37 protein-coding genes are annotated in these 42,332 nt (G+C 74.1%); 19 read left to right on the top strand and 18 right to left on the bottom strand.

The window, feature by feature from the left end:
- Positions 1–105: 105 nt before the first annotated feature.
- Positions 106–906 (bottom strand): acetoacetate decarboxylase family protein, encoded by an 801-nt coding sequence (locus ACFVFS_RS32250; protein WP_380628373.1) that lies wholly within the window; start codon positions 904–906, stop codon positions 106–108.
- Between the two features lie 459 nt (positions 907–1,365).
- Between ACFVFS_RS32250 and ACFVFS_RS32245 the strand changes: the two genes are divergently transcribed.
- A complete protein-coding gene (locus ACFVFS_RS32245; protein ID WP_380628375.1) occupies positions 1,366–2,628 on the top strand; it encodes a glutamine synthetase family protein in 1,263 nt (420 codons plus the stop codon).
- A gap of 184 nt (positions 2,629–2,812) precedes the next feature.
- Here the strand turns inward: ACFVFS_RS32245 and hpaD are convergent, their stop codons facing one another.
- The 4 genes from hpaD to ACFVFS_RS32225 are packed head-to-tail and all read right to left on the bottom strand — an operon-like array spanning position 2,813 to position 7,850.
- Positions 2,813–3,838, bottom strand: a complete 1,026-nt coding sequence (gene hpaD, locus ACFVFS_RS32240) for a 3,4-dihydroxyphenylacetate 2,3-dioxygenase (RefSeq protein ID WP_380628372.1) — start codon at positions 3,836–3,838, stop codon at positions 2,813–2,815.
- A 23-nt stretch (positions 3,839–3,861) separates the two neighbouring features.
- Positions 3,862–5,406, bottom strand: coding sequence for a 5-carboxymethyl-2-hydroxymuconate semialdehyde dehydrogenase (hpaE, locus tag ACFVFS_RS32235; RefSeq protein WP_380628371.1), 1,545 nt, complete (start codon positions 5,404–5,406; stop codon positions 3,862–3,864).
- A gap of 44 nt (positions 5,407–5,450) precedes the next feature.
- Positions 5,451–6,371 carry a 4-hydroxy-tetrahydrodipicolinate synthase gene (gene dapA / locus ACFVFS_RS32230; protein ID WP_380628370.1) on the bottom strand — a complete coding sequence of 307 codons (921 nt, stop codon included), beginning with the start codon at positions 6,369–6,371 and terminating at the stop codon, positions 5,451–5,453.
- A 39-nt stretch (positions 6,372–6,410) separates the two neighbouring features.
- Positions 6,411–7,850 (bottom strand): fumarylacetoacetate hydrolase family protein, encoded by a 1,440-nt coding sequence (locus tag ACFVFS_RS32225; protein ID WP_380628369.1) that lies wholly within the window; start codon positions 7,848–7,850, stop codon positions 6,411–6,413.
- 192 nt (positions 7,851–8,042) lie between these two features.
- Here ACFVFS_RS32225 and ACFVFS_RS32220 point away from each other — a divergent pair, with 192 nt between their 5' ends.
- Both ACFVFS_RS32220 and ACFVFS_RS32215 read left to right on the top strand, forming a co-directional pair.
- Positions 8,043–8,798: an alpha/beta fold hydrolase gene (locus ACFVFS_RS32220; protein WP_380628368.1), complete on the top strand. Its 756-nt coding sequence runs from the start codon at positions 8,043–8,045 to the stop codon at positions 8,796–8,798.
- Between the two features lie 77 nt (positions 8,799–8,875).
- Entirely contained in the window at positions 8,876–9,544 is a 669-nt protein-coding gene (locus tag ACFVFS_RS32215; RefSeq protein ID WP_380628367.1) for a GntR family transcriptional regulator, read from the top strand.
- An 87-nt stretch (positions 9,545–9,631) separates the two neighbouring features.
- Here the strand turns inward: ACFVFS_RS32215 and ACFVFS_RS32210 are convergent, their stop codons facing one another.
- A complete protein-coding gene (locus ACFVFS_RS32210; RefSeq protein WP_380628366.1) occupies positions 9,632–10,429 on the bottom strand; it encodes an SDR family NAD(P)-dependent oxidoreductase in 798 nt (265 codons plus the stop codon).
- Positions 10,426–11,427 (bottom strand): methyltransferase, encoded by a 1,002-nt coding sequence (locus tag ACFVFS_RS32205; RefSeq protein WP_380628365.1) that lies wholly within the window; start codon positions 11,425–11,427, stop codon positions 10,426–10,428. The genes ACFVFS_RS32210 and ACFVFS_RS32205 overlap by 4 nt, the downstream gene beginning before the upstream one ends.
- Before the next feature lie 95 nt (positions 11,428–11,522).
- Between ACFVFS_RS32205 and ACFVFS_RS32200 the strand changes: the two genes are divergently transcribed.
- The gene (locus ACFVFS_RS32200; RefSeq protein WP_380628364.1) at positions 11,523–12,539 is read left to right on the top strand and encodes an aldo/keto reductase; all 1,017 of its coding nucleotides are present in this window, start codon (positions 11,523–11,525) and stop codon (positions 12,537–12,539) included.
- A 64-nt stretch (positions 12,540–12,603) separates the two neighbouring features.
- Here the strand turns inward: ACFVFS_RS32200 and ACFVFS_RS32195 are convergent, their stop codons facing one another.
- Positions 12,604–13,956: an amidohydrolase gene (locus tag ACFVFS_RS32195; RefSeq protein WP_380628374.1), complete on the bottom strand. Its 1,353-nt coding sequence runs from the start codon at positions 13,954–13,956 to the stop codon at positions 12,604–12,606.
- 183 nt (positions 13,957–14,139) lie between these two features.
- Here ACFVFS_RS32195 and ACFVFS_RS32190 point away from each other — a divergent pair, with 183 nt between their 5' ends.
- The 9 genes from ACFVFS_RS32190 to ACFVFS_RS32150 all read left to right on the top strand — a co-directional run bounded on the left by ACFVFS_RS32190 (position 14,140) and on the right by ACFVFS_RS32150 (position 24,446).
- Positions 14,140–15,087: an alpha/beta hydrolase gene (locus tag ACFVFS_RS32190; RefSeq protein WP_380628363.1), complete on the top strand. Its 948-nt coding sequence runs from the start codon at positions 14,140–14,142 to the stop codon at positions 15,085–15,087.
- Positions 15,084–15,851: an ABC transporter ATP-binding protein gene (locus tag ACFVFS_RS32185; protein ID WP_380628362.1), complete on the top strand. Its 768-nt coding sequence runs from the start codon at positions 15,084–15,086 to the stop codon at positions 15,849–15,851. The genes ACFVFS_RS32190 and ACFVFS_RS32185 overlap by 4 nt, the downstream gene beginning before the upstream one ends.
- Positions 15,848–17,611, top strand: coding sequence for an ATP-binding cassette domain-containing protein (locus ACFVFS_RS32180; protein ID WP_380628361.1), 1,764 nt, complete (start codon positions 15,848–15,850; stop codon positions 17,609–17,611). Before ACFVFS_RS32185 ends, ACFVFS_RS32180 begins: the two co-directional genes overlap by 4 nt.
- Before the next feature lie 115 nt (positions 17,612–17,726).
- Positions 17,727–18,890 (top strand): ABC transporter substrate-binding protein, encoded by a 1,164-nt coding sequence (locus ACFVFS_RS32175; protein ID WP_380628360.1) that lies wholly within the window; start codon positions 17,727–17,729, stop codon positions 18,888–18,890.
- A 43-nt stretch (positions 18,891–18,933) separates the two neighbouring features.
- Entirely contained in the window at positions 18,934–19,806 is an 873-nt protein-coding gene (locus ACFVFS_RS32170; RefSeq protein ID WP_376082018.1) for a branched-chain amino acid ABC transporter permease, read from the top strand.
- 56 nt (positions 19,807–19,862) lie between these two features.
- A complete protein-coding gene (locus tag ACFVFS_RS32165) occupies positions 19,863–20,972 on the top strand; it encodes a zinc-binding dehydrogenase (RefSeq protein ID WP_380628359.1) in 1,110 nt (369 codons plus the stop codon).
- A gap of 188 nt (positions 20,973–21,160) precedes the next feature.
- Positions 21,161–22,117: an aldo/keto reductase gene (locus ACFVFS_RS32160; RefSeq protein WP_380628358.1), complete on the top strand. Its 957-nt coding sequence runs from the start codon at positions 21,161–21,163 to the stop codon at positions 22,115–22,117.
- A gap of 5 nt (positions 22,118–22,122) precedes the next feature.
- On the top strand, positions 22,123–23,841 hold the full coding sequence (locus ACFVFS_RS32155) for an amidohydrolase (RefSeq protein ID WP_380628357.1): 1,719 nt from the start codon (positions 22,123–22,125) through the stop codon (positions 23,839–23,841).
- Positions 23,842–24,056: 215 nt separating this feature from the next.
- On the top strand, positions 24,057–24,446 hold the full coding sequence (locus ACFVFS_RS32150) for a hypothetical protein (RefSeq protein ID WP_380628356.1): 390 nt from the start codon (positions 24,057–24,059) through the stop codon (positions 24,444–24,446).
- A 57-nt stretch (positions 24,447–24,503) separates the two neighbouring features.
- Here ACFVFS_RS32150 and ACFVFS_RS32145 read toward each other — a convergent pair whose 3' ends face one another.
- The 6 genes from ACFVFS_RS32145 to ACFVFS_RS32120 form a co-directional block, all read right to left on the bottom strand.
- Positions 24,504–24,977, bottom strand: a complete 474-nt coding sequence (locus ACFVFS_RS32145; protein ID WP_380628355.1) for a PH domain-containing protein — start codon at positions 24,975–24,977, stop codon at positions 24,504–24,506.
- 131 nt (positions 24,978–25,108) lie between these two features.
- Positions 25,109–26,092, bottom strand: a complete 984-nt coding sequence (locus tag ACFVFS_RS32140; protein WP_380628354.1) for a carbohydrate kinase — start codon at positions 26,090–26,092, stop codon at positions 25,109–25,111.
- Positions 26,093–26,135: 43 nt separating this feature from the next.
- The gene (locus tag ACFVFS_RS32135) at positions 26,136–27,368 is read right to left on the bottom strand and encodes an AGE family epimerase/isomerase (RefSeq protein WP_380628353.1); all 1,233 of its coding nucleotides are present in this window, start codon (positions 27,366–27,368) and stop codon (positions 26,136–26,138) included.
- Between the two features lie 158 nt (positions 27,369–27,526).
- Positions 27,527–28,561: a LacI family DNA-binding transcriptional regulator gene (locus tag ACFVFS_RS32130; protein ID WP_380628352.1), complete on the bottom strand. Its 1,035-nt coding sequence runs from the start codon at positions 28,559–28,561 to the stop codon at positions 27,527–27,529.
- Between the two features lie 397 nt (positions 28,562–28,958).
- Positions 28,959–30,098, bottom strand: coding sequence for a nitrilase-related carbon-nitrogen hydrolase (locus tag ACFVFS_RS32125; protein WP_380628351.1), 1,140 nt, complete (start codon positions 30,096–30,098; stop codon positions 28,959–28,961).
- Positions 30,095–31,456, bottom strand: a complete 1,362-nt coding sequence (locus tag ACFVFS_RS32120; protein WP_380628350.1) for an ArgE/DapE family deacylase — start codon at positions 31,454–31,456, stop codon at positions 30,095–30,097. Before ACFVFS_RS32120 ends, ACFVFS_RS32125 begins: the two co-directional genes overlap by 4 nt.
- Positions 31,457–31,696: 240 nt before the next feature.
- Between ACFVFS_RS32120 and ACFVFS_RS32115 the strand changes: the two genes are divergently transcribed.
- Positions 31,697–32,386, top strand: a complete 690-nt coding sequence (locus ACFVFS_RS32115) for a response regulator transcription factor (RefSeq protein WP_380628349.1) — start codon at positions 31,697–31,699, stop codon at positions 32,384–32,386.
- 407 nt (positions 32,387–32,793) lie between these two features.
- Here the strand turns inward: ACFVFS_RS32115 and ACFVFS_RS32110 are convergent, their stop codons facing one another.
- Complete coding sequence (locus ACFVFS_RS32110; protein ID WP_380628348.1) at positions 32,794–33,462, bottom strand: TetR/AcrR family transcriptional regulator; 669 nt, start codon at positions 33,460–33,462, stop codon at positions 32,794–32,796.
- Positions 33,463–33,554: 92 nt separating this feature from the next.
- Here ACFVFS_RS32110 and ACFVFS_RS32105 point away from each other — a divergent pair, with 92 nt between their 5' ends.
- The gene (locus tag ACFVFS_RS32105) at positions 33,555–34,967 is read left to right on the top strand and encodes an MFS transporter (RefSeq protein ID WP_380628347.1); all 1,413 of its coding nucleotides are present in this window, start codon (positions 33,555–33,557) and stop codon (positions 34,965–34,967) included.
- A 324-nt stretch (positions 34,968–35,291) separates the two neighbouring features.
- Here the strand turns inward: ACFVFS_RS32105 and ACFVFS_RS32100 are convergent, their stop codons facing one another.
- On the bottom strand, positions 35,292–35,969 hold the full coding sequence (locus ACFVFS_RS32100; protein WP_380628346.1) for a hypothetical protein: 678 nt from the start codon (positions 35,967–35,969) through the stop codon (positions 35,292–35,294).
- 167 nt (positions 35,970–36,136) lie between these two features.
- Here ACFVFS_RS32100 and ACFVFS_RS32095 point away from each other — a divergent pair, with 167 nt between their 5' ends.
- From ACFVFS_RS32095 to ACFVFS_RS32085, 3 genes are read left to right on the top strand one after another with little or no spacing between them, the layout of a single operon-like run.
- Complete coding sequence (locus tag ACFVFS_RS32095; protein WP_380628345.1) at positions 36,137–36,508, top strand: hypothetical protein; 372 nt, start codon at positions 36,137–36,139, stop codon at positions 36,506–36,508.
- A 51-nt stretch (positions 36,509–36,559) separates the two neighbouring features.
- Positions 36,560–37,360 (top strand): SUKH-4 family immunity protein, encoded by an 801-nt coding sequence (locus tag ACFVFS_RS32090; protein ID WP_380628344.1) that lies wholly within the window; start codon positions 36,560–36,562, stop codon positions 37,358–37,360.
- A gap of 18 nt (positions 37,361–37,378) precedes the next feature.
- Positions 37,379–37,999, top strand: a complete 621-nt coding sequence (locus tag ACFVFS_RS32085) for a winged helix-turn-helix domain-containing protein (RefSeq protein WP_380628343.1) — start codon at positions 37,379–37,381, stop codon at positions 37,997–37,999.
- Between the two features lie 81 nt (positions 38,000–38,080).
- Here the strand turns inward: ACFVFS_RS32085 and ACFVFS_RS32080 are convergent, their stop codons facing one another.
- Entirely contained in the window at positions 38,081–38,497 is a 417-nt protein-coding gene (locus ACFVFS_RS32080) for a hypothetical protein (RefSeq protein ID WP_380628342.1), read from the bottom strand.
- A 106-nt stretch (positions 38,498–38,603) separates the two neighbouring features.
- Positions 38,604–39,272, bottom strand: coding sequence for a transposase (locus tag ACFVFS_RS32075; RefSeq protein ID WP_380628341.1), 669 nt, complete (start codon positions 39,270–39,272; stop codon positions 38,604–38,606).
- 128 nt (positions 39,273–39,400) lie between these two features.
- On the opposite strand from ACFVFS_RS32075, the gene ACFVFS_RS32070 reads away from it, so the two are divergent.
- Positions 39,401–42,175 (top strand): AAA family ATPase, encoded by a 2,775-nt coding sequence (locus ACFVFS_RS32070; protein ID WP_380628339.1) that lies wholly within the window; start codon positions 39,401–39,403, stop codon positions 42,173–42,175.
- The last annotated feature ends 157 nt before the right edge of the window (positions 42,176–42,332 follow it).

The raw sequence follows: 42,332 nt of genomic DNA, 5'->3' as shown, positions 1-42,332 counted from the left end.
CCCATGCGGGGGCGGGGGGCTTCCATTTGCCCCCGTTCCTCGGGGGGGGGGGCGGGGGGGGGGCGGGGGCCCGCACGGCGCCGCAGGGGGTCGCGGTCGGCGGCCTCAGCCGCCGGCGGCGGACTCCAGCAGGCGGCCGCCGTTCCAGACCACCCCGACCTGCCGGTAGTAGGCGCCGATCGGCTCCTCGATCCGCAGTGCCGCCAGTTCCTCGGTCGGCGCCTCGAACAGCTCCAGCTCGGCCGTGCCGCGCCAGGCCGGTCCGGCCTCGAAGGCGGCGGCCCCGCTCTCGACCAGCTCGTCCAGGGCGAGCACGCCCGGCCGGTCGATGGCGGGCAGTTGGCGGTGGTGGGCCATCGGGTGGCCGTTGACGAAGCCGTTGGTCGCCGACTCCTCCTCCAGCGTCACCACCGCCTGGGCGAGCCGCCGGTCGGCCGCGGCGAGGGTGGCGCCGAACCGGGCGCCGGCCCCGATCCGAGGGGCCGGGCCGTAGGGGTGCGGGCGGGTCTGGTGGATCGAGCCGAGCTTCTTCGGGTAGCCCTGGTGCAGGCCGCGCGCGATGGCGAAGTCCTTGTCCACCCAGATGTAGACGCAGCGCGAGTAGGTGCGGCCCCGGTAGGAGCAGCGCACCACGGCGAAGCACTCCTTGTACTGGGAGCGGACCGGGTCGAGCAGTTCGGCGCCGTCGGCGGCGCAGGACTGCCAGTCGGCCCAGATCAGCGCGACGGCTCCGGGGTCCTCCTCGGCGAGGCCGAGCGGCGCGGGCAGCAGTTCGGCGACCCGGGCCGGGTCGGTGCGGTACTCGATGGTCAGCAGGTCGCCCGAGTAGTGCCAGGGCGGGGACGGGACGAGCGAGGAGCGGCCGGTGGCCGTCCTGGGGTGAAAGAAGCCGTGCACGGTGGCCACGGCACCTCCTGGATCGCGGGGGCCGGGGAGAGCGGACGGCGGCGGCTCGGAGCGGCGCCGCACGGTCTCTCGTTTGGGGCCATACGATATGCCCTGGCGGGCCGGCTGTCACCCCGTCCGGACGGATCGCGCGGATCCGCCCGGGGGGCTTGTCCGGCGGTGCCGGTCGGGCCTACTGTTTGATCCCAAACGAGAGTCCCGGGCCGGAGCTGACCGTTCGCCCGCCCGGACCACGGTGAACTCCCCACCCCCCACGCCCGCCTCACGAGGAGGCCCGCAGTGACCGACCCGGTCGCCATCCCCGAAGCCGCCCCCGCCGCCCAGGACCCCGCCGCCGTGCCGGACCCCGCCGCGCAGGATCCCGCCGCGCAGGACCCCGCAGGGCGGAGCCCCGAGGCCGTGGCCGCCGACCTGAAGGCCCGCGGCATCGACGTCGTCCGGATCACCTACCCGGACCTCATGGGCACCGACCGCGGCCGCGACGTCCTGGTCGACGCCCTGCCCGCCGCCGTCCGCCACGGCCTCGCCTTCTGCCGCGCCATCTACCACACCGGACCGCTGGGCGAGGTCGTCCCGGTCGAGGGCGGCCTCGACGCCGGCCTGCCCGACATCACCGTCCACCCCGACCTCGCCACCCTGGTCCCGCTGCCCTGGGAGCCCGGCGTCGCCTGGTGCCTCGGCCGCACCACCGAACCGGGTACCGGCCGCCCGTGCCCGGAGTCCCCCCGCGAGGTCCTGCACGCCGTCACCGGGCGCCTCGCCGGGCTCGGCCTGACCGCGGTCGTCGGACCGGAGCTGGAGTACTTCCTCTGCGAGCCCGACCCGGCCGCCCCGAGCGGCTGGCGCCCGTACGCGGGCGCGCCGGGCAACGTCTACGTCGCGGGCCGGCGCGGCGACCCGGACGGCCACCTGCTGCGCACCCTGCGCCTGCTCGCCGGGCTCGGCATCGGCGCCACCATGGGCAACCACGAGTTCTCCGGCGGCCAGTTCGAGATCAACCTGACCCACTCCGAGGCCGTCGACGCCGCCGACCGGGCCTTCCGCTTCAAGGCCGCGGTCAAGGAGGCCGCCCGGACCGAGGGCCGGCTGGCCACCTTCATGGCCAAGCCGTTCAACGCCGAGGGCGGCTCCGGCTTCCACCTGCACGTCTCCTGCCTGGACGGCGAGGGGCGCAACGTCTTCGCCGACCCCGGTGCGCCCGACGGCCTGTCCGCCACCGCCCGGCACGCCGTCGGCGGCGTCCTGCGGCACGCCCCGGCGCTCGCCGCGCTGCTCAACCCCACGGTGAACTCCTACAAGCGGTTCGGTCCCGACACCCTGGCGCCCTGGCTGATCGACTGGGGCCTGGACAACCGCAGCGCGATGGTGCGGATCCCCCCGGAGCGCGGCGGCTCGACCCGGTTGGAGGTGCGCCTGGGCGACGCCAGCGCCAACGCCCACCTCGCCGTCGCCGGCCTGGTCGCCGCCCTGGCGCTCGGCGTCGAGGAGGCCGTGGAGCCGCCCGCGCCGCTGGAGGGCTACGGCTACGACCCCGCGAAGGCGCCGGTGCTGCCCGGCTCGCTGGGCGCGGCGCTGGACGCGCTGGAGGCCGACGCGGCCCTCTGCGAGGTACTGGGCAAGGGCTTCGTCTCGGCCTTCCTCGCCTTCAAGCGCGCCGAGCTGGAGCGCTTCGCCCGGTACGTCACCGACTGGGAGTTCCGCGAGTACGGCTACCACCTCTGAGCACCTCCCCCGACGGCCCCGCCGCCCCGGCCCCCGGGCGGCGGGGCCTCGTCGTTCGCCCGGAGGCGGGAACGACAGCGGCCTGGAACGTCCTCAGCCTGGAACGTCCTCGGCCCGGAACGACAGCGCCGCCCCGGGCCGGCGGGCCCGGGGCGGCGCGAGCGCGGATCGGCGCGCGGAGGGATCAGCGCTCGGCGGCGGGCGCCGGGATGATCCCCAGCCCGTCCGCGCCGACCTGCACGGCCGACTCGTCCAGTGCCGCCGAGACCACCGGCAGCGGCTTGCCGTCGAGGTCCAGCACCGGCACCGCCTCCTTGTACCAGGACTCGATGACGGCGTTGCCCCAGAAGTCCCGGCGCCGGTCGTCGTGCACGTTCCAGCGGTAGGTCTCGTGGTCCGGGTCGCCGGTGTAGTAGTCGGAGGTGTAGATCTCCACCCGGTGGCCGTCCGGGTCGCGCAGGTACAGGTAGAAGGCGTTGGAGACGCCGTGCCGCCCGGGCCCGCGCTCGATGTGGTGCTCGGCCCGCAGCGAGCCGAAGATGTCGGCGGTGCGCAGCACCTGGTGCGCCTCGGGGGCGAACACCCCGACGTGGTGCAGCCGCGGCCCGGCGCCGCTGGTGAAGGCGACGTCGTGCACGGTCTGCTTGCGGAACATCCAGGCCGCGTACAGCTCGTGCTCGTCGCCCTCGATGGTCTCCGAGCAGCCGAAGCCCAGCGATCGGTAGTGCTCGTAGGCGGCGGGGATGTCCGGCACCACGATGTTGAAGTGGTCCATCCGCGCGACCTCCGCGCCGCGCCGCAGGTCGTAGCGCTGGATGAGGCGCTCGGCCCGGTCGATCGCGTGGAAGAACTCGACCGGGAATCCGAGCGGGTCCAGCACGCGCACCGCGTCGCCGACGCCGCGCGTCCCGGTGCCGGCCGGCACCCGGCGCACCGGGCAGCCGAGCGCGGTGAAGAACTCCTCGGCGCGGTCCACGTCCTCGGGGGTGCGGACCCGGTAGGCGATGTGGTCCAGCGCGGGGGCCTCGCCCGTCCGCAGCACCAGGCTGTGGTGGGTGAGCTCGTCGGTGCCGCGCAGGTACAGCGCGCGGTCGTCCTCGTACTGGACGTGGAAGCCCAGCATGTCGACCCAGAACCAGCGGGCCCGGGGCAGGTCGGTGACGACGAGCTGGGCGTAGGCGGAGCGTACGACGTCCGGCGGGGTGGGCATCTCCGTGACCTCCATCTGCGGGTTCAGTGCTGCTCGTCGGCGCCGAAGCGCGGGGTGTGGACGTCCCCGAGCATCACGTGGACGATCTTGGACTCGGTGTAGAAGTCGATGCTGTGCGCACCGCCCTCGCGGCCGAGGCCGCTGGCCTTCACCCCGCCGAACGGGGTGCGCAGGTCGCGGACGTTGTGCGAGTTGATCCAGACCATGCCGGACTCCACCGCGTGGGCGACCCGGTGACCCCGCTTGAGGTCGGACGTCCACACGTATGCGGCCAGACCGTATGCGGTGGCATTGGCCAGGTCAATGGCCTCGTGCTCGTCGTCGAACGGGGCGAGGGCCACGACGGGGCCGAAGATCTCCTCCTGGAAGATCCGGGCGTCGCGCGGCACGTCCGCGAAGACGGTGGGCCGCAGGTAGTTGCCCTCCGGCAGGTGCGCCGGGCGGTCGCCGCCGGCCACCAGCCGCCCCTCGGTGCGCCCGGCCTCGACGTAGTCCAGCACCCGGCGGTAGTGCACCGGGTGCACCAGCGCGCCGACCTCGGTGGCCGGGTCGCCGGGCAGCCCGACCCGGACCCGCTCGGCCCGCTCGGCCAGGCGGCGGGTGAACTCCTCGTACAGCGGGCGCTCCACCAGGACCCGGGAGCCGGCCGTGCAGCGCTCGCCGTTGAGCGAGAAGACGCCGAACACCACCGAGTCCAGGGCCGCCTCGACGTCGGCGTCCGCGAAGACCACGACCGGGGACTTGCCGCCCAGCTCCATCGAGACGGTCTTCAGCCGGTCCGCCGAGCAGCGCACGATGTGCCGGCCGGTGGCGGTGGAGCCGGTGAAGGAGAGGATCGGCACGTCCGGGTGGTCCACCAGCGCCTGGCCGGCCTCCGGGCCGAGGCCGTGCACGATGTTGACCACGCCGGCCGGCAGGCCCGCCTCGGCGAGGATGCTCGGCCACAGGCTCGCCGACAGCGGCGTCCACTCGGCGGGCTTGAGCACCAGGGTGCAGCCGGAGGCGATGGCCGGCGCCAGCTTCCAGCTCTCCAGCATGAACGGGGTGTTCCACGGGGTGATCAGCCCGGCCACGCCGACCGGGGTGCGCACCACGTAGTTGAGCTGCTGGGAGCCGACCCGGAAGGCCTCCTCGCCGAGGGCCACGATCACGTCGGCGAAGTAGCGGAAGTTCTCGGCGGCGCGCCGGGCCTGGCCGCGCGCCTGGGTGATCGGCAGGCCGGTGTCGAAGGACTCGAAGGCGGCCAGCTCCTCCTCGCGGGCCTCGACCGCGTCGGCGATCCGGTTGAGCACGGTCGCCCGCTCGCGGTTGCCGAGTGCCGACCAGGCCGGGAACGCGGCCCGGGCTGCGGCCACCGCCCGGTCGACGTCCGCCGCCGCGCCCGCCGCGAGGGTGGCGTAGGCGGTGTTGGAGACCGGGTCGGCGACGTCGAGCACCCGGCCGTCGGCGGACGGCACGGCTTCGCCGCCGATCCAGTGCAGGATCTCGCCGGGCAGACCGGCGGGGCGGGCCGGGGCGCCGGCCGGGTCGGCGGCGGCCTGCGGGGCCGCCTCGGTGGTGGTGGTCATCTCGTCTCCTGCTCTCGGGGTGGGCGGGGTGCTCGGCACCGGGGTCACAGCTGCTGGGTGAGGTCGCCGCCGGCCGCGAGCAGCGCGCGGATCCGCTCCAGGCCGGCCTCGGTGGGCGCGGTGAGCGGCGGGCGGACGTGCTCGGAGGCGATCCGGCCCTGCCGGGCCAGCACCCACTTGGCCGGGGCCGGGTTGGTCTCCACGAACAGCAGGTCGACCAGCGGGTGGAGCCGGTAGTGCAGCTCGCGGGCGCCGGCGTGGTCGCCCTGCTCCCACAGCTCGTACATCCGGGCCACCGCGGCGGGCGCCAGATTGGCGACCGCGCTGATGAAGCCGGCCCCGCCGAGCGCCATCAGCGGCAGGCAGAGCAGCTCGATGCCGGACCAGACGAGCAGCTCGGGGCCGCAGGCGTGGATCACCCGGGAGAAGTGCTCGAAGTCCTTGGTGGTCTCCTTGACGCCGACGATGTTGTCGAAGTCGGTGAACAGCCGGCGCACCGTCTCGGGCTCGATGGCCACGGCGGTGCGCGAGGGCACGTTGTAGACGACCAGCGGCAGGTCCGGGAACTCCCGGGCCACGGTGGCGTACCAGCGGTACAGCGCCTCCTGGGTGGGCCGGGCGTAGTAGGGGGTGATCACCAGGGCGGCGTCGGCGCCGAGTTCGGCCGCGGCGGCGGTGAGTTCGAGGGTCTCGTCGAGCTTGGCGGAGCCGGTCCCGGGCAGGAACGGCACCCGGTCGGCGATCTCGTCGGCGGCGGTGCGCATCGCGGCGATCCGCTCGGCGACGCTCTGCGCGCTCGGCTCTCCGGTGGAGCCGCCCAGCGAGATGCCGTGCGAGCCGGAGTCGAGCTGCCAGCGGACCAGGGCGCGCAGCGAGTCGTGGTCGACGGCGCCCTCGGCGGTGAAGGGGGTGACCACGGGGGCGAGGGAGCCGCGGATCACGGACGGGTCGCTTCGGAACTTCATCGGGTCTCCGTGGGGGGAGTGGGGGAGGTGGGAGGAGGGTCAGTCGCCCTGGCGCTCGCGCTCGTAGCGGGCGCGCCAGTGCGCGTTCATCGGGTAGAGGCCGTCGATCCCGGCGCCGCCGTCCACCTGCCGCAGGACGAAGCGCTCCTCGTCCTCCTGGGCGGCGGCGTCCCGGGCGACCTCGGCGGCCAGCGCGGGCGGGATCACCACGACGCCCTCGGCGTCGCCGACCAGTACGTCGCCGGGCATCACCAGCACCCCGCCGCAGTCCACCGGCACCTGGGAGTCCATCGGGACGTGCCGGCGGCCGAGCACGGCGGCGTGCGGACCGGCGTAGTAGGAGGGCAGGTCGAGGCCGGCGAAGGAGGGGCTGTCGCGCAGGCCGCCGTCGGTCACCACGCCGGCCGCGCCGCGGCGCAGCGCGCGCAGCGCCAGGATGTCGCCGAGGGTGCCGGAGCCGTGCTCGCCGCGGGCGCCGATCACCAGCACCTCGCCGGGCTGCAGCTCCTCGACGGTGCGCTTCTGGGCGTTCATCCCGCCGCCGATCTCGGCGAACACGTCCTCGCGCAGCGGCAGGTAGCGCAGGGTGCGGGCGGTGCCCACCATCCGCAGGTCGGGGCGGGCCGGGCGGACGCCCTCGATGAAGTGGTGGTCGATGCCGCGCTTGCGCAGCTGGGCGGAGAGGGTCGCGGTGGAGACGGTGCGCAGCAGGGCGGCGGTCTCCTCGTCCAGCCCGACGGGGGCGCCCTGGGCCTGCCCGGCGGCGGGCGCGGGCGGCGGGACGGAGCCGTACGCGGCCTGCCGGGCGGTCTCGGTGGCCCGGGGCAGCGCGCCGTACTCGGTGACGCCGGGCTCCTCGGCGACCACCTCGTTGCGCAGCCGGCCGCTCTCCTCCAGCTCGACCTCGACCACGTCGCCGGGGTGGACGACGGTGGAGCCGGCCGGGGTGCCGACGAGCAGCACGTCGCCCGGCTCCAGGGTGGTCGAGCGGGACAGGTCGGCGATCAGCAGGTCGACGGGGAAGAGCAGTTCCTCGGTGGAGGCGTCCTGGACGAGCAGGCCGTTGACCCAGGTGCGCAGCCGCAGCCGGGCGGGGTCGACGCCGGTCAGCAGCGCCGGGCCGACGGGGGTGTAGCCGTCGCGGCCCTTGGCCCGCAGGTTGGCGCCGAGGTCGGCGTGCTTGAGGTCGTAGACGCCGAAGTCGTTGGCGGCGGCGTAGCCGGCCACGTGCTCCAGGGCCCGCTCGCGGGGGACGTGCCGCGCCCGCTTGCCGATGACCACCGCGATCTCGCCCTCGAAGGCGAGCAGTTCGCAGCCGGCCGGCCGGACGACGGGCCGTCCGCTCCAGGAGAGCGAGGAGGGGGGCTTCAGGAAGTAGGAGGGGGCGTCGGGGGTCCGCCCGCGCTCGGCCGCGCGGCTGCGGTAGTTGAGGTGCACCGCGATGATCTTTCCCGGCGCCAGTCCGAGGGGGTGTGCCACATTGCCCTCCTAGAATCGTATACGGCATCATGCACGATAGCGGACGTGATCGACCCTGACCATGGTTGATCGGATGTGACTTCGTACATGATCCGCGGATGCAGACCGGCCCTGTCGAGATCATGACGGGGCGGGTGGGCGTGCAGTACTATCAAAAATCGTATGCGAAAGCAGGGGAGAGGTGCAGTGCTCATGAACCCGAGCGACGACCTGGCGGTGCGGATCATCACGCCGGAGGAGGGCGACGGAGGCGGCCCCGGAGGCGAGCCGCCCGTCGTCCTGCTGCACGGCTTCGCCTCCGACGGGGAGGCCGACTGGATCGCGCCGGGCACCGCCGCCGCGATCGCCGCCACCGGGCGCACCGTGCTGGTGCCGGACCTGCCCGGGCACGGCGCCTCGCCGGACCCGGCCGACGCCGCCGAGGCGGGCGCGGGCGCGCTGACCGCCCGGCTGCTGGCGGCCCTGGACGCCGCCGGGGTGGGGGAGTTCGACCTCGTCGGCTACTCCCTCGGCGCCCGGCTGGCCTGGGAGTTCCCGGCGGCCGCGCCCGGACGGGTGGGCCGGGTCGTGCTCGGCGGGCTCAGCCCGTTCGAGCCGTTCGCCGGCGTCGACGTCGAGGCGCTGCACCGCGCCGTCGCCGACGGCGGTGAGCCCGCCGATCCCTTCACCGGGATGATCGCCGGCCTGGTCCGCTCCCGCGGCGAGCGCGCCGCCGCTCTCGCCCGCTGCGTCGAGGGCCTGCGCAACACCCCCTTCACGCCGGGGGTTTGGGCCGGCCGGACGGCCCCGGTGGTGGTCGTCGGCGCGGACGATGTGATGACGCGGGGCATCGAGAGTATCGTTGCTCCCCTTGACGGGGCGGACCTGGTGACCGTTCCCGGCGACCACCTGGGGGCCCTGGCCGGTGCGGAGTTCCGCGGCGTCGTGCTGAAGGCCCTCGCCCGGTGACCGCCCGGGGCGCGCGGACCGCCCGGCGGTCCGCCACGGGGGCGAGTGCCGTGCTGAGGAAGGATGAGGGAACGGCGTTGGGTTCCGCGAAGGACCGAACCGGCGGGTCGAAGGCCGAGCAGAGCTACGAGTTGCTGCGCGCGCGCATCCTCGACGGCACGTACGGCCCGGGCTACCGCCTGGTGATGAACCAGCTCGCCCAGGAGACCGGGGTCAGCACCATCCCGCTGCGCGAGGCGCTGCGCCGGCTGCAGTCGGACGGCCTGGTCGAGGTGGTGCGCAACATCGGGGCCAGGGTGGCGGTCTTCGAGGCCGTCCAGGTCGAGCACTCGCTGCAGATCCTGGCCCGGCTGGAGGGGTACGCGACGGCCGTCTGCGCACCGCTGCTGACGCCGGACCAGATCGCCGCCTCGCGCGAGATCAACGCCCGGATGGTGGCCGCGCTGGACGAGTTCGACCCGGCCGCGTTCACCGCGCTCAACCGCACCTTCCACTTCTCGATCTACCAGCACTGCCCGGACGCGCACCTGCGCTCCCTGCTGGAGGAGGAGTGGGCCCGACTGGACCACATGCGCCGCTCCACCTTCACCTACGTGCCGGGCCGGGCCCGGCGCTCGGTGGTGGAGCACGAGCACATCCTCGACCTGATCGAGCAGGGCGCCGACGCGGCCGAGATCGAGCGGGTGGCCTGCGCCCACAAGGCGGCCACCGCCGACGCGCTGCACCAGGCCAAGCCGTCCGGCTGAGCCGGACCGCACGGCCCGCCACGGCCCGCACAGCCCGAAGGGGCGGGAGTCCGCGAGGACTCCCGCCCCTTCGGGGCTTCCCGGAGGTCAGACGAGCAGCTGGCCGCCGTCCACCTGGACCACCGCGCCGGTGATGTGGCGGGCCTGCGCCGAGGCGAGGAACAGCACCAGCGGCGTCAGGTCGCCGGTCTCGGCGATCCGGCCGAGCGGGATCCGCGCCTCCCAGGCGCCGCGCGCGGCCGCGTCGTCCATCAGCGGCGCCGTCATCGGGGTGTGCACCGGCCCGGGGGCCACGCCGTTGACCCGGATGCCGTGCCCGGCGAGTTCCAGGGCGGCGGTGCGGGTGAGCGCGTCCACCGCGGCCTTGGTGGCCTCGTAGTGGCCGAGCCCCGGGGTGGGCTGGCGGGCGCCGATCGAGCTGATGTTGACGATCGCCCCGCCCCGGCCGCCGTCGACCATCTGCCGGCCGACCACCTGGGTCACCGTGAAGGTGCCGCGCAGGTTCACCGAGACGACCAGGTCGAAGACCTCGGCCGGCAGGTCGATCAGCGGACCTCCGCCGCCGGCCAGACCCGCGTTGTTGACCAGCACCTCGACCGGGCCGAACCGCCCGGTGGCCTCGGCCAGCGCCGCGGTCACGCTCGCCCGGTCGGTGACGTCCATGGTGACGGCGAGCGCGGTGTCGCCCAGCTCCTTCGCCACGGCGTCCGCCGCCGCGCGGTTCAGGTCGGCGACCACCACCCGGTCGCCGGCTGCCGCGAAGGCCTCGGCGACCGCCCGGCCGATGCCGCTGGCCGCCCCGGTGACCAGGACGACGCGCCCGGCGCCGTCCGCCGCGCCCCCGGCCGTCGTGCCCTCGGTGCTCGGCGTGTCCTCGGTGCTCATCGTGCCTCCGCGATGATGATGCGCGGGCTGCCGGGCAGCGCGCGGGTCTCCACGGGCTCCCAGCCGGCCTCGCGCAGCCAGCCGCGGACCTCGTCCTCCGGGTAGACGGTCGTGCCGTCGATCACCAGGTACTCGCCGGCGTGCAGGGCGTCGATGGCGCGCTGCCGGTCGTCGGAGTCCAGGAAGAAGTCCAGCAGGACCAGCGTGGCCCCCTCGGCCGCCGCCGCGCGCGCCCGGCGGGCGATGGCGAGGTTCTGCTCCGGGTCGAAGCGGTGCGCCACGTGCTCCAGCAGCACCAGGTCGTAGCCGCCCGGGACGTCGCCGGCCACGGCGTCGCCCTCGACGATGTCGACCCGGTCGGCGACCCCGGCCGCAGCCAGCACGTCGCGGGCGTGGCCGACCAGCTCCCCGGCCGAGAAGAAGGTGCCCTTGAGGCCGGGGGCGGCGGTGAGCGCCTCGGCCAGGAAGGATCCGGACAGACCGCCGAGGTCCAGCACCCGCTCGTGCGCGGTGAAGTCGTAGTGCTCGGCGAGCTGGCGGGCGTGCAGGGCGTTGTACGTCATCACGCCGCCGAGGAAGGTGGTCATCCGCTCGCCGCCGAAGTCGAGCTGCTGCGGCTCGGCGGTGCGGCTGGTGTCGCCGAAGCCCAGCCAGTGGCCGTAGCTGATCTCGTCCAGGAAGGTGAGGAAGGGGCGCAGGTCGATCTGGCCCTCGGCGCCGGTGAGGTAGGCGGCGGTACTGGCGGAGTTGGCGTAGCGTCCGTCGGTGCGCTCCAGCAGGCCGAGCCCGGCCATCGCGTCGGCCAGGATGCGGGTGGTGCGCTCGGGCAGGCCGGTGCGCTCGGCGAGCCGCGGCACGTCCAGCGGGCCGTCGGCGAGCGCGGCGAACAGGTTCGCGTCGGCGGCGGCGAAGAGCTGCTTGGCGGCCATGTAGCCGACGGCGACCTCGACGATCGGGGCCGGGTCCGCGGAACGGGGGGATTCCGGGCGAAGGGACATCGCGTCCTCCTTGACGGTCAAAGAATATGCCGGATGCTATACGATCGCCTTCCCGGCGGCCAGAGCCGGACCGATCGGATCCTCAGGAGGTTGGCGTGGAGTACTCGGAAACCGTGTCCCAGGACGGCGACGGCCGGGCGGTGCCCCGCCGCCGACTCGGTGCGGACGGCCCGCAGGTGCCGGTGTTCGGCCTCGGCTCGTGGAACACCTGGGACCGGATGACCACCGACGAGGCGGCCGAGCTGGTCGCCCGCGCCGTCGCGCGCGGGGTGAACCTGTTCGACGTCGCCCACTACAACTTCGGCCCGCACGCGGAGAACGCGGTCACCGACATCCTCTTCGGCGAGGCCGTGCGCAACGCGGGGCTCTCCCGCGCGGACTACCTGCTCTGCGGCAAGCTCTGGCTCTGGGACTACCCCAAGGCCTCCTTCGCCGAGCAGTTGGAGGTCTCGTTGGCCCGGGTCGGCACCGACCGCGCCGACTTCGTGGTGGTCGGCGACTACCTCGGCGCCCTCGACGTCCCCGCGGTGGTCACGGACGTCGCCGAGCAGGTGCGGGCCGGGCGGTTCACCGCCTGGGGCGTCAACAACTGGTCGGCGGACGACCTGGCCGAGGCCTGTCGGTTCGCCCGGGCCGAGGGCCTGGTCGCGCCGTCCTTCGCCCAGCTCAAGTACAGCCTGGCCCGCCGCTCGGTGCCCGAGGGCGAGCCCTACGGGCGGCTCTTCGACGAGTTCGGGCTCGGCCTCCAGGCCTCCGACGTCTTCGAGGGCGGCATCCTGGCCGGCAAGCTGCACCCGCAGCGCAAGATCGGGGCCGACCCGGGCGGCATCCGCGAGCGGATCCGGGAGTCCTACCCGGAGGTGCTGCGGATCGCCGAGGGCTTCGGTGCCACCCCGGCCCAGCTGGCCGTCGCCTTCACACTGACCCACCCGGCCGCCGCGAGCGTGCTGTTCGGCGCCAGCAGCCTGGAGCAGTTCGAGGCCAACCTCGGCGCGCTCGACCTGCTGGAGCGGCACGGGGAGGAGCTGCGCGCGGCGGTCGCCGGCCTCTGGCTGGACCGCGGGGTCGTCCACCCCGGCGCCTCCTGGGGCACCGACGGACCGGCCCAGTGACACGACCGCGCCCCGGACCCCCGCCGCGGGGGGTCCGGGGCGCGGCCGTCGTGCGCCCGGGTGCTCAGGCCTCGTGCACCACCCGGCCGTCCACCACCGTCATCGCGACCGGAACCTCGGGCAGCGCGGCCGGGGCGACCTCCCGCAGGTCCGCGTCCAGCAGGCACAGATCGGCCGCCTTCCCGGCCTCCAGGGTGCCCTTCCAGTCCTCGGCGCCGTCCTGCCGCGCCGGGGCCGCGGTGTAGGCGTACAGCGCCTCCGCCAGGGCCAGCCGCTGGTCGCGGCCGGTGGCCTCGACGGCCCGGGTGGCCGCCGCGGCCGCGCCGGCCCGCCAGTCCGGGGCGAGCACCGGGGCGTCCGAGCTGAGGCAGAGCGGGACGCCCGCCGCCAGCGCGTCGCGCACCGGCCAGGCGTGCGCCAGCGCGTCCGTGCCGAGCGCACCGGCGAGCATCGGGGCGGTCGCGGCGGCGATGCCCGGCTGGGTGTTCAGGCCCACCCCGGCGGCGGCCATCGCGGCGAGCGTCGCCGGATGCAGCACATCGCCGTGGATGAGGTAGTGCCGTCCGTCCCGGCCGTCCGCCGCCCTGGCCTCGGCGAAGGCTTCGGTGACCACCCGGGTGGTGCGGCTGCCGGTGGCGTGCACGCCGATCTGGTGGCCGGCCGCGTGCGCGGCCCGGATCATCGCGCGCAGGTTCGCCTCCCGCTCGCCCGCGTCCGCACCGTCCACCAGCAGGTCGCCGTGGCCGCCGTCGGCGTACGGCTCCTCGCTCCAGGCGCTGCCCATCGGCGGGATGCCGTCGGCGAAGATCTTCACCCCGGCCACCCGGAACCAGCCCGGCACCTCGGCGGGCGCCGCGAACCCGGTCAGCCCGCGCAGCAGGTCGGCGGCGCTGCTCGCGCCGTCCAGCAGGCCGAACAGCAGCAGCGCGGTCACCCGGGCGCGCAGCAGGCCCTCGGCGGCCAGCCCGGCGTACTCGGCGAGCACGGCGGAGGAGAAGCAGCCGGTCGGGCCGCCGTCCTCGCCGGGGCCGAGGCCGGGCTCGGTGTAGCTGGTGATGCCGAGCGAGGCGAGCAGCTCGCCGGTGCGCAGGATCGCCCGGCGCCGCTCGGCGGGGGTGCTCAGGGCGGCCAGGGCCGGTCCCTCGCCCGCGTGGTCGTGGCCGTGGTGGTCGTGGCCGGGCCCGCCGTCCGCCGGCGCGGCGGCCAGCTGCGCCATCAGCGTGTCCGGCCACATCGTGCCGAGCCAGGCGCCGTGCAGGTGGGAGTCGTTGATCCCGGGCAGCAGGGAGCGCCCGCGCAGCTCCACCACCCTGGTCCCGGGCCCGATCAGCGGCGCCACCTCGGCATCGGTGCCGACCCGGACGACGGTGCCCCCGTGCACCGCCAGCGCCTCGGCGACCGTTCGGGCGCCGTCCATCGTGTGCACGCGGCCACCCCGCATGACCAGGTCAGCTGTGGTGATTCCGGCCTGGAATCCGTTGCGCATCATCTTGCTCCCAGCTCTGGACACCGTGGATTGTGACTGCTTAACGTACATGGAATCAGATACGATTTTCGAGTGCCGAACCCCCAGCGGCACCCGGGCCATCGGAGGTAAACGATGCCCCTGCACCCCGAGGCACAGCTGATCATCGACCGGGCCGGTGCACCTGAGCAGCCCGCCCAGCCCGTCGAGCTCGATGCCGCGACCATGCGCGAGCAGTTCCGCACCACCTGGATCATGCCGGAGACCCTGCCGTCCGTCGGCTCGGTGGTGGACAGCACCGTCCCCGGCCCGGCCGGCGACATCCCCGTGCGGATCTACACCCCCGAGGGCGAGGGCCCCTTCCCCGCCTTCGTCTGGCTGCACGGCGGCGGCTGGACCATCGGCTGTCTCGACGAGAACGAGTACTCCTGCCGCGCGGTGTGCGCCGCGGCCGGCGCCGTGGTCGTCTCCGTCGACTACCGGCTCGCCCCCGAGCACCGCTACCCGGCCGCCGCCGACGACTGCTACGCCGTCCTCACCTGGCTCCACGGGAACGCCGCCGCCCTCGGCGCCGACCCCGAGCGCCTCGCCATCGGCGGCGAGAGCGCCGGCGGCAACCTCGCCGCCGTCACCAGCCTGCGCGCCCGCGACCAGGCCGGACCCCGGATATCCCTCCAGGTCCTGGTCTCCCCGGTGGTCGCCCACCCCGACGAGGGCCGGGTCTCCTACCGCGACTTCTCCGAGGGCTACTTCCTGTCCAAGGACAGCATGGACTGGTTCTTCACCCAGTACCCGCGCGACGAGGCCGACCTCGCCGACCCCTACCTGCTCCCGATGCGCGCCCGCGACCTGTCCGGCCTGCCCCGGGCGCTCGTCCTGGAGGCCGAGTACGACGTGCTGCGCGACGAGGGCGAGGAGTACGCCCGGGCCCTCGCCGCCGCCGGCGTCGAGACCTCGCTGGTGCGCTTCGACGGCCTCATCCACGGCTTCTTCGGCCTGCTCGCCACCGACCTCACCGACGCCGCCCGGGCCCACGCCCTGGTCGCCGACGCCATCCGCGCCGCCTGCGGGGCCGAGCGATGACACCCGCGCTCGCGCTGCGCGACCTCCACATCAGCCGCGCCGAGGCCCCCGTCGTCCACGGGGTGAGCCTGGACGTCGCCCCCGCCTCGGTCACCGTCCTGCTCGGGGCCAACGGCGCCGGCAAGACCACCCTGATGGACGGCATCGCCGGCCTGGTGCGCTGCACCTCCGGCACCGTCAGCCTCGACGGGACGCCCATCGACAAGCTGTCCACCTACCGCCGCGCCACCGCCGGACTCGCCTACGTCGAGCAGGCCCGCAGCGTCTTCCGCACCCTGACGGTCGAACAGAACCTGCTGGTCGCCCAGCGGGACGGCGCCGACCTCGACACCGCCTACCGGCTCTTCCCCGAGCTGGACAAGCGCCGCGGCCTGCAGGCCGGCCACCTCTCCGGCGGCGAGCAGCAGATGCTCGTCCTCGGCCGCGCCCTGGTCTCCAGGCCGAAGACGATCCTCATCGACGAGATGTCCTCCGGCCTCGCGCCGGTGGTCGTCCACCGCCTGATGAAGGCCGTCGCCGACCTCGTCGACCTCGGCATCGCGGTGCTCCTCATCGAGCAGTTCGCCCACCTCGCGCTGGAGATCGGCGAGCGGGCCTACGTGCTCAGCAAGGGCCGGCTCGCCTACGACGGTCCCTGCGCCGAACTGCGCGGCGACGCCGACCGGCTGCACGACTTCTACTTCGGCGCGACCCCGCAGCCCGCCGGCGCGGCGGCCGCGGACCACGGCCCGGGCACCGGCCCGGCGGAGAGCGGGGGAGCATGAGCCTCACCGAAAGACTGGCCGGCGACCGACGGGCCCTGCTCACCGGCCTCGGCGCCGCCGTCGCCGCCTGCGTCCTGGTCCCCACCCTGCTGCCCGCCTACTGGGTGTACCTGGCGATCACCGCCGTGGTCAGCGCCGTGATCATGCAGAGCTACGGTGTCATCGTCGGCCGGGTCGGCGTGATGTCGCTCTGCCAGATGTCCTTCGCCTCGATCGGCGCCTGGGTGGTGCTGCGGCTCAACGTCGCCGACGCCCCCGGCGGCTTCCTGGTCTGGCTGGTGCTCGGCGGCCTGGCCGCCGTCCCGGTCGGCGTCGCGATCGGCCTGCCCGCGCTGCGCATCCGCGGCGTCAACCTGGCCGTGGTGACCTTCGGCTTCGCGGTCTCCGCCGACATCGTGCTGAACGCCAACCAGATGCCCGGCATGTCCGAGCTCAGGACCCTGGAGCGGCCCGCCCTGTTCGAGGAGGACGGCGCCTACTTCGTCCTCGTCGTCCTGGTCTTCACCGTGATCGCGCTGGGCCTCGCGCTGCTGAACCGCACCCGGCTCGGGATGTCCTGGACGGAACTGCGGCACTCCGAGCGGGCCGCCGCCGCGCACGGCGTCTCGGTCGCCCGCAGCAAGCTCGCCGCGTTCGCGATCAGCGCCTTCGTCGCGGGCGTCGGCGGCGGCCTGATGGCCGGCCAGCTGGGCCTGGTCGTCCCCGGCAACTTCGCCATGATGCAGTCGCTCGCGCTGTTCGCGGTCGCCATCATGATCGGCCCGCACAACCCCGAGGGCGCCGTGATGGGCGGCGTCTTCGGCGCCGTGATGGCGACGATCCTGGAGAAGCTCGACCTGCCGCAGGACCTCGGCGGCATGCTGTTCGGCGTCGGCGCCGTCTTCGCGCTGCGCAGCGGCGTCAGCCAGACCGACTTCACCCGCTCCCGCAAGCGTGAGCGCGCCGCCCGCGCCTTCCTCAAGGAGCACGAGACCGCCGCCGCCACCGCCGCCGAGCGCCCGGCCGAGCCCGAAGCGCCCGCCGTCCCCGCCACCGTGGCCACCGGCGAGCCGGCCCTCACCGTCAGCGGGCTGACCGTCCGCTACGGCCAGGTCACCGCCCTGGACGCCGTCGACCTGACCGTCCCCCGGGGCGCGGTGGTCGGCCTCATCGGCCCCAACGGCGCCGGGAAGTCCACCTTCATCGCCGCCGTCACCGGCTTCGTCGGCGGCTACGGCGGAAGCGTGGCGCTCGCCGGGGACCCGCTCGACCGGCTCAGCCCCAGCGCCCGCGCCGGGCGCGGACTGCGCCGCACCTTCCAGACCACCACCATCGCCCCGGAGCTCACCCAGTACGAGTACCTCACCATCGGCGCCGGCCGCGGCCTCTCCGCCGAGGAGGCCGACGAACTGCTCGACTTCTTCGGCTGCCCGCCCGGCCGCCTGCCCGTCTCCCTGGTCGACGCCGGCGCCCGCCGCCTGCTCGACGTCGCCGCGGCCGTCGCCGCCAGGCCCGCCGTCGCCCTGCTCGACGAGCCCGCCGCCGGCCAGTCCGCCGCCGAGTCGCTGGCCCTCGGCCGCCGGCTCGCCCAGGTCCCCTCCCGGTACGGCGTCTCCGTCCTGCTCGTCGAGCACGACATGGACCTCGTCCAGGCCGCCTGCTCCGAGGTCACCGTCCTCGACTTCGGCCACGTCATCGCGAGCGGCCCGACCGGCGAGGTGCTCGCCGACCCGACCGTGATGGCCGCCTACCTCGGCACCGCGCACGTCTCGGTCGCCTGACCGGCCCGCTCCGCCCCGCCTCCCGCACCTCCCGCACCCCCACACCCACCCTCGCGCGGGACCGCACCGCCCCCCTTGTTCCGGCGCGCCCCCACAGACCGAAATGAGTGCACCCATGACGCACGCCCGGCCGATCGCCGCCCTCGCCGCCGCCACCGCGCTGGCCCTCGGCGCCACCGCCTGCACCAGCTCCGGGTCCGACTCGGAGTCCGGCCCGATCAAGGTCGGCTCGATCAACGGCATCACCGGCCTCTTCCAGACCCCCGAGGTCCCCCAGGCGGTCAAGGCCGTCTTCGACGAGGTCAACGCCGCCGGCGGCATCAAGGGCCGCAAGCTGGAACTCGTCAGCATGGACGACGCGATGAACCCGCAGCGCTCCACCGAGGCGGCCGTCGACCTCGTCAAGTCCAAGAAGGTCATCGCCCTGGTCGGCTCCTCCAGCGCTGTGGACTGCGGCCTCAACCGCGCCACCTACAGCAAGGAGCGGATCGTCTCGATCCCGGCGGTCGGCGTCGACCCCGCCTGCTTCACCAGCCCCAACATCGCCCCGGTCAACCCCGGCCCGTTCAACCTGCTGACCGCGAACCTCTACTACGCCTCCGAGGTGCTCAAGCGGGACAAGGTCTGCCTCGACTACACCGTGCTGCCCGGCAGCGGCGGCGGCATCGAGGACGCCATCAAGAAGTGGACCGTGCTGACCGGCAAGCAGCTCGCCCACAAGGAGCTCGCCATCGCCGAGGGCGACCCGACCAAGTACCTGGTCGCCGACAAGGGCGCCGGCTGCCAGGCCGTCCTCTACAACGGCATCGTCGGCCCGTACTTCGCGCAGGCCAAGACCCAGGGCATGGACGACGTCGACTTCATCGTCGGCGCCAACAGCTACACCGACGCCAACGCCCAGGCCATCCCGTCCGGCCTCAAGGTCTACGCCGGCACCGAGTGGCAGCCCTACACCGACACCACCCTGCCGGGCAACGACCGCTGGTCCCAGCTGGTCGACAAGAACAAGATCCAGAAGACCGCGTTCAGCCAGGGCGGCGTGATGGCGGCGGACCTCTTCGTCCAGGTCCTCAAGGGCATGTCCGGGCCGATCACCCGGGAGACCGTCACCGAGGCCTTCAAGACCATGCAGCCCATCGAGTACCCGATGGTCGGCACCCCCTGGGTGTTCGGCGACAGCGACGCCCACAACCCGGTCCAGGGCAGCCGCTTCGTCCAGGCCGTCGACGGCGCCTGGAAGGTCCTCCCCGAGGGCTTCGTCGTCCCCGGCAAGAAGTGACCCCGACCCCGCAGGACCCCCGCCGGACCCCAGGAGGTGTCCCATGCTCAACTCCACGCTCGCGGGCCTGACCGGCGGCGGCGTCTACGCCCTGCTCGGCCTGTGCGTCGTCCTGACCTACCGGCTCGTCGCCACCGTCAACTTCGCGATGGCCGCCGTCGGCGCGATCGGCGCCTTCGTGATGGTCAGCCTCACCGACGAGGGGGTGAGCCTCTGGCTGGCCCTGCCCGCCGGGGTGCTCGCCGGGGCGGCGCTGTCCGCCCTGCTCGGCACGGTGCTGGTGCGCTGGTTCGCCGGCCACTCGCAGAACACCAAGGCGGCCGTCACCGTCGCCGTCTACGTCGCCGTGATGGCCGCCGGACTGCGGCTGTTCGGCTCCACCACCACCGGCGCGCACACCTTCCCGAGCCCCTTCGAGAAGCCGGTGCTCACCCTCGGCGGCGTGGTGATCCCGCAGTCCGTGCTGGTCACCATCGCCTTCGCCGCGCTGATCACCGTCGGCGTCGGCCTGCTGCTCGGCCGCACCCGGCTCGGCCTGCGCCTCCAGGCGCTCTCCGAGCAGCCCGCCACCGCCGAGGTGGTCGGGATCCCGGTGGCCAGGCTGGCCGTCGCCGTGTGGGCCGCCATCGGCGCCGTCACCACGCTGGTCGTGGTGCTCGCCGCGCCGCGCCTGGGCGGGGACTTCTCCACCCTCGGCAAGCTCATCAACACCGCGCTGGCCGTCGCCATGCTCGGCGCCTTCCGCAGCCTGCCGCTGACCCTGCTCGGCGGCCTCGTCCTCGGCTGCCTGGAAGGCCTGTCCGCCTCCGTCGAGGCGATCCAGAAGTACCAGGGCGTGGTGCCCTTCCTGGTCATCGTGGTGCTGCTCTGGTGGCGCAGCCGCAACGAGGTCTGGGACACCGCGCACAGCCGCTGACCGGCCCGGGCACCCGCCCGGACCGTCGACCGGGGGAACGAAGGAGACGAAGGACCATGACGCTTCCGACCGGCACCAGGGCCGCCGTGCTGTACGCCCACGGCGAGCCGCTGGTGATCGAGGAGCTGCCGCTGCCCGAGCGGATCGAACCGGGCGCCGCCCTGGTGCGCGTTGACTGCGCCACGCTGTGCGCCACCGACGTCCACCTGTGGAGCGGGGCGATGTCCCTGCCCGGGATGCTGCCGCTGGTCCTCGGCCACGAGATGACCGGCACCGTCGTCGCGGTGGGGGAGGGCACCGTGGACGCGCTCGGCCGCCCGGTCGCGGTGGGCCGCCGGATCGGCTGGTCCGAGTCCACCTGCGGCTACTGCCACGGCTGCACCGTGCTGCGCACCCCGGTGGCCTGCGAGGACCGCGGCTACGGATTCCGCCAGCGGGCCGACCGCTACCCGTACGCCACCGCCGGGCTCGCCGAGTACAACTACGTCGTCCCGAAGGCGCAGAAGTACCTGCTGCCCGACGAGGTCGAGTCCACCTGGGCCGCTGCGGCCGGCTGCGCCGTCAAGACGGTGCTGCACGCCTTCGACCGGGCGGGCGGCACCCGCCCCGGCTCCTCGGTGGTGATCCAGGGCGCCGGTGCGCTCGGCATCGTCGCCACCGCCGTCGCCAAGGCGGGCGGCGCCGGACCGGTGATCACCATCGGCGCGCCGGACAGCCGCCTGGAACTCGCCGCCGAGTTCGGCGCCGACCTGACGCTGGGGCTGGCCGACGGCCCGGAGGCCCGCCGCGAGGCGGTGCTCGCCGCCACCGGCGGGCGCGGCGCCGACCTGGTGATCGACCTCGCGGGCGCGCCCGGCGTCGGCGCCGAGGCAGTGGACCTCGCCGCCTGGGGCGGGCGGTTCGTGGTCGTCGGCACCACCGGACCGGCTCTCCAGGAGCTGCCGCTGGGCACCGTCATGGGCAAGGAGCTGACCGTGCTCGGCTCGCTCAACGGCGACGTCGGCGACTACCACCGGGCGGTGGAGTTCCTGGCCGCGTTCCGCTCGCACTTCGACTGGGACGCGCTGTTCAGCGCCCCGGTCGGCCTGGGCGGCGCGACCGGCGCCATCGAGGCGATGGCCCGCCTGGAGCAGACCAAGGCCGTCGTCCATCCCTGGCTGCCCTGACCCCGGCCCGACCCGCGCCGGCGGCCCGTCCGCCGGCGCCCCCGATCCGCCCGGCGCCCCGGGGCGTCCCTCATGTCCCTGTGTCCCGTCCCCGGGGCGCCGGGTGCCCCTGCCGCACCCGCCCGCCCGTTCGTTCCCTACCCGCTCCTCGTTCCCCTGAGCCACCCCCGACCCCCGTGAGGACCACCATGACCGTCGTCCCCCGCCGCCGGCTCGGCACCGCCGGACCCGAGGTGTCCGCCCTGTCCCTCGGCTCCTGGCACACCTATGACCGGATGGACTTCGGTGACGCCGTCGCCATGGTCCGCCACGCCGTGGACCTCGGCATCAACCTCTTCGACGTCGCCGTCTACGGCATCCCCGGCCACCCGCCGGTCTTCACCGACGTCCTGTTCTCCGCCATCGTGCGGGCCGGCGGCCTCGCCCGCGCGGACTACCTGCTCTCCGCCAAGCTCTGGCTGGAGCCCTACCCGCAGCTGTCGCTGCGCGACCAGCTGGCCAACGCCCTCTTCCGGGCCGGCGTCGAGCACGCCGACCTCGCCGTGCTCGGCGACATCCGCCGCGACGACCTCGACCTGCGCGCCGTCGCCGAGGAGCTCGCCGAGCTGGAGAAGGAGGGCCTGATCGGCTGCTGGGGCGTCAACAACTGGTCCGCCACCGCGATCCGCACCATCCGCGAGCACGCCCGCGCCGCCGGCTCGCCCGGCCCACAGCTCGCCCAGCTCAAGTACAGCCCCTGCCGCCGCGCCATCCCCGACGGCGAGCCCTTCGCCGAGCTGTTCGCCGACGGCCTCTCGCTCCAGGCCTCGGACATCCTGGAGGGCGGCATCCTGGCCGGCCGCACCAGCCCCGCGCGCGAGATCGGCCGCGACCCGGGCGGGATCCGCGACCGGATCACCGAGTCCGCCGGCGGGCTGGCCGCCGTCGCCGCCGACCTCGGCGCGACCCCCGCGCAGCTCTGCGTCGCCTTCGCGCTCACCCACCCCGCCACGGCCACCGTGCTGTTCGGCGCCAGCCGGATGAAGCAGCTGACCGACAACGTCGGCGCGCTGGAACTGTTGGAGCGGGTCGGTGCCGAGCGGGTGCGCGAGCTGGTCGAGCCCTACTGGGCGGACCGCGGCATCGTCTCCCCCGAGGGGCCCTGACCACCGTGACCGCTCCCGCCGACCCCCGCCCGGCCGACCTCGTCCTCGTCGACGGCGACGTGCTCACCGTCGACGCCGGCTTCGGCACCGCCCAGGCCCTGGCCGTCCGCGACGGCGTCATCACCGCCGTCGGCAGCACCGCCGCCGTCCTCGCCCACGCCGGGCCCGCCACCGCGGTGGTGGACCTGCGCGGCCGCACCGTCCTGCCCGGCATCAACGACTCCCACCTGCACGGCCACGCCTGGGGTCTCAACCGCCCGCCGCTCGCCCTCGACCTCAACTTCCCCGTCGTCCGCTCGATCGCGGACATCGTGGCGGCCGTCGCCGCGGCCGCCCGCACCGCCGCGCCGGGGGAGTGGATCGTCGGCCGCGGCTGGGACGTCGGCTACCTCGCCGAGTGCCGCGACGGCCGCCGGACGCTGCCCGACCGCGCCGACCTGGACGCCGCCGCCCCCGACAACCCGGTCTGCCTGACCGACTTCTCCGACCACATGGCCTGGGTCAACACCGAGGCCCTGCGCGCCGCCGGCATCGGCCCCGCCACCCAGCCCCCGCCCGGCGGCACCATCGACGCCGACCCGGCCGGACACCCCACCGGCATCCTCCGCGAGGCCGCCCAGCGCGCCGTCCACGCCCACATCCCGCGCCCCGACGAGCGCCGCCGCCGCGCGGCGATCACCGGCGCGATCAGCGCCCTGCACGCCCTCGGCACCACCAGCTACACCGAGCCCGGCCTCGGCCCCGGCGGGGAGGGCATCATGGCGGGCGCGATGGGCACCGGGGCGCTGCGCACCTACCTGGACCTCGCCCGCGGCGGCGACCTGCGGGCCCGGGTCAGCCTCCTGCTGCTGCCCTCCCCGATGGGCGGCGGCCTGCCGGACGTGCGGGCCGGGCTCGCCGAGCTGGCCGGACTGGCGCTGGACGGTGTCGACCCGCGCCGGCTCGCCGTCCTCGGCGTCAAGCTCTTCGCCGACGGCGTGCCGCCCAACCGCACCGCCTGGATGCACGACGCGTACGAGGGCGGCGGCCACGGCGCGCTGTGCGTGCACGGCTCCGCGCCCGGGCTCCAGGCCGCCGAGCTCGCCGCGATGATCGGCGCCGTGCACGCCGCCGGCCACCAGATCGGCGTCCACGTCACCGGCGACCGGGCGATCGACACCGTCGCCGACGCCTTCGCCGCCGCCCAGCGCGCCCACCCGCGCACCGACGCCCGGCACTACCTCATCCACGGCGACTTCGCTACCGAACGCAGCCTCGCCCTGCTCGCCGAGCACGGCTACGGCGTCAACATGAACCCGGCGATCAAGTGGACCATCTCCGACCTCATGGACGAGGTGGTCGGCACCGAGCGCTCCGGGCGGATGTGGCCGGTGCGCTCCGCCCTCGCGGCCGGCGTGCGGCTCTGCGCCAGCTCCGACGCGCCGATCACCGAACCGGACTGGCGGCAGGGCGTCGCCTCGATGCTGCTGCGCGAGTCCAAGGCGACCGGCCGCACCAGCGGACCGCAGGAGCGCGTCGGCCTCGCCGAGGCGGTGCGCGCCTACACCTCCGCCCCCGCCGTCCAGGACTTCGCCGAACAGTGGAAGGGCACCCTCGAACCCGGCAAGGTCGCCGACCTGTGCGTGCTCGGCGGCCGCCTCGCCGACACCTCCCCGTACGACCTGCCCGACCTCCCGATCGACCTCACCCTCTTCGACGGGCAGGTGGTCCACGGCACCCTGTGACCCCGCCCCCGTGACCCCGCCCCCGGCCCGCCCGGGGGCGGTCCTCCTCTTCTCGAACCTCCCTTCCGGCGCACCGGGTTGTGGCATCATCGTCGTCGTTCCGGGAGAGAATCCGGCCGCCGTCACCGGGGGCCGCTGCCGCCCGGCGATACCCGAAGGACCGACTTTTCCGGATTTCCCGGGTGCGGACGGACTTTGTGGGACATGATCGGCCTGTGCCGAGTGACAACATGGGTCCGAACGCCGCAACTCTGCCCGCCTCGTGGACCACCTGGTGGTTCCGGCGCTGCGAGGCGCACCTGCAGGCGGTCACCGTCGAACTGTCCTGGTGGGGCCACGAGTTCCCGGACGGCCCCCCGGACGCCGAGGACGCGCTGATCCTCCTGCGCCGCACCGTGGCGGGCCTGCGGGACTCCGGCCCCGAAGCGTCGGGCGCCGAGACGGCCGCACTCCTCCTCCGCGCCACCGCCCCGCTGGAGGCCGCCGAGGCCTTCACCCGGACCCTCGCGCCCCGGCTCCTCCCGCTGGTCTCCCACCACTTCGGCACCGCCGCCCGCCACCTGGCGGCCGCCCGCGAGCACCGCGGACCGGCCGGCCCGTTCTGAGCCGAACCGGTCGCGGTCCGGGGCGTCGACCGGGCGAGCGCCGGGCCCGTCGCGGGTTCAGCCGGCGTCGCCGCGGCGTTCGGCCAGCAGGGCGTTCAGCCGATCCACTTCGCGGTCCACCAGGACGTGCTTGTCGTCGATGTAGGGGAGGTGGACTCTGCTGCCGTCGGCACGGAACGCGTAGGTGAGGAACGCCGGCGCGCCGCGGCCCGTGTGCGCGTTCGGGTTGGGCGCCTTGCCGAACCGCGCGATCTCGGCCCAGCGCAGCCGGCGGCGGCGCACCATCCCGCGGACGGTGATCCCCTCGGCGGTGACCAGCGTGCCGGCCCGGGCGACGCCGGCGATCACCAGCAGACAGAAGCCGATGACCAGCAGCGAGCCGATCGCCTTGCTGGACGGCGCGAACTCCTTGTCGCTCCAGATCGGCAGCAGTGCCCCGAAGGACAGCGGCAGGATGGTGAACGCGAGCCCCCCGACCCGCGTCGTCGCCACCCGGTACTCGTGCGGAACTCTCAGTCGATCGCCGCTCATCCGGCCCGCCCCTCGATCGTCTTCACCGGTCCGCCGTCATGGTCGGCGGCCGGCCGGATTCGCAGTATAGGGGCGGGAGTTGTTCACCGGCAGGCCACTTCCCGGACGGTCGGCGGCCGGGCGGCCGCCGGTCACTCGGGGCGGTGGGGCCAGATCCCGGAGCGGCTTCCTGCGGAAGCGCCGCTCCGGATGCCCGCCCGGTAGGCGGCCAGCTCCTCGGTGGTCGGCGGGTTGGCGCCCGGCCGGGTGCAGGTGAAGGAGGACACCAGGGTCGCCGCGTCCAGCAGTTCGGCGAGGGTGCCGGTGTCGATCCCGTACAGGCGGTCCGCGTTGTCCAGGCCGAGCAGGTCACGGCGGTTCAGCGCGTCGAGCAGGCCGGCCATGAACGCGTCGCCCGCGCCCACGGTATCGGCGACCGCGACCCTCCGGGCCCGCCGCTCCACCGTCCCCGCGCGGCAGACCCCGACGGCGCCGGCCGCACCTCGGGTGACCACGACCAGCGACGGGCCCAGCGCCAGCCACTCCCGGGCGACGTCGACGACGTCCTGCCCGGGCCGCAGCCACCCGAGGTCCTCGTCACTGGCCTTGACCACGTCGGCCGAGGCGACCAGCGACTCGATCCGGGTGCGCGCCCGTGCGGGGTCGCCCATCAGCGACGGGCGGCAGTTGGGGTCGTACGAGACGGTCCGGCGGCCGCGGGCCCGCTCGACCAGGCGGCGGACGGTGCTCGCGCCGGGCTCCAGCGTGGCCGCGATCGAACCGGTGTGCAGGCAGGCGCTCCCCGCGAGCAGCCCGTCCGGCTCCAGGTCCGGGAGCTGCCAGGTGATGGCGAACTCGTAGGTCGCGGAGCCAGATTCGTCGGTGTGGGCGATCGCGGTGCTGGTGGGGTGCCGGTCCACGACCCCCGCCGGGAGGGCGACGCCGCTGCCGACCAGATGGCGGGCGAGTTCGGTGCCGTGGGCATCGGGACCGAGGCGGGTGAGCAGGGCGACGTCGTTGCCCAGGCGGCCGAGGCCGACCGCGACGTTGGCCGGGCTGCCGCCCGGGTGCGCGGTGGTTCCGCCCTGGCCGGACCGCATCAGGTCCATGACGGCTTCGCCGACGACTGTGATCACGTTCGGTTCTCCTCGGGTCGGGGCATCCGGGTCTGACGGGACTTCAGGCGGGCTTCCGGCGCAGCGCCTCGGCCATCGCGGGCGCGGCGGGAAGCCGCGGGATCAGGGTGGCCTGCACGGCGTGGTAGACGTCCGGCTTGCCGGGCCAGACGGTCGCGGCGGGGGAGTTCTGCGGGTTCAGCTCGTGGTGCCAGCTGCCGCGGACGCGGTCGAGGAACGCCTCCTCGGCGTACTGCCACCAGGTGCGGTACCAGCGCTCGTACTCGGCCTTGCCAGTGACCCGGTGCAGGACGGAGGCGGCGGCGATCGCCTCGGCGGCGACCCAGTGCATGCGGGCGCGGACGGCCGGAGCGCCGTCCCAGCCCACCGTGTAGACGAAACCCGGCGAGCCGTCCGCGTGCCAGCCGTCCCGGATGCCGGCGGCGAACAGCGCCTCGGCGTCGTCGAGCAGCCAGCCGGGCGCGTCGGGCAGGCTCGCACGCAGCCCGAGCATCAGCCGCGCCCACTCGAACCAGTGGCCGACGGTGGCGCCGTACGGGCGGAACGGGTCGTCGGGCCGCTCCTGGTTGTAGTCGTACTGCGGGGTCCACTCGGTGTCGAAGTGCTCGATCAGGCGCCAGTCGGCGGCGCGGGCGTGCACGTGGACGATGCGCCGGACGATCCGCAGCGCCCGCTGGTGCCAGACCGGGTCGCCGGTGACGTCGCCGGCCGCGAGGAACGCCTCGACGGCGTGCATATTGCTGTTGGCACCGCGGTAGGGCTCGCAGGCCTCCCAGGGCAGGTCCCAGGACTCGAACAGCAGGCCCTGTTCCTCGTCCCAGAAGTGGCGCTCGATCACGTCGAGCGCCTCGGTCAGCAGCTCGCGGGCGCCGGGGCGTCCGGCGGCGGCGGCGCCGGCGGCGGCCAGCACCACGAAGGCGTGGGCGTAGGCGGACTTCTCGGCGGCGAGCGGGGTGCCGTCGGCGTCCACGCCGGTGTACCAGCCGCCGTGCTCGCGGTCGCGCAGCGGCCCGGTCAGGGCGGCGAGGCCGTGGTCGACGAGGGCCGCCGCGTCCGGGTCCCCGAGCAGATGGGCGAGGGCGAAGACATGGGTCATCCGGCAGGTGATCCAGGTGTGGACGGATCCGTCCTGCCGCACGGCTCCGTGTTCGTCGAGCCACCCGAAGCCGCCTTCGGGCAGCCGGGCACCGCGGGCGAAGCCCAGCAGCCGGTCCTGTTCGGCCACCAGCCATGCCTCGTCGCCCGGCAGGGGGGTGCGCTCGGCCTGGGGGGACATCGTTCTCCTCGGTGGGCTGGGACTCGATCGACTAGACAACGTTGTCAGAACGCTGCGTGCGTAGCATCGCCCTCCGTTTCGCGGCCTGTCAACAACGCGACGGCCGCTTGAGTCGGCCGCCGGGAGGTCGGAGCGCGGCGCGGGCCGGGCCCCGCGGGTCAGAGCGGCGGTTCGCCCGAGCCGCGCGGGACCAGGCGGGTGGGGATCTCCAGGCATTGGACCTGGGCCTGCTCGCCGCGCAGGCGCCGGAAGAGGAGTTCGGCGGCCATCCGGCCCATCAACGCGGGGTCCTGGGCGACCACGGTGACCGGCACGGGCAGCATGTCGGCGAGTTCGAAGTCGTCGAAGCCGACCAGGGCCGGCCTCCCGGGGCGAGTGGCCAGATTGCGGAGCACGGCGACCGTGGTCCGGTTGTTGCCGCACATCAGCGCGGTCACCGGATCCGGTCCGGACAGCATGCGGTCGAGGGCGAGGTGGATTCCCACCGGCTCGGGCTTGCCCATGGCGACCCAGGACGCGGCGACCTCGCAGCCTTCGTGTGCCATGGCCTGCCGGTAGCCGGCGAGGCGCTCGGCCGCGGTGAAGACCGCGGGGTTGTCGCCGAGGTAGCCGATTCGCCGGTGGCCCTGCCGGATCAGGTGGCCGACCCCCTCCGCGACGCCCCGGCGGTTGGCGGTCAGGACGGTGTCCACGGTGAGGCCGGCCACCGGGCGGTCGACGCTGACCACGGCGGTGCCCGCGGCCAGTTCGGGGGCGAGGAAGCCGTGGTCGGCGGCGGTCGGCACGACGATCAGGCCGTCCACCCGGCGGGAGCAGAAGTCGAGGGCCAGCTCCCGTTCGCGGGCCGGGTCCTCGGCGGAGGAGCCGATGAGCAGCAGTGACCCGTGGGAGCGGGCCACGTCCTCGACCGCCCGGCTGAGCTGAGAGTAGAACGGGTCGGCGAGATCCTCCAGGATCAGCCCCACACTGCTGGTGCGGCTGCCCTGGCGGAGCAGCCGGGCACCGTTGTTGCGGCGGAAGCCCAGTTCCTCGATCGCGCCGCGAACCCGGGCGGCGGTGGCCTCGCTCACGCCGGACTCGCCGTTGACAACGCGCGACACCGTCTTGAGTCCTACACCCGCGGCAGCCGCCACGTCCTTCATGGTCGGCCGTGCGGGAGTTTGGAGGCCTCCCTGATCCGCCTTGTCCGGCATCACTTCAACCGCCCCTTCCGGCGCCTTGCTCGTCCTGTGATCCTACTGACCGCGTTGAATCGTGGATAACGTTGTCAAAGCGGTCCCGCATCATCCAGGGGCCTGGAGGGCCGGGTCGGCCGGCATCGGGGGCGCGTGCCGACGGCGGCCGGGGACTCCTCGTCCGACGGGTGGGGGTCGGCTGATCGAGCCACGGCATCCGTGCCCCACGGACCGGGGCAGCCGGGACGGTCTCCGCCGGTCGATCGTGCCCGGTGTTCCACTGCCGCAGCGGCAGCGGAACACCGGGCACGTGTGCGGAGCCGTCCGCCGACGGGCGCGTTTGACGGTGTGCCGCGTTCCGGACCCGGCGGCGCGACGCCGGTCCCGAGCGCCCTCCCGCCCGCGCGGTCGAGCGCTACCCGGTCGGACCGGGATCCGGCGGCGCGATGTACCGGGCGCCGGGAAACGCGTGCGCCGGTGGCGTGTACGTGCCCCGCTCCAGCAGCCGGCGGATGTTGGAGCGGTAGATCTCGTCCGCCTCGGCGTGCCGGACCGGTTCGTCCGTCAGCCACAGGTTGGCCGGATGGATCGGCTCGTCGTACATCCGCCGGAAGACCTCGGTGCGCAGATCCTTGAGCCAGTTGCTGTTGAGGTTCATCGTCCGGAACTGCCGCAGCGCCTCGATGTCGACGATCCCGGACACGAAGGAGTTGTACCCGGAGACGGTGTGCCCGAGCACCGCCCCGTGGAAGTCGACGATGTGCGCGTTGCCGCCCGCGATGTCGTACGGGTAGCGGGAGTCGGGTGTCGGATAGACCGGTCCGGCGTTCGGGCAGACCATGTACAGACTGTTGAAGTGGGCGTGCGCCCGGTTCTGCAGCAGCCAGGTGCCTCCGGGGTCGGGGCCGGCCTGGGTCATCGGCACCGCCTCGCTGGGGCGGTACACCACCTCGGCGCCCTGGAGGGCCAAGGCCCGCACCGCCTCCGGGTATTCGCCGTCGCTGCAGCAGATCGTGCCGATGTTGCCGATGTCGTCGGTGCGCAGCACCGGGTAGAACGCGTCGATGCCGTCGCCGAAGAGCTCCACCCACCGGTCGTACACGTCGTGCGGTGTGCAGGAGCGTTCGCGGCACCAGACGTGGTTCTTCGCCGCGCGGTGCACGATCTCGCCCGCCGGGGAGATGACGAACAGCGTGTTGAAGAACCGGTCGGGCAGGATCTCCGGCCAGCGGGCCTTGCACTGCGCGACGATGTAGGTGTCGTAGTGCCGGGCCAGCGCGGCCAGTCGCTCGGTCTCCGGACCGGGGATGTCGATGAACAGGTCGCGGGCCGCGGTGACGTGCGGGATGTCGAGGATCTCGTCCGCGAATCCGGTCAACGCGCCCTCGGCCAGCGCGATCAGCTTGACCGGCATGTTGATGCCGGCGATGGACACCGCGGCGTGCACGGCCTCCTCGACGATGTCGAGGTTGTGCGCGATCTGGGCGCGCGAGGTGATGCTGCGGACCACCGTCGACAGGCCGACGGTCAGGTACGGTGCGATCGGCTTGCTCATGATCCGCACCATTCCATCGCGGCCAGCGCGTACGCGCGCGCGGCGCAGAGGATCTCGTCCACCGCGCAGCGCTCGTCGTACGCGTGCGCCATCGCGAGTTCGCCCGGCCCGAGGCCGACCGCGGGGATCCCGGCGGCGCACAGCCACGTGGAGTCGGCCGCGGAGGGGAACGCCGCCAGGGGCGGTCGGCCCGCCAACGGCGTGTCGGCGGCGGCGAGTTCGCGGGCGTCGGCGACCGCGGCGCAGAGCGGGTGGGTCGCGTCGACCCGTGACCCCGGATACCGCAACGGCCAGTCCACCACCGGCGGATGCGCGCGCAGCCAGGGGTCGGTGGCGGCGACGTGCGCGATGTGGGCCTCGATCTCCTCGCGCACGGCCGCCTGGTCCTCGCCCGGGGGGTGGAACACCGCGTACACCATGCTCATCGAGTCGGGGATGAACGCCCCGCTGCGCGAGTGGCGCGCGCCGCCGTCCACGACGCCGGGCGCGAGGGTGAACTGTCCCGGTTCGAAGAGCGGATCGAACTTGGTCACTGCCCAGTCGCTCTCCAGCCGGCGCAGCGCCTGGTAGATCACGAAGCCGCGGTCGATGGCGCTGGCCGCGACCGGCTCGCTCGTGCCGGGCCGGTACAGCATCCGCCCGCGCATCGACGAGTGGGAGCTCTTGCCGGTCACCTCGATCCGCATCACCAGCAGGCCGGGGGTCGCGGCCAGGACGGACAACGGCCAAGCCGCGCCGGTCGGTTCGGAGACGATGGCCCCGTCCGCGGTGTAGCCGCGGTCGAGCACCGCGGAGGTGCCGAGGTGGTGCTCCAGGTTCTCCTCGCCGACGACCGCCTGGAGGATCAGGTCACCGCGCAGGCGCACCCCGGCCTCGTGCAGCGCGCGGGCCGCGAACGCCTGCGCGACCAGGCCGCTCTTCATGTCGACGGTGCCTCGGCCGCGGATCCAGCCGTCCTCGACGACACCGTCGAACGGGTCGCCCGAGCGCCAGCCGGCCGTGTCCCCGGGCGGGACCACGTCGACGTGTCCGTTGAAGATCAGCGAACGCCCGCCCCCGGTACCGCGGATCACGCCCACCGCGTTGTCACGGCCGGGTTCGACGGCGAAGACGTCGGTCTCGGCACCCGCCTCGGCGTAGACCCCGGCCAGAAGGCGCGAGACCTCCCCCTCGGCGCCGACCACGTCGGCGTAGACCTCACCGGGGTAGGTCGGGGTGATGCTGGGGATCCGGACCGCGGCGGTGAGGGTGTCCAGCATCTCGTCGCGCAGCAGGTCCAGCCGTGTGAGCACCCGCTCGTGCGGGCTCGTCGCCGAGGACCCGGGCACACCCCCGACGTGGTTCAGGCTCTCGTTCATGGTCACGCTCCCCTCGATGATGATCGTCCTGCTCGTCGGCCCTGTGGCCGGCCGGCCGTGGTCCCAGTCATTGACTCGGGCACTCCCTTCCTCCGCTGCGACCGGTGCTCCCGATCGGAGAGGCGAAGCTATGCCGGTCCCTCGACCCCGAACATCATTCCAATGTATGAGATCGCACCTGTTTCGCTTTCCCGGATTCCTGCTAGGATCGCGCAAATCCGCTTCGAGGTTGTGGCGACAATGATGCGACTTCTTTCCGAGAACGAGGCCCCCGGGGACTTCAAGGCCGAGGCGATGACGTTCCTGGCGAACGTGGTGGACTGCTCCGGAATCGTCTTCTACTCCGTCGACGCGCGGCTGAACGCCGTCGATCACGCGTTCCACCGGATTCGGCCCGTCGAGAACCGGAGCTACACCGCGCACTACCACCGCCTCGACCCGTTCCACCCGCGGCGCTTCGTCGGCCCCCGCCGCCCCCTGGTGACCGTGCGCGACCTGCCGGAGCGATACGAGCGCGGCGAGTACTACCGGCGCTTCATGGCCCCGCTCGGGTTCCGCCACGAGACGGAGCTCTACCTCTACAGCGGCGCGCGGATCGTGGGCGGCCTGTCCCTGCTGCGGACTGCGGAACTGGGCGAGTTCACCCCATCCGAGCTGGCCTTTCTCAACAAGGCCCACGCATTCCTGGAGCACACGTTCCAGGCCGGCGGCCGCCCCGTCGAGACCGGGCCGCCGGTTGCCGAGTGGGGGCTCACCCCCCGCGAGCGCGAGGTGGTCCGCCTGCTCTGCGAGGGCGCCGCGAACGCCGAGATCGGCGCCGCGCTGTTCATCAGCGTGACCACCGTCAAGACGCACGTGCAGCACGTCTTCGAGAAGGCGGGAGTCCGTTCCCGGACGCAACTGATCGCACGACTGCGGGAGGAGGGGTAGCCGACCGATTCCGTGCCCGCCGCGCGATTATCGGCAGGGAGGCCCCGAATATTCGAGCGGGCGGCATGGCGCATTGCGCTGGAATGAATTTCAGCCCGCCGAAACCATAATCCGCGCGGGCCGGAGAATGGCGCGCGCCGGAAAGCACGCGACGCACCTGTTCGACGGGTGGCGTTTCCGGTCCCCGTGCGCGCACCGAGCCGTGGCGGCCGGCGGGCGCCACCGCTCGGGTCACCCCGACCCGCGGGCGCCGTCCCCAACGGTCCGGTCCGATGGTGGCGAGCGTATCGCCCTTCCCCAGATTTCTCCAGTCGGAGAATTTGAGTGCATCGGCGCCGCGCTGCTGCGGCAGCGGAGGCGAGGCCGCGCCTTCCAGTTCCGGGATCGGCCGCGCCGGGGCCTCGGTGTCACGCGTGCCGGTGGTGGATCTGCGGGTCCCCGTCCTTCTTGCGGCTGAGCTCCACCAGTTTCGGGTAGTCGACGGCGACTCCGCGCAGCAAGGTGTGCACGGCCTGCTCCACCTCGTCGTCGCTGGTCACGGCGTGGCCGAACAGTGCGCGGTAGTGCACGAGCGAGGCGAGCAGGTCGAGCAGCAGGCCGCGGTCGGCGTCCGTGCGCAGGTCCCCGCGCGCGAGGGCGCCGTCGAGCACCTGGCCGACGGCGGCCCGCGGCGGGTCGAACAGTGCGGTCATGAAGGCCTCCCGCCGCTGCGGATCGTCTCCGCAGTCGGCGAGCAGTGAGGCGAGCGTCTCCGGCGGCATCCGCTGGAACGCGGCGACGTGCAGCTTGATGGCGTCGCTGAGGTCGCAGATCGTGCAGTCGGTGCTGGGCGCCCCGATCCGGCCCAGCCGCGCGGTCAGGGCGTCGAGCACCAGGTCCGGCAGGGCGCTCCAGCGCCGGTAGATCGCAGGCTTTCCGGTGCCGGCGCGGCGGGCCACGGCTTCGACGGTGAGCCGGGTGTAGCCGACCTCGTCGAGGAGTTCGAGTGCCGCGTCGAGGATCGCCCGGTCGATGGCGGCGTCGCGCGGCCGTCCGCCCGGAGCCCGGCTGTCGGGTGTCTGTCTGGCTTCCCTCATCCCGCCAGTCTAGTGTTACGTTACGGGTCGACTCGTAACCTAACTGGATCCCAGGAGGCCCGACCATGCCTGCTGAACACGGAGAACCGGCGGTGGCATCGCCCGGATGGGGGGCGCTGTTCGGGCGTGAACACGGACCCGTCGCCGTCACGCTCGCCGCCGGCGTCGCCCTGCACGCCGTGAACGTCTACCTGGCGGCGACCATCATGCCCACGGTCGTCGACGACATCGGCGGATCCGGCCTGTACGCCTGGGCCACCACGGTCTTCATGTTCGCCTCCGTGCTGGGGTCGGCCGCCGCGGCCGCCGTCCTCGGGGCCCGCGGCCCGCGCTCCGGCTACCGGCTCGCAGCACTCCTCCTCGCGGCCGGCACCATCGTCTGCGCACTCGCCCCGACCATGCTGGTCCTGCTGATCGGACGGCTGGTCCAGGGCCTCGGCGGCGGCCTGCTCTTCGCCCTGTCCTACGCCATGGTCCGGATCACCCTGCACGAGGCCCTGTGGCCGCGCGCCATGGCACTCGTCTCCGCCATGTGGGGCGTCGCGACCCTCATAGGCCCCGCCCTGGGAGGCGTCTTCGCCCAGTACGGGGCCTGGCGCGGCTCCTTCTGGGGCCTGCTGCCCTTCCTGCTGTTCTTCGCCTTCTGGGGAGCGATGCGCCTGCCGGGAGGAAAGGCGGGCGGATCGGCCCCGCGGATCCCCTGGGCGAGCGTGGGCCTGCTGGGCCTGTCCGTCCTGGTCATCTCCGCGGCCAGCATCTCCTCCCGGATCGCGGTCAACGTCGTCGGACTCCTGCTGGCGGCGCTGCTGATCGCGGGCTGGCTGCGACGTGAGCGCGCCACGACGCCGCGGCTCATCCCGGCCACCGCGTTCGGCCCCGACGCGCGGCTGCGGCTCGTCTACCTCACCATGGCGCTGCTGGTGGTCGCCAGCACGGTCGAGGTCTACGTCCCCTTCTTCGGGCAGCGGCTCCAGGGACTCGGTCCGCTCGCGGCCGGCTACCTGGGTGCCGTCCTGGCGGCCGGCTGGACCCTCGGCTCGGTCGCGTGCAGCGGCATGTCCCACCGCAGCCGGTCGATCGTCGCCGCCGGTCCGCTCCTGTCCCTCACGGGACTCGTCGCACTCTTCTTCGCCGGTCCGGTGCACTCGGGCACGGTCGCGGCGATCGCGGCGGTGAGCGCCGCACTGCTCGCGCTGGGCTGGGGGGTCGGCATGGCGTGGCCCCATCTGCTCACCCGCGTTCTGCAGCTGGCGCCGGACGAGGACCAGGACCTCGCGGGCTCCTCGGTCACGACGGTCCAGCTCACCGCGACCGCGTTCGGCTCGGCACTCGCCGGGACGGTCGCCAACGTCGTCGGGTTCTCCGACACCGCGGGAACCGGTGACCTGCAGAGCACCGCACGCTGGATGTTCGCCCTGTTCGCCCTCGCCCCCCTGGCCGCCGTGGTGACCGCACGGTACGCCCGCCGCGCCGACCCGACGGCGGCAGGTCCGCGGCGAGGGTGATCGGGGGGCTGTCGCGCCGGTGCCGACCGGGGCCGGCGCGGTGAACCACGCCGCAGCCGCCTTCGGGCCGCGGTGGCGCAGGAGGTCGGCGAAGGCGAGCAGGATGCGGTGGGCTGGAATGTCGTCGAGCTCACCGTGGAACAGGACGTCGGTGAACGGCCGGGGCAGGGCCCGCCGGAGGGCACAAACCCGGCGCGGGCCCACTCCGGTGCGGCGTCCGGCTCGGCGGTCACCTCGCCCTGGTCGCCCTCGTCGTCGTCCTGGCGAAGCTCGGCGGGGCCGCGGCCCCGGCACACCTGCACGGCGACGGTCCGTCAAGCTCCGCTACCGAGGGGTGGATCGGGAGCGCAGTGCGGACGGAGCCGTCGGCACGTCGGGCACACGGGGCCTGCCCTCGGTGTCGACAGCCGTGCCGTCGGGGTAGCGGAGGCATTCCGTGACGGCGAAGACCGCCAGTGCGCCGTTGGGGTAGACGCTCACACCTGCCCGGACCGTGACGCCGTCCGCAGTGGCCGGGGGCCTCAAGCGCAGGCTGGCGTCCTCGGCCGGGGTCTCGGTGGAGGAGGTGACCGTCCAGCCGGCGGCCGTCAGGGTCCGTCGGGCCCTGGCCATCGCCTCGACGGCCTCGGCGGCAGGCACATCCGCCAACGCCCAGCTCGCGTGTACGGCGGCCGTGCCGGGCTCTTCGGGCGGGGAGTCGTTCAGGGCTTCCCCCAGCCCGCGGGCGTGGCAGTCGTGGACGGTGGCCTCGATCCCGCCCCCGGGCCAGTCGGGGACGAGCCGTGTCGGCGGTAACTGCAGCGCGTCGTAGATGCTCTGTGTCTGCCCGTCCAGCCGCTGCGCGACAGCAACAGGGTCGGCGACCGGGAACGGATCACCCTGCCAGAGCTCGACGGCCTTCAGCCCGGTGAGGAACACCGCCCCGACCAGCAGCACGCCGACCGCGATCAGACGCGCCGCCTTCCATTTCCTGCCCGCACTGCCAAGCTGTCGACCGGTCATGGAACCGATGCTGCACCGCCACGCCGATCCGCCGCATGAGTACCCGTACTCAACCCCGGCCGGCCCCCGAGCCACAGCCCGGCATCGGGAGGGAACCGCCTCACCGGACCGTCAGTGGCACGGGCTAGTGTCGCGGGACAACGCACGGCGGCACAGGGAGCGTACCGGTGGGACTCGACGAGGGCGGCAAGCCCGATGGCGTTCGAACGTGGCCGGCCGGACTCACCGACGAGCGAAGCCGGACGCTGCTCGCGGCCGGGGAACTGTCCTGGTGCTACGCCTACCTGGACCTGCGAACCACCTCGATGGAGCCCCCGCGGTCTGCTGCCGAGCGGTTCGGGGCCGGACTTGAGGGTGGCGAGAAGCTCTTCGTCCTGGGCGAGGCCCTGTACCCGACGGACGACGAGGACATCGCCGTCCTGCTCGACGGCGAGAGCGGCGCGGTGTACCTCGCGTGCCCCGATGGGAGCGGTGCGCTGCGGCGGGACCTGCTGGCCGGCAGCCCGGACGCGCTGATCGCCCTGGCCGTGGCGGTGTAGGCCGTCACGCTGACCGCCGCGGGCGACTACGAGCGCGACGAGGACGACGAGATGGCGCCGTACGGGCCTGCGACCGTCGACGCCGCCGTCCGCCTCGGGCTGCAGGAACTCCGCGAGGCCGACCCGGACCTCTGGCAGCGCACCGGAGGCCGGCCCGCCCACTGGGAGACCGCCCTGCGGATCCGCGCGCTCGCCTGGGGCGCCGAACCTCCCGCGGCGGACGGCGCGCCGTACACGGTGGGACCGGACCTGGTCGAGGACCTCGCGGAACTCACCGGCGCAGCAACCGTCCGCCGCTTCCTCCCCGGCGAGCTGCCCGACCGCCTCGTCCACGCCCCGACCCGGAAGCTGCTCACCGAGATCGGACTGCCGGTCAGCAGCAGCCGCGGTCCCCTGACGGTGGCGGCCGAAGGACCACTGGGCACCATGGCGCAGGCCTACCCCGACACCTACCCGGACGACGTGGACGAGCAGTCGACCGCCCGCGCGCACCAAGGCGACCACCTCGCGCTCGGCGGCTGGACGTACGACCTCGAAGCCGCCCTCGACCCCACCACCGGACGGATCGAGCTGCCGGACCGGCACGACGACGACCAGTCGGCCCCCTACCTCCACCGCGACCTGGCCGCACTGCTCCACGTCCTGTGGACCTACGAACGGCTGCGCGCCGAACGCCGCCGCACGACCGGGCCCTGCGCCCCGTCACCGTGGGCCGTCTTCCGGCCCCGCGACCTCCTCGACAGCGTCGCCGTCCCCGTCCTGCGGGCCCTCGATCCGCAGGCCTGGGCCGGCGAGGACCAGTTCTGGCCGACCCGCGCCGACGACTGCCACATGGGGGAGCTCCTCGAATAGCTGCCGTGCTGGTTGACGATGGCCGTCCACCGCGCCGCAAGCGCCACCGCCGCCCGAGACACCAACTGGAAAACGGAGGCCGGGCCATGGCCCCGACGGGCGCGCATGACCCATCGGGCAGGCGCGGCTTCTCGCGTCGCCGGCCCGGAGCGGGAGTTGGAGCGTGGTCCACTGACTCACGGTTGGGCGGACCAGCGGTGGACGTTGGCACGGATCAAGACGTTGATCGGCCGGCTGTTCCACGTCTCCTACGCCGCCGAGGGCACTTGGCGGCCGCTGAAGCGGCACGGCTGGAGCCGACAGCAGCCCACTCGGCGGGCGATCGAGCGCGATGACCACGCTGTCGAGGTGTGGAGGAAGGAGACCTGGCCGCGGGTAGGAGCACCGCGGGCGGAGCGCGGCGCCCGGATAGTCTTCGGGGACGAGGCCGGGCGGTCGAAGACTCCGCCGCGTGCCAGGCACCCGGTCCTGCCACCAAGGGTCGGCGGGAGCCGACAGGCGGGCGGCCATCAGTTCCCGCCGCGTCGGAGCGGGCAGCACCAACAGGCCCAGCCCCTGTTTCTCCCGGTCGCTGACGCACTGCGGACACTCCAGCCGATCGGGCCCGGCCTCCTCCCGCAGCTTCAGCGAGCCGAGTAAGGGCGGCCAACTGCTGGACCAGCGAGCCCGGCGGCGAAACGACGACGCGCAACCGGCACAGCCGGCACGGGGCCGTCCGGGTCAGTGCCCCTCGTGCACCCCGAAGACGCCGCTGTCCCAGTACACGGACGGCTCGTCTGCCCCGCTCGGACAGTCGCTCTGCAGATGGCGGCGGTTGTGCCCGAGGGCCCCGACCCGATGCAGGCTCAACCGCCCCGCCATCAGGTCGTCCACCTCGGCGTCCGTGATCGGCAGCACGGTCCGGTACTGCGCGTCCCTCGAGGAGACCCAGTCCACGTACTCGGTGAAGACGCTCACAAAAGCCTGCGAACACAGGCCGCAGCGCTGAACGGAGACGATGAAATGCGAGTCGTCCCGAAGCATGCTCTCGAGCCGGACCCCGGTCGGGCTCTGGTGGTGCGCCTGCGCCACCACCACGTCCTCAGCACAACACGCCGCACACCCGAAACGCACCGACTCCGTCGTGTCGCCCACCATGAACGCGCCCCCTTCGACTGTGGGCCACATGCTATCTGAAGTTGACCTTGTGATGTCGTTCGGATCAGGGGGGGATCGCGGGCCGAGAACCCCCGAATCTGCGGGCTCACGAGGGTGGCTGCAGCTTCTTGAGCCTGCGCTTCACGGCTCGGGTGATCTGGCCGAGGTCGGCCGCGGCGAGGTTGCCGATGTCGCGCTTGACCAGCGACCAGACGCCCTCGGCCGGGTTGAGGTCCGGGGCGTAGGCGGGTAGTTGGAACACGGTGAGCCACTCCGCGTTCGCGTCGATGAACTCCCGTACGCCCGCTGTCAGGTGCAAGCGGACGTTGTCCCGGACGAGCACGATCGGCCCACCGAGCTGGATGCGGGCGCGGACGATCAGGTCGCGGAAGTCGCGCCGGCCGAAGCCCTTCGGTTCGTCCTTGCGGCCGTGGTACCCGCGGATCGCGTAAATCAGCCGACTGCCCGGTCTCGTCCTCGAAGACGATCCGGGCGCCGCGCTCCGCCGCGGTGCTCCTACCCGCGGCCAGGTCTCCTTCTTCCACACCTCGACAGCGTGGTCATCGCGCTCGATCGCCCGCCGAGTGGGCTGCTGCCGGCTCCAGCCGTGCCGCTTCAGCGGCCGCCAGGTGCCCTCGACGGTGTAGGAGACGTAAACCACCGGCCGCCGCTCGAAGCGGCCGGCCGAGGCCGCCGCGGCCCTGGCGGCGCACCGGACGGCGCACCTGGTCCGGTGAGCCGGGTGCGCGGGGCCGCCCGCCTGCCCGCCCGTCACGGTGACGGTCCCTCAGAATGCCTGCGGGCGGTCCCAGCAGGGGTTTGTCCGCTGCGCGCGGGCTGATGCATGATGGGGACGACCCGGAACGATCAGCGTCCGGACCCCGGACTGCATGGTGGTGGCGGATGGCGGGCAGCGGTCCGCGGAGCGGGCTGCGCGGCCGGCGCACCGAGTGCGGAGCGCTGGACCAGGTGATCGGCGAGGCCCGGGAGGGGCGGGGCCAGGTCCTCGTGCTGCGCGGCGAACCGGGGGTCGGCAAGTCCGCCCTCGTGGAGTACCTGCTGGAGCGGGCGGACGGGTGCCGGGTTCTGCGGGTGGTCGGCGTCGAGTCCGAGATGGAGCTGGCGTTCGCGGGACTGCACCAGCTCTGCGTGCCGCTGATGGGGCTGCTGGACCGCATCCCCGGCCCCCAGCGCGACGCCCTGTCCGTCGCGTTCGGACTGAGCGCGGGGAGCGCCCCGGACCGCTTCCTCGTCGGCCTGGCGGTGCTCAGCCTGCTGGCCGAGGCGGCGGAGGAGCAACCGCTGGTCTGCGCCGTGGACGACGCCCAGTGGCTCGACCGGGTCTCCGCCCAGACGATGGCCTTCGTCGCCCGGCGGCTGCTGGCGGAGCGGGCGGCGCTGGTGTTCGCGGCGCGCACCCCGGCGCCCGCCGCAGGCGGCGACCCCTTCGGGGGGCTGCCCGAGCTCGTGGTCCGGGGACTGCGCGACGACGACGCGCGGGCGCTGCTGGAGTCGGTGGTCCCCGGGCGGTTGGACGAACGGGTCCGGGACCGCATCGTCGCCGAGACCCGCGGCAACCCGCTGGCCCTGCTGGAACTGACCCGGGGACTGTCGGCGGCGGAGCTGGCCGGTGGCTTCGGGCGCCCGGACGTCGGTCCGCTGGCCGGCCAGATCGAGCAGGCCTACCTGGAGCGCATCGACGCCCTTCCCGCCTCCGCCCAGCGGCTGCTGCTGGCGGCGGCCGCGGAACCGGTGGGGGACCTGCCGCTGCTGTGGCGGGTCGCCGAGCGGCTCGACCTCGGCGTGGACGCCGCGGGAGCGGCCGAGGCGGCGGGGCTGATCGAGTTCGGCACCCGGGTACGGTTCCGGCACCCGCTGGTCCGCTCGGCGGCGTACCGCGCCGCCGACCCGACGGTGCGCCGGGACGTCCACCGCGCACTGGCCGAGGCCACCGACCCCGCCCTCGACTCCGACCGCCGGGCGTGGCACCGCGCCCACGCCGCCCTCGAACCCGACGAGGCCCTGGCCGGCGAGCTGGAGCGGTCGGCGGTCCGGGCCCGGGCCCGCGGCGGGACCGCGGCCGCGGCGGCGTTCCTGAGGCGGGCCACCGAGCTGACGCCCGACCCGGTGCGCCGCGCGGCGCGGGCCGAGACCGCGGCGCAGGCCGCGTTCGACGCCGGATCCCCCGAGGCCGCGCTCGAACTCCTCGACACCGCGCGGCAGAGCCCCCCGGACGAGGCCCGGCACGCCCGACTGGCCCGGCTGCGCGCCCGGCTGGTCCTGGCCCGCAGGCGCGGCGGGGAGGCGCTGCCGCTGCTGCTCGACGCGGCCGGCCGACTGGCCGGGGTCGGCGACGCGCATGCCCGCGAGGCCTACCTCGACGCCCTCGGATCGGCGGTCTACGCCGGGCGCCTGGGGGAGCGCACCGGTGTCCGGGAGGTCGCCGAGGCCGCCCGCACGGCACCGCCCGGGGCCCGCCCGCCGCAGCCCACGGACCTTCTCCTGGACGGCCTGGTGGCCTGGTTCGCCGACGGCTGCGCCGCCGGGGGGCCGCCGCTGCGGTCCGCGTTGGAGGCGTTCCGGCAGGCCGCCGCCCGCGAGGGCGGCGACGCCATGCGCTGGCTCTGGCTGACCTGGCTGGTCGCCGGGGAGCTGTGGGACGACGAGACCTGGGAGCGGCTGACCGAGCGGGCGGTCCGGTCGGCGCGGGAGACCGGATCCCTCAACTTCCTCCCGCTGGCGCTCGGCTACCGGGCCGCGCTGTCCGTGCACACCGGGGACTTCGACCTCGCCGCGGCGCTCGTCGACGAGGCCGGCACGCTCGCGGAGGCGACCGGCCACTCGCCGATGGGCTATCCCGCGCTGCTGCTCGCGGCCTGGCGCGGCGAGGACGCGCTCGTCGCGGAGGCGATCCGCGGCGGGGCGGCGGAGGCGACCTCATGGGGCGAAGGGCGGGCGATCGGCGGCGAGCACTACCTCCTCACGGTGCTGTACAACGGCCTCGCCCGCTACCGGGACGCCCTCGACCAAGCCGAACGGGCCGTGGAGTTCGAGGACTTGGCGCTCGTCGGATTCGCCCTCGCCGAACTCGTCGAGGCGGCGGTCCGCTCCGGCTCCCCCGAGGCGGCCGCAGCGCCCCTGCGCCGACTGGAGGAACGCGCCGAGGCCGCCGGCACGGACTGGGCCCTGGGCGTGCTGGCCCGCTCCAGGGCACTGGTGAGCGAGGGCCCGGCCGCCGAACGGCTCTACCGGGAGGCCGTCGAACGCCTCGGGCGCGGCCGGATCGCCGTCCACCTCGCCCGCGCCCACCTGGTGTACGGCGAGTGGCTGCGCCGTGAGAACCGGCGTGTCGATGCGCGCGAGCAGCTGCGCACCGCCCACGGGATGCTGGCGCGCTTCGGCGCCCGGGCCTTCGCCGAGCGCGCCCGGCGCGAACTGCTGGCCACCGGCGAGACGGTCCGGCCCCGCCCCGGCGACGCGGGCGGGGCGCGGCGCGAGGCCCTCACGGCCCAGGAGGGCCAGATCGCCCGCCTGGCCGCCGACGGGCTGACGAACTCCGAGATCGGCGCCGAACTCTTCATCAGCCCCCGCACCGTGGAATGGCACCTGGGCAAGGTGTTCACCAAGCTCGACGTCAAGTCCCGCAACCGGCTCCGTGCCGCCCTGGCCGACGCCTGAGCGTCCGCCCTTCCGGGTCTCCCCGGCGCCCTCCGGGGAGACCCGGGGGCCGACCCGGGGTTCCCCGGGCTCCCGCCGGAGGGCCCCGGCGGCAGGGTGGTCGGAGCGGCGCCGACCGGCGCCGCGCGCGGGCCGTGCCGGCCCCTGGGGACGGCAC

The organism is Kitasatospora sp. NPDC057692, from assembly GCF_042799475.1.
In the GTDB taxonomy this organism is placed as follows: domain Bacteria; phylum Actinomycetota; class Actinomycetes; order Streptomycetales; family Streptomycetaceae; genus Kitasatospora.
Note: the sequence above shows the minus strand (reverse complement) of the source record. Positions and strands in the feature narration are given on the sequence as shown.

Bases quoted from the DNA above. Each gene is read 5' to 3' on its own strand.
- ACFVFS_RS32090 (WP_380628344.1), top strand. From the start codon at position 36,560: ATGGCGCCGTACGGGCCTGCGACCGTCGACGCCGCCGTCCGCCTCGGG.
- ACFVFS_RS32135 (WP_380628353.1), bottom strand. From the start codon at position 27,368: ATGTCCCCCCAGGCCGAGCGCACCCCCCTGCCGGGCGACGAGGCATGG.
- ACFVFS_RS32175 (WP_380628360.1), top strand. From the start codon at position 17,727: ATGACGCACGCCCGGCCGATCGCCGCCCTCGCCGCCGCCACCGCGCTG.
- ACFVFS_RS32205 (WP_380628365.1), bottom strand. From the start codon at position 11,427: ATGTCCCTTCGCCCGGAATCCCCCCGTTCCGCGGACCCGGCCCCGATC.
- dapA (WP_380628370.1), bottom strand. From the start codon at position 6,371: ATGAAGTTCCGAAGCGACCCGTCCGTGATCCGCGGCTCCCTCGCCCCC.
- hpaD (WP_380628372.1), bottom strand. From the start codon at position 3,838: ATGCCCACCCCGCCGGACGTCGTACGCTCCGCCTACGCCCAGCTCGTC.
- ACFVFS_RS32165 (WP_380628359.1), top strand. From the start codon at position 19,863: ATGACGCTTCCGACCGGCACCAGGGCCGCCGTGCTGTACGCCCACGGC.
- ACFVFS_RS32220 (WP_380628368.1), top strand. From the start codon at position 8,043: ATGAACCCGAGCGACGACCTGGCGGTGCGGATCATCACGCCGGAGGAG.
- ACFVFS_RS32170 (WP_376082018.1), top strand. From the start codon at position 18,934: ATGCTCAACTCCACGCTCGCGGGCCTGACCGGCGGCGGCGTCTACGCC.
- ACFVFS_RS32130 (WP_380628352.1), bottom strand. From the start codon at position 28,561: ATGCCGGACAAGGCGGATCAGGGAGGCCTCCAAACTCCCGCACGGCCG.
- ACFVFS_RS32145 (WP_380628355.1), bottom strand. From the start codon at position 24,977: ATGAGCGGCGATCGACTGAGAGTTCCGCACGAGTACCGGGTGGCGACG.
- ACFVFS_RS32110 (WP_380628348.1), bottom strand. From the start codon at position 33,462: ATGAGGGAAGCCAGACAGACACCCGACAGCCGGGCTCCGGGCGGACGG.
- ACFVFS_RS32245 (WP_380628375.1), top strand. From the start codon at position 1,366: ATGGGCACCGACCGCGGCCGCGACGTCCTGGTCGACGCCCTGCCCGCC.
- hpaE (WP_380628371.1), bottom strand. From the start codon at position 5,406: ATGACCACCACCACCGAGGCGGCCCCGCAGGCCGCCGCCGACCCGGCC.
- ACFVFS_RS32160 (WP_380628358.1), top strand. From the start codon at position 21,161: ATGACCGTCGTCCCCCGCCGCCGGCTCGGCACCGCCGGACCCGAGGTG.
- ACFVFS_RS32180 (WP_380628361.1), top strand. From the start codon at position 15,848: ATGAGCCTCACCGAAAGACTGGCCGGCGACCGACGGGCCCTGCTCACC.
- ACFVFS_RS32085 (WP_380628343.1), top strand. From the start codon at position 37,379: ATGGCCGTCCACCGCGCCGCAAGCGCCACCGCCGCCCGAGACACCAAC.
- ACFVFS_RS32210 (WP_380628366.1), bottom strand. From the start codon at position 10,429: ATGAGCACCGAGGACACGCCGAGCACCGAGGGCACGACGGCCGGGGGC.
- ACFVFS_RS32080 (WP_380628342.1), bottom strand. From the start codon at position 38,497: ATGGTGGGCGACACGACGGAGTCGGTGCGTTTCGGGTGTGCGGCGTGT.
- ACFVFS_RS32120 (WP_380628350.1), bottom strand. From the start codon at position 31,456: ATGAACGAGAGCCTGAACCACGTCGGGGGTGTGCCCGGGTCCTCGGCG.
- ACFVFS_RS32125 (WP_380628351.1), bottom strand. From the start codon at position 30,098: ATGAGCAAGCCGATCGCACCGTACCTGACCGTCGGCCTGTCGACGGTG.
- ACFVFS_RS32185 (WP_380628362.1), top strand. From the start codon at position 15,084: ATGACACCCGCGCTCGCGCTGCGCGACCTCCACATCAGCCGCGCCGAG.
- ACFVFS_RS32195 (WP_380628374.1), bottom strand. From the start codon at position 13,956: ATGGACGGCGCCCGAACGGTCGCCGAGGCGCTGGCGGTGCACGGGGGC.
- ACFVFS_RS32100 (WP_380628346.1), bottom strand. From the start codon at position 35,969: ATGACCGGTCGACAGCTTGGCAGTGCGGGCAGGAAATGGAAGGCGGCG.
- ACFVFS_RS32190 (WP_380628363.1), top strand. From the start codon at position 14,140: ATGCCCCTGCACCCCGAGGCACAGCTGATCATCGACCGGGCCGGTGCA.
- ACFVFS_RS32115 (WP_380628349.1), top strand. From the start codon at position 31,697: ATGATGCGACTTCTTTCCGAGAACGAGGCCCCCGGGGACTTCAAGGCC.
- ACFVFS_RS32070 (WP_380628339.1), top strand. From the start codon at position 39,401: ATGGCGGGCAGCGGTCCGCGGAGCGGGCTGCGCGGCCGGCGCACCGAG.